This is a genomic window from Streptomyces sp. NPDC001100 (assembly GCF_053598575.1).
This window is the reverse complement of record NZ_JBSFKO010000022.1, coordinates 56,702-114,372: the sequence shown is the minus strand read 5'-3', so window position 1 is coordinate 114,372 and position 57,671 is coordinate 56,702. Positions and strand designations below refer to the sequence as shown.

The 57,671-nt window shown below is 67.5% G+C and carries 49 protein-coding genes, 1 tRNA gene and 2 pseudogenes (2 of these 52 running past the window's edge); 36 read left to right on the top strand and 16 right to left on the bottom strand.

The window, feature by feature from the left end; translation table 11 throughout:
• The 5 genes from ACWDEW_RS29210 to ACWDEW_RS29190 all read right to left on the bottom strand — a co-directional run.
• Positions 1 to 89: the 5' end (the start) of a hypothetical protein gene (locus ACWDEW_RS29210; RefSeq protein WP_450516417.1), read on the bottom strand. Its footprint begins 481 nt before the window's first position; the window shows 89 of its 570 coding nt (coding positions 1-89); it begins with the start codon at positions 87 to 89; its stop codon lies beyond the left edge, outside the window.
• A 147-nt stretch (positions 90 to 236) separates the two neighbouring features.
• Complete coding sequence (locus ACWDEW_RS29205) at positions 237 to 1,070, bottom strand: S-methyl-5'-thioadenosine phosphorylase (RefSeq protein ID WP_026178191.1); 834 nt, start codon at positions 1,068 to 1,070, stop codon at positions 237 to 239.
• A 142-nt stretch (positions 1,071 to 1,212) separates the two neighbouring features.
• Positions 1,213 to 1,542: an FmdB family zinc ribbon protein gene (locus tag ACWDEW_RS29200; protein ID WP_450516415.1), complete on the bottom strand. Its 330-nt coding sequence runs from the start codon at positions 1,540 to 1,542 to the stop codon at positions 1,213 to 1,215.
• 69 nt (positions 1,543 to 1,611) lie between these two features.
• Positions 1,612 to 2,886 carry an MFS transporter gene (locus tag ACWDEW_RS29195; protein WP_450516413.1) on the bottom strand — a complete coding sequence of 425 codons (1,275 nt, stop codon included), beginning with the start codon at positions 2,884 to 2,886 and terminating at the stop codon, positions 1,612 to 1,614.
• Between the two features lie 273 nt (positions 2,887 to 3,159).
• Positions 3,160 to 4,740 carry a potassium/proton antiporter gene (locus ACWDEW_RS29190; protein ID WP_450516411.1) on the bottom strand — a complete coding sequence of 527 codons (1,581 nt, stop codon included), beginning with the start codon at positions 4,738 to 4,740 and terminating at the stop codon, positions 3,160 to 3,162.
• Positions 4,741 to 4,934: 194 nt separating this feature from the next.
• Between ACWDEW_RS29190 and ACWDEW_RS29185 the strand changes: the two genes are divergently transcribed.
• A complete protein-coding gene (locus ACWDEW_RS29185) occupies positions 4,935 to 7,685 on the top strand; it encodes a penicillin acylase family protein (protein ID WP_450516409.1) in 2,751 nt (916 codons plus the stop codon).
• A 48-nt stretch (positions 7,686 to 7,733) separates the two neighbouring features.
• Here ACWDEW_RS29185 and ACWDEW_RS29180 read toward each other — a convergent pair whose 3' ends face one another.
• Complete coding sequence (locus ACWDEW_RS29180; protein ID WP_450516407.1) at positions 7,734 to 8,315, bottom strand: 5-formyltetrahydrofolate cyclo-ligase; 582 nt, start codon at positions 8,313 to 8,315, stop codon at positions 7,734 to 7,736.
• A gap of 132 nt (positions 8,316 to 8,447) precedes the next feature.
• Here ACWDEW_RS29180 and galU point away from each other — a divergent pair, with 132 nt between their 5' ends.
• The 7 genes from galU to ACWDEW_RS29145 all read left to right on the top strand — a co-directional run bounded on the left by galU (position 8,448) and on the right by ACWDEW_RS29145 (position 14,119).
• Entirely contained in the window at positions 8,448 to 9,350 is a 903-nt protein-coding gene (gene galU / locus ACWDEW_RS29175) for a UTP--glucose-1-phosphate uridylyltransferase GalU (RefSeq protein ID WP_450516405.1), read from the top strand.
• A gap of 5 nt (positions 9,351 to 9,355) precedes the next feature.
• Positions 9,356 to 10,678, top strand: a complete 1,323-nt coding sequence (gene glp / locus ACWDEW_RS29170; RefSeq protein WP_450516404.1) for a molybdotransferase-like divisome protein Glp — start codon at positions 9,356 to 9,358, stop codon at positions 10,676 to 10,678.
• A gap of 62 nt (positions 10,679 to 10,740) precedes the next feature.
• On the top strand, positions 10,741 to 11,253 hold the full coding sequence (moaC, locus tag ACWDEW_RS29165) for a cyclic pyranopterin monophosphate synthase MoaC (RefSeq protein WP_362980332.1): 513 nt from the start codon (positions 10,741 to 10,743) through the stop codon (positions 11,251 to 11,253).
• The gene (locus tag ACWDEW_RS29160; RefSeq protein ID WP_450516401.1) at positions 11,250 to 11,792 is read left to right on the top strand and encodes a MogA/MoaB family molybdenum cofactor biosynthesis protein; all 543 of its coding nucleotides are present in this window, start codon (positions 11,250 to 11,252) and stop codon (positions 11,790 to 11,792) included. The genes moaC and ACWDEW_RS29160 overlap by 4 nt, the downstream gene beginning before the upstream one ends.
• A gap of 20 nt (positions 11,793 to 11,812) precedes the next feature.
• Positions 11,813 to 12,427, top strand: coding sequence for a GNAT family N-acetyltransferase (locus ACWDEW_RS29155; protein ID WP_450516399.1), 615 nt, complete (start codon positions 11,813 to 11,815; stop codon positions 12,425 to 12,427).
• Positions 12,428 to 12,643: 216 nt separating this feature from the next.
• On the top strand, positions 12,644 to 13,984 hold the full coding sequence (locus ACWDEW_RS29150) for a hypothetical protein (protein ID WP_450516397.1): 1,341 nt from the start codon (positions 12,644 to 12,646) through the stop codon (positions 13,982 to 13,984).
• A 61-nt stretch (positions 13,985 to 14,045) separates the two neighbouring features.
• A tRNA-Ala gene (locus ACWDEW_RS29145) sits at positions 14,046 to 14,119 on the top strand.
• Positions 14,120 to 14,519: 400 nt separating this feature from the next.
• On the opposite strand, the gene ACWDEW_RS29140 is transcribed toward ACWDEW_RS29145, so the two are convergent.
• Together ACWDEW_RS29140 and ACWDEW_RS29135 are read right to left on the bottom strand one after the other, a co-directional pair.
• The gene (locus tag ACWDEW_RS29140) at positions 14,520 to 15,851 is read right to left on the bottom strand and encodes an outer membrane protein assembly factor BamB family protein (RefSeq protein ID WP_450516396.1); all 1,332 of its coding nucleotides are present in this window, start codon (positions 15,849 to 15,851) and stop codon (positions 14,520 to 14,522) included.
• Between the two features lie 812 nt (positions 15,852 to 16,663).
• Positions 16,664 to 17,140 (bottom strand): GNAT family N-acetyltransferase, encoded by a 477-nt coding sequence (locus ACWDEW_RS29135; RefSeq protein ID WP_450516394.1) that lies wholly within the window; start codon positions 17,138 to 17,140, stop codon positions 16,664 to 16,666.
• Between the two features lie 136 nt (positions 17,141 to 17,276).
• Between ACWDEW_RS29135 and ACWDEW_RS29130 the strand changes: the two genes are divergently transcribed.
• Positions 17,277 to 18,080: an exodeoxyribonuclease III gene (locus ACWDEW_RS29130; RefSeq protein WP_450516393.1), complete on the top strand. Its 804-nt coding sequence runs from the start codon at positions 17,277 to 17,279 to the stop codon at positions 18,078 to 18,080.
• Here ACWDEW_RS29130 and ACWDEW_RS29125 read toward each other — a convergent pair.
• Complete coding sequence (locus ACWDEW_RS29125) at positions 18,068 to 18,709, bottom strand: MerR family transcriptional regulator (protein WP_450516496.1); 642 nt, start codon at positions 18,707 to 18,709, stop codon at positions 18,068 to 18,070. The genes ACWDEW_RS29130 and ACWDEW_RS29125 overlap by 13 nt on opposite strands.
• 168 nt (positions 18,710 to 18,877) lie before the next feature.
• Between ACWDEW_RS29125 and ACWDEW_RS29120 the strand changes: the two genes are divergently transcribed.
• The 4 genes from ACWDEW_RS29120 to ACWDEW_RS29105 all read left to right on the top strand — a co-directional run bounded on the left by ACWDEW_RS29120 (position 18,878) and on the right by ACWDEW_RS29105 (position 22,476).
• Entirely contained in the window at positions 18,878 to 20,377 is a 1,500-nt protein-coding gene (locus ACWDEW_RS29120) for a flavin-containing monooxygenase (RefSeq protein WP_450516391.1), read from the top strand.
• Positions 20,374 to 21,309, top strand: a complete 936-nt coding sequence (locus ACWDEW_RS29115; RefSeq protein ID WP_450516389.1) for an alpha/beta fold hydrolase — start codon at positions 20,374 to 20,376, stop codon at positions 21,307 to 21,309. The genes ACWDEW_RS29120 and ACWDEW_RS29115 overlap by 4 nt, the downstream gene beginning before the upstream one ends.
• Positions 21,306 to 22,193 (top strand): SDR family oxidoreductase, encoded by an 888-nt coding sequence (locus tag ACWDEW_RS29110; protein WP_450516387.1) that lies wholly within the window; start codon positions 21,306 to 21,308, stop codon positions 22,191 to 22,193. Before ACWDEW_RS29115 ends, ACWDEW_RS29110 begins: the two co-directional genes overlap by 4 nt.
• A gap of 85 nt (positions 22,194 to 22,278) precedes the next feature.
• Positions 22,279 to 22,476 carry a hypothetical protein gene (locus tag ACWDEW_RS29105; protein ID WP_362980311.1) on the top strand — a complete coding sequence of 66 codons (198 nt, stop codon included), beginning with the start codon at positions 22,279 to 22,281 and terminating at the stop codon, positions 22,474 to 22,476.
• Positions 22,477 to 22,601: 125 nt separating this feature from the next.
• On the opposite strand, the gene ACWDEW_RS29100 is transcribed toward ACWDEW_RS29105, so the two are convergent.
• Positions 22,602 to 25,844, bottom strand: a complete 3,243-nt coding sequence (locus tag ACWDEW_RS29100; RefSeq protein ID WP_450516385.1) for a S41 family peptidase — start codon at positions 25,842 to 25,844, stop codon at positions 22,602 to 22,604.
• Between the two features lie 165 nt (positions 25,845 to 26,009).
• Between ACWDEW_RS29100 and ACWDEW_RS29095 the strand changes: the two genes are divergently transcribed.
• The 6 genes from ACWDEW_RS29095 to ACWDEW_RS29070 all read left to right on the top strand — a co-directional run bounded on the left by ACWDEW_RS29095 (position 26,010) and on the right by ACWDEW_RS29070 (position 31,986).
• Entirely contained in the window at positions 26,010 to 26,609 is a 600-nt protein-coding gene (locus tag ACWDEW_RS29095) for a TetR/AcrR family transcriptional regulator (protein ID WP_362980307.1), read from the top strand.
• 130 nt (positions 26,610 to 26,739) lie between these two features.
• Positions 26,740 to 28,962 carry an MMPL family transporter gene (locus ACWDEW_RS29090; protein ID WP_450516383.1) on the top strand — a complete coding sequence of 741 codons (2,223 nt, stop codon included), beginning with the start codon at positions 26,740 to 26,742 and terminating at the stop codon, positions 28,960 to 28,962.
• Positions 28,963 to 29,060: 98 nt separating this feature from the next.
• Complete coding sequence (locus ACWDEW_RS29085) at positions 29,061 to 29,645, top strand: hypothetical protein (RefSeq protein ID WP_450516381.1); 585 nt, start codon at positions 29,061 to 29,063, stop codon at positions 29,643 to 29,645.
• Positions 29,646 to 29,684: 39 nt separating this feature from the next.
• A complete protein-coding gene (locus ACWDEW_RS29080; protein WP_450516379.1) occupies positions 29,685 to 30,239 on the top strand; it encodes a cysteine hydrolase family protein in 555 nt (184 codons plus the stop codon).
• A 452-nt stretch (positions 30,240 to 30,691) separates the two neighbouring features.
• On the top strand, positions 30,692 to 31,213 hold the full coding sequence (locus tag ACWDEW_RS29075; protein WP_450516377.1) for a YbaK/EbsC family protein: 522 nt from the start codon (positions 30,692 to 30,694) through the stop codon (positions 31,211 to 31,213).
• Complete coding sequence (locus ACWDEW_RS29070) at positions 31,210 to 31,986, top strand: EamA family transporter (RefSeq protein WP_450516375.1); 777 nt, start codon at positions 31,210 to 31,212, stop codon at positions 31,984 to 31,986. The genes ACWDEW_RS29075 and ACWDEW_RS29070 overlap by 4 nt, the downstream gene beginning before the upstream one ends.
• 971 nt (positions 31,987 to 32,957) lie before the next feature.
• On the opposite strand, the gene ACWDEW_RS29065 is transcribed toward ACWDEW_RS29070, so the two are convergent.
• Positions 32,958 to 33,347, bottom strand: coding sequence for a hypothetical protein (locus ACWDEW_RS29065; RefSeq protein WP_450516374.1), 390 nt, complete (start codon positions 33,345 to 33,347; stop codon positions 32,958 to 32,960).
• A gap of 270 nt (positions 33,348 to 33,617) precedes the next feature.
• Here ACWDEW_RS29065 and ACWDEW_RS29060 point away from each other — a divergent pair, with 270 nt between their 5' ends.
• The 5 genes from ACWDEW_RS29060 to ACWDEW_RS29040 all read left to right on the top strand — a co-directional run bounded on the left by ACWDEW_RS29060 (position 33,618) and on the right by ACWDEW_RS29040 (position 41,832).
• Complete coding sequence (locus ACWDEW_RS29060) at positions 33,618 to 33,803, top strand: hypothetical protein (RefSeq protein ID WP_450516373.1); 186 nt, start codon at positions 33,618 to 33,620, stop codon at positions 33,801 to 33,803.
• A gap of 290 nt (positions 33,804 to 34,093) precedes the next feature.
• Positions 34,094 to 34,507, top strand: coding sequence for a hypothetical protein (locus ACWDEW_RS29055; protein WP_450516371.1), 414 nt, complete (start codon positions 34,094 to 34,096; stop codon positions 34,505 to 34,507).
• Between the two features lie 1,717 nt (positions 34,508 to 36,224).
• Entirely contained in the window at positions 36,225 to 38,744 is a 2,520-nt protein-coding gene (locus tag ACWDEW_RS29050; RefSeq protein ID WP_450516369.1) for an ATP-binding protein, read from the top strand.
• Positions 38,734 to 40,653, top strand: coding sequence for a hypothetical protein (locus ACWDEW_RS29045; RefSeq protein WP_450516367.1), 1,920 nt, complete (start codon positions 38,734 to 38,736; stop codon positions 40,651 to 40,653). Before ACWDEW_RS29050 ends, ACWDEW_RS29045 begins: the two co-directional genes overlap by 11 nt.
• 264 nt (positions 40,654 to 40,917) lie before the next feature.
• Positions 40,918 to 41,832 (top strand): phosphotransferase enzyme family protein, encoded by a 915-nt coding sequence (locus ACWDEW_RS29040; RefSeq protein ID WP_450516366.1) that lies wholly within the window; start codon positions 40,918 to 40,920, stop codon positions 41,830 to 41,832.
• A 3-nt stretch (positions 41,833 to 41,835) separates the two neighbouring features.
• On the opposite strand, the gene ACWDEW_RS29035 is transcribed toward ACWDEW_RS29040, so the two are convergent.
• A complete protein-coding gene (locus ACWDEW_RS29035; RefSeq protein ID WP_450516364.1) occupies positions 41,836 to 43,212 on the bottom strand; it encodes a sporulation protein in 1,377 nt (458 codons plus the stop codon).
• A 233-nt stretch (positions 43,213 to 43,445) separates the two neighbouring features.
• Here ACWDEW_RS29035 and ACWDEW_RS29030 point away from each other — a divergent pair, with 233 nt between their 5' ends.
• The gene (locus ACWDEW_RS29030; protein ID WP_450516362.1) at positions 43,446 to 43,973 is read left to right on the top strand and encodes an ATP-binding protein; all 528 of its coding nucleotides are present in this window, start codon (positions 43,446 to 43,448) and stop codon (positions 43,971 to 43,973) included.
• Between the two features lie 327 nt (positions 43,974 to 44,300).
• A complete protein-coding gene (locus tag ACWDEW_RS29025; protein ID WP_450516494.1) occupies positions 44,301 to 44,597 on the top strand; it encodes a hypothetical protein in 297 nt (98 codons plus the stop codon).
• Between the two features lie 410 nt (positions 44,598 to 45,007).
• On the opposite strand, the gene ACWDEW_RS29020 is transcribed toward ACWDEW_RS29025, so the two are convergent.
• Positions 45,008 to 45,787, bottom strand: coding sequence for a GntR family transcriptional regulator (locus ACWDEW_RS29020; protein WP_450516360.1), 780 nt, complete (start codon positions 45,785 to 45,787; stop codon positions 45,008 to 45,010).
• 169 nt (positions 45,788 to 45,956) lie between these two features.
• Between ACWDEW_RS29020 and ACWDEW_RS29015 the strand changes: the two genes are divergently transcribed.
• The 4 genes from ACWDEW_RS29015 (at position 45,957) to ACWDEW_RS29000 (ending at position 49,462) form a co-directional block, all read left to right on the top strand.
• Complete coding sequence (locus ACWDEW_RS29015; RefSeq protein ID WP_450516358.1) at positions 45,957 to 46,304, top strand: SCO3933 family regulatory protein; 348 nt, start codon at positions 45,957 to 45,959, stop codon at positions 46,302 to 46,304.
• On the top strand, positions 46,304 to 47,605 hold the full coding sequence (locus ACWDEW_RS29010) for an FtsK/SpoIIIE domain-containing protein (RefSeq protein ID WP_450516356.1): 1,302 nt from the start codon (positions 46,304 to 46,306) through the stop codon (positions 47,603 to 47,605). Before ACWDEW_RS29015 ends, ACWDEW_RS29010 begins: the two co-directional genes overlap by 1 nt.
• Before the next feature lie 11 nt (positions 47,606 to 47,616).
• Positions 47,617 to 47,814: a hypothetical protein gene (locus ACWDEW_RS29005; RefSeq protein WP_450516492.1), complete on the top strand. Its 198-nt coding sequence runs from the start codon at positions 47,617 to 47,619 to the stop codon at positions 47,812 to 47,814.
• Between the two features lie 241 nt (positions 47,815 to 48,055).
• Positions 48,056 to 49,462 (top strand): replication initiator, encoded by a 1,407-nt coding sequence (locus ACWDEW_RS29000; protein ID WP_450516490.1) that lies wholly within the window; start codon positions 48,056 to 48,058, stop codon positions 49,460 to 49,462.
• Between the two features lie 400 nt (positions 49,463 to 49,862).
• On the opposite strand, the gene ACWDEW_RS28995 is transcribed toward ACWDEW_RS29000, so the two are convergent.
• The 3 genes from ACWDEW_RS28995 to ACWDEW_RS28985 form a co-directional block, all read right to left on the bottom strand.
• Entirely contained in the window at positions 49,863 to 50,945 is a 1,083-nt protein-coding gene (locus ACWDEW_RS28995) for a hypothetical protein (protein ID WP_450516354.1), read from the bottom strand.
• Positions 50,942 to 51,424 carry a hypothetical protein gene (locus ACWDEW_RS28990; protein ID WP_450516352.1) on the bottom strand — a complete coding sequence of 161 codons (483 nt, stop codon included), beginning with the start codon at positions 51,422 to 51,424 and terminating at the stop codon, positions 50,942 to 50,944. The genes ACWDEW_RS28995 and ACWDEW_RS28990 overlap by 4 nt, the downstream gene beginning before the upstream one ends.
• Positions 51,425 to 51,570: 146 nt before the next feature.
• A complete protein-coding gene (locus ACWDEW_RS28985; protein WP_450516350.1) occupies positions 51,571 to 53,019 on the bottom strand; it encodes a recombinase family protein in 1,449 nt (482 codons plus the stop codon).
• 23 nt (positions 53,020 to 53,042) lie between these two features.
• Here ACWDEW_RS28985 and ACWDEW_RS28980 point away from each other — a divergent pair, with 23 nt between their 5' ends.
• From ACWDEW_RS28980 to ACWDEW_RS28955, 6 genes and pseudogenes are all read left to right on the top strand, one after another.
• Positions 53,043 to 53,168, top strand: a complete 126-nt coding sequence (locus tag ACWDEW_RS28980; protein WP_399115618.1) for a hypothetical protein — start codon at positions 53,043 to 53,045, stop codon at positions 53,166 to 53,168.
• Between the two features lie 24 nt (positions 53,169 to 53,192).
• Positions 53,193 to 53,336, top strand: a pseudogene (locus ACWDEW_RS28975) (PKD domain-containing protein); the annotation flags it as partial.
• 39 nt (positions 53,337 to 53,375) lie between these two features.
• On the top strand, positions 53,376 to 54,761 hold the full coding sequence (locus ACWDEW_RS28970) for a PKD domain-containing protein (protein WP_450516488.1): 1,386 nt from the start codon (positions 53,376 to 53,378) through the stop codon (positions 54,759 to 54,761).
• A 179-nt stretch (positions 54,762 to 54,940) separates the two neighbouring features.
• A pseudogene (locus ACWDEW_RS28965) lies at positions 54,941 to 55,891 on the top strand (ABC transporter ATP-binding protein); the annotation flags it as partial.
• Between the two features lie 2 nt (positions 55,892 to 55,893).
• Entirely contained in the window at positions 55,894 to 57,243 is a 1,350-nt protein-coding gene (locus tag ACWDEW_RS28960; protein WP_450516348.1) for an ABC transporter permease, read from the top strand.
• Between the two features lie 13 nt (positions 57,244 to 57,256).
• Positions 57,257 to 57,671: the beginning of an alkaline phosphatase family protein gene (locus ACWDEW_RS28955; protein WP_450516346.1), read on the top strand. Its footprint extends 2,318 nt past the window's final position; 415 of the gene's 2,733 nt are visible here — the first part of the coding sequence; the start codon lies at positions 57,257 to 57,259; its stop codon lies beyond the right edge, outside the window.

Below are 57,671 nucleotides of genomic sequence, written 5' to 3'. Positions count from 1 at the left end.
GGCACCTCGCACGTGGCCGGGGCGTCCGTGCCCAACGGGCGCGGAAAGGAAGGGGAGATGGGAGGAGAGCCGGAAGAGGACGGGGACATGTGGACCACCACCTGCGACGAGGGATCGGTTTGCGGTCCCACGTTGCGGGATTTCGTCGCGGTCCGCCGGAGCCCGTGTGCTACCCGCCGGTTGTGGACAACTGCCTCACCCGAACGGGAAGTTCCGCACCTCCGGACTCCGCTCGACTACGGCAGCTCGAACCCGGGATCCATCCCGCCCAGCGCGTTCGCGCACAGACAGTCCCGTGCCCCGTTCTCCGGCAGCGCGGCCACCGTGTCGAACAGCACGCCCCGCAGCCGGTCCACGTTGGCCGCGAACACCCGCAGCACCTCGTCGTGGGAGACGCCCTCGCCGGTCTCGGCGCCCGCGTCGAGGTCGGTGACCAGGGTCAACGAGGAGTAGCAGAGCTCCAGTTCACGGGCGAGCGGCGCCTCGGGGTGGCCGGTCATGCCGACCACCGACCAGCCCTGGGCCTGATGCCAGAGGGATTCGGCGCGGGTCGAGAAGCGCGGGCCCTCGACCACCACGAGCGTGCCGCCGTCGACCGCTTCCCAGTCCTGTCCGCGTGCCGCCTTCAGGGCCGCCGCCCGGCCGGTCGGGCAGTAGGGGTCGGCCAGGGACACGTGCACCACGTTCGGCACCGTGCCGTCGGGCAGCGGCAGTCCGTCGAAGTACGTCGCGGCCCGGGACTTCGTACGGTCCACAAGCTGGTCCGGCACCAGCAGCGTGCCTGGCCCGTACTCGGGGCGCAGGCCGCCCACCGCGCACGGGCCGAGGACCTGGCGTACGCCCACGGAGCGCAACGCCCAGAGGTTCGCCCGGTAGTTGATGCGGTGCGGCGGCAGATGGTGGCCGCGCCCGTGCCGGGGCAGGAACGCGACCCGCCGGCCGGCGATCTCGCCGAGGAAGAGGGAGTCACTGGGCGGCCCGTAGGGCGTGTCCACCTGGATCTCGGTCACGTCGTCCAGGAACGAGTAGAAGCCGGAGCCGCCGATTACGCCGATCTCTGCGTTCGCCATGAGCAGCACACTAGCGGCCGCCGAAAAGGCGCAGAATCCGGCCTGGGACGGGCGTGGAAACCGGCTCGGAAAAAACCGAAGACCCTGCCGTCGTACGACGACAGGGTCCCGCGGTCGAGAAGTCTCGTGCGGCCTGGGTGCTCTACGCGGCGGAGCTGCTGCTGCCGCTGGAGGAGCCCGAGCTCGACGACTTCGACTTGGAGTCCGAGGACGAGGAAGAGGTCGACGGGGTGGACGGCTTGGCGTCCGTGGACGTCGACGGCTTCGAGGTGGCCGGCGAGCTGCTCGACGAGGAGCCGCGGCTGTCGTTCCGGTAGAAGCCGGAGCCCTTGAAGACAATGCCGACCGCGGAGAACACCTTCTTCAGGCGGCCACCGCAATTGGGGCACTCGGTCAGCGCGTCGTCGGTGAACTTCTGGACCGCTTCAAGGCCCTCGCCGCACTCGGTGCACTGGTACTGGTAGGTCGGCACTGTGTCTTCCTCCTGGCACTCTCACTCAATGAGTGCTAACGAGCGTCCATACTGACCTATTCCCGGGGATCAGTCCACTGCCACCGGCACGCGGTGACCGACGCCACGTGCCACGGTGCGGCTGTGGGGCCGGGTCGCGAGGCGGGACCGGAGCGCGATCAGGGTCCACAGGGCGAGCACCGTACCGGCCATTGGCACCAGGAAACCGGCGCCGCCCCACAGGCGGTCCTCCAGTTGTCCGGCGACGGTGACGGCGGCGGCCTGGCCGAGAGCGACCGCGCCGGTCAGCCAGGTGAAGGCCTCGGTGCGGGCGCCGGCCGGGACGAGTCCCTCGACCAGGGTGTAGCCGGTGATCAGGGCGGGCGCGATGCACATGCCGACCAGGAGGCCGAGGCCGGCCAGGAGCGCCACCGAGTGAGCCGTCCGCAGGGCGGACGCGGTCAGCGCGAGGGCCGCGTAACCGACCAGGAGGCGGCGCTGCGGGGCGACCTTCCAGGCGACGGCACCGCAGACGACTCCGGAGAGCATGTTGCCGGCGGCGAACGTGCCGTAGAGGACGCCGTTGAGGCCGGGTTCGCCGATCGACTCGGTGAAGGCGGCCAGGGAGACCTGCATGCCGCCGAAGACGGAACCGATGCCCAGGAAGGTCACGATCAGTACGCGCACTCCGGGGACGCGCAACGCGGAAACGTGCTCCGCGCGCGCGTGCCCGTCGGCGGTCGCCGTGGGCTGGGTGCCCTTCTGGGCGGCGAAGATCAGACCGCCGGCCAGGGTGAGCCCGGCCTCCGTGACCAGGCCGGCCGCCGGGTTCACGGTGGTGCACAGGGCGGTCGCGAGCAACGGGCCGAAGACGAAGGTGAGTTCGTCGGTGACGGACTCGAAGGCCGCGGCGGTCGTCATGAGGGGCGAGTCCTGGAGCTTCACGCCCCAGCGGGCGCGCACCATGGGCCCGATCTGCGGCACCGAGGCGCCGGTCGGCACGGCCGCCACGAACAGTGCCCACAGGGGTGCGTGGCCGAGTGCGAGCGCGGTGAACGTCAGGCCCGACAGGGAGTGCACCAGGACGCCGGGGATCAGTACGGCCCGTTGCCCGTGGCGGTCGGCCAGGCGCCCGCTGTAGGGCGCGAACAGGGCCATGGAGACGCCGGTGACGGCCGCGGCGGCGCCCGCAGCGCCGTAGGAGCCGGTGGTGTGCTGCACGAGCAGCACGATGGAGATGGTGAGCATCGCGAACGGCTGGCGCGCCGCGAAGCCGGGAAGCAGGAACGTCCAGGCGCCGCGCGTACGCAGCAGCTGCCCGTATCCAGGACGGGATCCCGTCCTGGAGGTGACCGTGGATGCCACGGCCCCGTGCCTTTCTGCCACCTGGTAGCGCGCCCCGTGCGGGGGGCGCCGAGCACTGTCCTCTTGCGCGGAACTGCGGTAGATACCGGTGCCCACTGCGGAGGAGGGGTTCGGCCGCCATACGGTCGCGCCAGCACTGCGTCAGGCAGAGTTGGTTCGATCAGAATGTGCCTTCATCGTACAGGGAGCGAAGCCCGGTGGACCTGTGAAAACGGGCACCACGCGCGCGTTCACCTGCGATTGGTGAACGTGTGAACCGTACGAAACATGCCCTTAATGACCGGCCGCGGCGTTGTCCGTGCCCAGCCACCCCGCCAGCTTCCCGCCTCGGCCCACCGCCCGCAGCCGCCGCTCGGCCGCGTCCCGGACCGGATCCGTCGCCACGACCAGGAGCTCGTCGCCGCGCCGCAGGACCGTCGAGGGCAGCGGAACGAACGATTTTCCATCGCGTACGACCAAGGTGACCGCGGCCCCGGCCGGCAGCCTGAGCTCGTTGACCTCGACGCCGTGCATCTTCGACTCCGCGGGGATCGCGACGGACAGCAGATGCCCGCGCAGCCGCTCCAGGGGCGCCGATTCGATGCCGAGGTCGGCGGCCTCCGGCCCCTCGCCCAGCTTCAGCGTGCGCGCCAGCCAGGGCAGCGTCGGTCCCTGGACGAGGGTGTAGACGACGACCAGGACGAAGACGATGTTGAACACGCGACGGCTGCCGGTGACGCCGTTCACCATGGGGATGGTCGCCAGGATGATGGGCACGGCGCCGCGCAGCCCGGCCCAGGACATCAGCGTCTGCTCCTGCCAGGGCACCCGGAACGGCGTGAGGCTGACCACCACGCTGAGCGGCCGGGCCACCATCGTCAGCACCAGGCCGATGATCAGCGCCGGCCAGACGTCGTCGCCCAGTTCGTGCGGGGTGACCAGCAGGCCGAGCAGGACGAACATGCCGATCTGGGCGATCCAGCCGAGCCCGTCGGCGAAGCCACGCGTGGCGGGCCAGTGGGGCAGCTTGGCGTTGCCAAGCATCATCGCGGCGAGATAGACCGCCAGGAAGCCGCTGCCGTGCGCCAGGGCGCCCGCCGCGTACGCGGTGACGGCGATCGCCAGCACGGCGATCGGGTAGAGACCGGAGGCGGGCAGCGCCACGTGCCGCAGCCCCCAGGAGCCGAGCCAGCCCACCGCGAGGCCGATGGCCGCGCCGATCGCCAGCTCCAGGGCTATCTCGCCCACCAGCGCGTACCAGTGCTCGACCGGGCCCGCCGTGGAGAAGGCGACGACCAGGATGACCACCGGGGCGTCGTTGAAGCCGGACTCGGCCTCCAAAGTGCCCGTCACGCGCGCGGGGAGGGGGATTCGGCGCAGCACGGAGAAGACCGCCGCCGCGTCCGTCGAGGACACCACCGCCCCGATGATGAACGCCTGCCGCCACTCCAGTCCGACCAGGTAGTGCGCGCCCGCGGCCGTGACGCCGACGCTCACCGCCACCCCTACGAGCGCCAGCGTGGCGGCCGACGACAGGACCGGCCTGACCTCGGTCCACTTCGTGCCGAGGCCGCCCTCGGCCAGGATCACGACCAGGGCCGCGTATCCGATGACCTGGGTCAGTTCGGTGTTGTCGAAGTGGATGTCGCCGATGCCGTCCTGGCCCATGGCGATGCCGATCCCCAGGTAGACGAGCAGGCTGGGGAGCCCGCTGCGCGAGGAGATCCGGACCGCCGCTACGGCGACGAGCAGGACGAGCGAGCAGACGAGCAGGAGCTGGTCGAGGTGGTGGACAGTCAGAAGGCTTCCCTTCCTCGGCTGACGCGCGTCCGGGGCGGCAGCACATGTACAGGGGACGCGAGACTGCGGCGCCACGCATCCAAGTACTTCGTTACCTTACCTAACTCTTGACGCTTTCTTGACACTTCCCGAGGCAAGATCGAACGCCCGTCCGCGCTGGTACCCGACTCCGCGTCAAGTCGCTCCGAAGCCTGCGCCTATGGTTGCTCCAGCGCTCAGTCAAAAGCACAGCCCGCCCTGCCGCTCGCGTTAGGACAGCAAGGACAGCGATGCCCCCCAACACCACCGCCTCATCGGGTCATAAGCCCGGCAAGTCCGGCAGGAAAAAGGGGCGCAAAGCCCGTCTATTGGTTCTCGTCCTGGTAATGGCCATCATCGGGGGCATCGCCTACGGCGCCTACTGGTCCGTCAGTACGGTCCGGGCCTCCCTGCCGCAGACCACGGGTTCGATCACCCTCGACGGCCTGTCGGGACCCGTCGACGTCAAGCGCGACAGCTACGGCATCCCGCAGATCTACGCGTCCTCCGACGCGGACCTGTTCATGGCGCAGGGCTACGTCCAGGCGCAGGACCGGTTCTACGAGATGGACGTACGACGGCACATGACCGCCGGGCGGCTGTCCGAGATGTTCGGCAAGAGCCAGGTCAAGGACGACGAGTTCCTGCGCACCCTGGGCTGGGACCGGGTCGCCAAGAAGGAGTACGACACCACGCTGTCGGCCTCCACGAAGAAGTACCTCCAGGCCTACGCCAAGGGGGTCAACGCCTACCTCCAGGGCAAGGACGGGAAAGACATCTCCCTGGAGTACGCGGCCCTCGGTTTCACCAACGACTACAAGCCCGAGAAGTGGACCCCGGTCGACTCCGTCTCGTGGCTCAAGGCGATGGCCTGGGACCTGCGCGGCAACATGCAGGACGAGATCGACCGCGCGCTGATGACCTCCCGCCTCGGCCCCCAGCAGATCGCGGACCTGTACCCGGAGTATCCGTACAGCCGCAACAAGCCGATCGTCACCGTGGGCGAGTACGACGAGTACACCAAGACGTTCAACGGTGGTGACGGCTCCTCCAGCACGTCCACGAGCGGCACGACGGGTTCCACGTCGTCCTCGGCCGGTTCGGCCCTCACGAGCCAGCTCGCGGGCCTCTCGAACGTCCTGGACGACCTCCCGACGGCTGTCGGCGTGAACGGCCAGGGCATCGGCTCCAACTCGTGGGTCGTCGGCGGCGAGCACACCATCACCGGCAAGCCCCTGCTGGCCAACGACCCGCACCTGGAGGCGTCGCTGCCGTCCGTCTGGTACCAGATGGGCCTGCACTGCCGCGCGATCTCCAGCAAGTGCCAGTACGACGTCACCGGCTACACCTTCGCGGGCATGCCCGGCGTGGTCATCGGCCACAACCAGGACATCGCCTGGGGCATGACCAACTCCGGGGTCGACACCACCGACCTCTACCTGGAGAAGCTCTCCGGAGACGGCTACCTGTACGACGGCACGACGAAGCCCTTCACCAGCCGCACGGAGACCATCAAGGTGGCCGGCGGCGCCTCCAAGAAGATCGTCGTCCGCGAGACCAACAACGGCCCGCTGCTGTCCGACCGCAACGACGAGCTCGTGAAGGTCGGCAAGAAGGCCACCGTCGACACCGCGGCCCCGGACAGAGGCGACGGCTACGCCATCTCTCTGCGCTGGACGGCCGAGGACCCGGGCACCACCATGGACGCCGTCTTCGCCATCGACAAGGCGTCCGACTGGAACGAGTTCCGCGCGGCGTCCACGAAGTTCGACGTGCCCTCGCAGAACCTCGTCTACGCCGACACCAAGAACAACATCGGCTACACGCTGCCCGGAAAGATCCCCGTGCGCGGGAAGGGCGACGGCTCGCTGCCGGTGCCCGGCTGGGACTCCAAGTACGACTGGACCGGCTACATCCCGCAGGCCGCGCTGCCGTACGAGTACAACCCGAAGCGCGGCTACATCGTCACCGCGAACCAGGCGGTGATCGACAAGAACAAGTACCCGTACACGCTCACCACGGACTGGGGCTACGGCACCCGCAGCCAGCGCATCACCGATCTGATCGAGTCGAAGATCGGCGGCGGCGGCAAGATCTCCACCGACGACATGCGGCAGATGCAGCTCGACGACAGCAGCGAGATCGCCAAGCTGCTGGTGCCCAAGCTGCTGAAGATCGACGAGCCCGACCCGGACGTGCGCCAGGCGCAGAAGCTTCTGGAGGGCTGGGACTACACCCAGGACGCCGACTCGGCGGCCGCCGCCTACTTCAACTCGGTCTGGCGCAACATCCTCAAGCTCGCCTTCGGCAACAAACTGCCCAAGGAGCTGCGGGTCAAGGGACAGTGCATCTTCGTCTCGCCGGTCGACACGACGGGTCCCGCCGACGAGACCAACCAGAAGGTGCGCGAGTGCGGCGAGCGCGACGCGGACCAGGCGCAGCCGGACGGCGGCGACCGCTGGTTCGAGGTCGTCCGCAAGCTGATGGACGACCCCACGAGCGACTGGTGGACGACCCCCAAGTCGGGCACCCGGCCGGGCGCGAGCAACATGAACCAGCTCTTCAAGCGCGCCATGATCGACGCCCGCTGGGAGCTGACCGCCAAGCTCGGCAAGGACATCGACACCTGGAGCTGGGGCCGGCTGCACCGCCTGTTCCTGAAGAACCAGACCCTGGGCACCGAGGGCCCCGCCATCGTCCAGTACGTCCTCAACCGCGGCCCCTGGAAGCTCAGCGGCGGCGAGGCCACGGTCAACGCCACCGGCTGGAACGCGGCCGGCGGCTACGGAGTGGTCTGGGTACCGTCGATGCGCATGGTGGTCAACCTGGACAACTTCGACAAGTCCAAGTGGATCAACCTCACCGGAGCCTCCGGACACGCCTTCAGCGCGCACTACACCGACCAGACGAGCAAGTGGGTCAACGGCGAACTGCTGCCGTGGTCCTTCTCCTCCAAGGCGATCGACAACAGCACGAGCGACACCCTGGTGCTGAAGCCGTGAGCGGCTGACTCTCCCAAATGGCCCTCCACGCGCGCGTGGAGGGCCATTTCAGTTCCCGGGGAACCGGTGCACACCACCCGGTGTCACCGCCGCCCGCACCGGCCGGTCGTGCGCCTCCGCGGGGACGGACGCGACGACTTCGGAGTCGTACAGCAGCACCACCAGCGCGGGATGCGCGCCCGCCCGCTCCAGCCGCGCCAGCACCCGGTCGTACGACCCGCCGCCGCGCCCCAGCCGCATCCCGCGCCCGTCGACCGCCAGACCGGGCAGCAGGACAACGTCCGCGGCCGTCACCGCGTCCGGGCCGAGCCGCTTCCCGGAGGGCTCGAACAGGGCCATCTTTCCGCCGTGTTGGACCCGTTCGAGCGAGCCCTCGCCGCCGTAGGCGCCCCAGTCCAGGTCGTTGTCCGGGAGGAGCACGGGGAGCAGGACATCGACGTCCCGCGCGCGGAGCGCGTCCAGCAGGGCGAGCGTTCCCGGTTCGCCCCCCACCGAGACGTAGGCCGCCACGGTGCGCGCGTGCGCCAACTCGGGCAGCTCCAGCGCGCGGTCGGCGAGTGCCGTGGCGGATTCCCGCACGTCATCGGCCGTCAACCTGTTCCTCACCGTGAGGAACTCTCGACGCAACATTCGCTTGTCAGGCTCGGGTTCATGTCCTAGGTGACGCACAGGTCCCACCCGTATCCTTTCCAATATGCTCATATGAGAGCGTATTAACCGGAGCCACAGATTCTGCACAAAGGCACCGGATAAGGTTCGGGCATGACTCAGTCGCACCCCAGGATCAGCAAGGCTGTCATTCCCGCAGCCGGTCTCGGCACCAGGTTCCTGCCGGCCACGAAAGCAACTCCCAAGGAGATGCTGCCGGTCGTGGACAAGCCCGCGATCCAGTACGTGGTCGAAGAGGCCGTGTCGGCGGGGCTCGACGACGTTCTCATGATCACCGGACGCAACAAGCGCCCTCTTGAGGACCACTTCGACCGCAACTACGAGCTCGAATCCGCCCTCCAGAAGAAGGGCGACGCGAGCCGGCTGGCCAAGGTCCAGGAGTCCAGCGACCTCGCGACCATGCACTACGTCCGCCAGGGCGACCCCAGGGGCCTCGGCCACGCGGTCCTGTGCGCGGCCCCGCACGTCGGCCACGAGCCCTTCGCCGTCCTCCTCGGGGACGACCTGATCGACCCCCGGGACCCCCTCCTCGCGCGCATGGTCGAGGTCCAGGAGCAGCACGGCGGCAGCGTCGTCGCCCTCATGGAGGTCGCACCCGAACAGATCCACCTCTACGGCTGCGCGGCCGTCGAGGCCACCGCGGACGGCGACGTCGTCAAGGTCACCGGCCTGGTCGAGAAGCCGGAGGCGGCCGACGCCCCGTCGAACTACGCGATCATCGGCCGCTACGTCCTCGACCCCCACATCTTCGGCATACTGCGCAAGACCGAGCCGGGCCGCGGCGGCGAGATCCAGCTCACCGACGCCCTCCAGCAGTTGGCCACCGACGAGAAGGTCGGCGGCCCCGTGCACGGCGTCGTCTTCAAGGGCCGCCGCTATGACACCGGCGACCGGGGCGACTATCTGCGTGCCATTGTCAGACTCGCGTGCGAACGTGAAGACCTGGGCCCGGACTTCCGCGCCTGGCTTCGCAGTTACGTAGCCGAGGAGATGTAGCAACGTTGAGCACCGCCGCGAACCGCACCACGGGACCCGACCACCTCTGGACGGTGGACGAGCACCTGGAGGACATCCTCGCGACCGTCCGCCCTCTGGAACCCATCGAGCTGCAACTGCTCGACGCCCAGGGCTGTGTCCTGGTCGAGGACATCACGGTGCCGGTCTCGCTCCCGCCCTTCGACAACAGCTCGATGGACGGCTACGCGGTGCGGGTCACGGACGTCGCGGGCGCGAGCGACGAGTACCCGGCCGTCCTCACGGTCGTCGGTGACGTCGCGGCGGGCCAGGCCGAACCCCTCCACGTGGGCCCCGGCGAGGCCGCCCGCATCATGACCGGCGCCCCACTCCCGCCCGGCGCCGAGGCCGTCGTCCCCGTGGAGTGGACCGACGGAGGCCTGGGCGAAGGACCGGTCACCGGCATGCGCGCCCGCAGCCAGGCCCCCGAGGCGGCCGGCGGACACGTGCACGTCTACCGCTCGGCCGAGGCACGCGCGCACGTGCGCGCGAAGGGCAGCGACGTGAAGGCCGGCGACCGCGCCCTGGACGCCGGCACGATCCTCGGGCCGCCGCAGATCGCCCTGCTCGCCGCCGTCGGCCGCGGCACGGTCCGCGTCCGGCCCCGCCCGCGCGTGGTCGTCATGTCCACCGGCAGCGAACTCGTCCAGCCCGGCGAGCAGTTGGGCGACGGCCAGATCTACGACTCGAACAGCTTCGCCCTCACCGCCGCCGCCCGCGACGCCGGCGCCATCGCCTACCGGGTCGGCGCCGTGGCTGACGACGCCGACACCCTCCGCTCCACCATCGAGGACCAACTCGTCCGCGCCGACCTCCTGGTCACCACGGGCGGCGTGAGCGTCGGGGCGTACGACGTCGTCAAGGAAGCCCTGTCCTCCGTGGGCGACGAGGACGAGGAGGGCGCCGGGATCGACTTCCGCAAGCTCGCCATGCAGCCCGGCAAACCCCAGGGCTTCGGCTCCATCGGCCCCGACCACATCCCGCTGCTGGCCCTCCCCGGCAACCCGGTGTCGTCGTACGTCTCCTTCGAGCTGTTCGCCCGCCCCGCGATCCGCACCCTGATGGGCCTCGACGACGTCCACCGCCCCAGGACCCGCGCCACCCTCACCGCCGACAAGGCGCTGACCTCGCCCAAGGGTCGCCGGCAGTTCCTCCGCGGGACGTACGCCGACGGTGCCGTCACCCCCGTAGGGGGCGCCGGATCGCACCTGGTCGCGGCCCTCGCGCTGGCCGACGCGCTGATCGTCGTCCCCGAGGACGTCGAGTCCGTCGAGCCCGGCACCGAGGTCGAGGTGGTCCTGCTCGGCTGAGCACTCCTGGTTGGCGGTACCGTGTCGCGCACAACACGCCCGGACCGGGAGCGCCGCACAGCATGACTGAGCCTTTCCGGGGGGACACCCCCGGACCCCTTGAGCAGGACCGCCTCACGCACATCGACGACGCGGGCGCCGCCCGCATGGTCGACGTGTCCGGCAAGGACGTGACCGCGCGCACCGCCACCGCCAGCGGACGCGTCCTCGTCTCGCCCCGCGTGGTCGAACTCCTGCGCGGCGAGGGAGTCCCCAAGGGCGACGCCCTGGCCACCGCGCGCATCGCGGGGATCATGGGCGCCAAACGCACCCCCGATCTGATCCCGCTCTGTCACCCGTTGTCGGTGTCGGGTGTGAAACTGGATCTGTCGGTCGCGGACGACTCCGTACGGATCCGGGCCACCGTGAAGACGACGGACCGCACGGGCGTCGAGATGGAGGCCCTCACCGCGGTCTCCGTCGCCGCGCTCACCGTGATCGACATGGTCAAGGCGGTCGACAAGGGAGCGGTCATCACGGACGTACGTGTGGAGGAGAAGACGGGCGGCAAGTCGGGCGACTGGAGCCGGACATGACGCCCGGCGACGCGGCAGGCGGTGCGCCGCTCGCGTCGTACAGCGCCCTGGTGGTCACCGCCTCCAACCGCGCTGCCTCCGGGGTCTACGAGGACAAGGGCGGCCCCTTGATCGCGGACGGCCTCAAGGCCTTCGGCTTCGCTGTCGACGGACCGCAGGTGGTTCCGGACGGCGACCCGGTCGAGGCCGCCCTGCGGGCCGCCGTAGAAGCCGGTTACGACGCCGTCGTCACCACCGGCGGTACCGGCGTCTCGCCCACCGACCGCACCCCCGAGGCGACCCGCGCGGTGATCGACTACGAGGTGCCGGGCATCGCCGAGGCCATCCGGGCCTTCGGCCGGGAGAAGGTGCCGACCGCGGCGCTCTCCCGGGGCCTGGCCGGAGTCGCCGCACGCACACTGATCGTCAACCTGCCGGGTTCCACCGGCGGGGTGAGGGACGGCCTCGCCGTCCTGGAACCCCTGCTGGCGCACGCCGTCGACCAGATCCGAGGCGGCGATCACCCCAGACCCGCCGACACCAGTGGGGGTGCGAGCTGAACAGCCCATCCTGGCCCGCCGTGCTGGTGGACGGCGACATCGTCCTGAGGCCGATAAAACTCCGCGACCAGCGGGACTGGCGCGAGGTCAACCGGCGCAACCGGGACTGGCTGCGCCCCTGGGAGGCGACCATTCCGCCGCCCACGCCCAGCGGGCCGGTCGCACACCGGCCGACCTACCGGCAGATGGTCAGGCACCTGCGCTCCGAGGCGAACGCGGGCCGGATGCTGCCGTTCGTCATCGAGTACCAGGGGCGGCTGGTCGGGCAGTTGACGGTCGCCGGGATCACCTGGGGTTCGATGTGCTCGGGCCACATCGGCTACTGGGTGGACGAGTCGGTGGCCGGACGCGGAGTGATGCCGACGTCCGTGGCACTCGTCGTCGACCACTGTTTCCGGGCCGTGGGACTGCACCGCATCGAGGTCTGCATTCGCCCGGAGAACGGGCCCAGCCGCCGGGTCGTCGAGAAACTCGGATTCCGTGAGGAGGGGCTTCGGCCCCGTTATCTCCACATCGACGGCGCCTGGCGCGACCATCTCGTCTTCGCGCTCACCGCTGAAGAGGTCCCCGAAGGGTTGCTGGCCCGCTGGCAGCGGGCACGCTCCCGGAGCACACCGCACGACAATCCCGCGTAACGGGGAGCCTGTTGGGCCCGGAAGCACGGATCCCCGGAAATGGAATAAGTGTTCGAAAGTGATCGACGGATGACCGCCTTGGGGCAATGAATTCGCCAACTCCGCGGCCTGTTGATCGCATCGGTCACAAAAAAAGCTCGAAATATCAGCCAGATCGTGCGACACACCGGCTCAATTGGCAGATGGCCTCACGCAAACCCCTCTACCGTGTGAGGCGTGAGCAGCAGCGGCCTCATCTACGCAGTCATTGTCGGGGCCTGGGCCGCCTACTTGGTGCCGATGTGGCTCCGTAGGCAGGACGAGCTGAACGAGGCCCGTCCGACGGAACGCTTCAGCACCGCCATCCGGCTGCTGTCCGGACGGGCGGGAATGGAGCGCCGGTACGCCAAGGACCTGCGGGCGCGCTCCACCGAGGAGGGGGAGCCCAGCGCCGTCGTGCCGGACGCCGTCACCGACTCGGTGGACGTCCGGGCCTTCGCCATGCCCCCGGCCCGTCCCCAGGTGCACGCACAGGTCCACCGACCGGGTCCGGACCGGTCGGAAGCGGCGCGGGAAACGGAGCGCGAACCGGCGCGCGAGTCGGCGCGTGAGCCGGGTCGAGAACCGGCGCGCGACCAAGCACGGGACCAGGCGCGGGGTCAGGCCCGCGACCAGGTCCGTGATCAGGCCCGGGAGCAGGCGGCCAAACCGGCACCCCAGCAAGCGTCTGCCCCGGCCCCGGCCTCCGCGCAGGCGTCCAAGTCCGCCCCGGCGTCGGCCCGTAGGCGCGTCCCGGTCGGACGGCGTACGCCCGCCGAGGAAGCCGCCGCGGCACGCGCCCGGCGTGTGAAGGTGCTCGCGCGCCGTCGGCGTACCACCGTGATGCTCTTCCTCGCCTTCACGCTCGGCGCGATCGTCGCGGCTGTCGGCGGGCTCACCTTCCTGTGGGCACCCGGCGTACCCGCGATCCTGCTCAGCGGGTACATCGCCTACCTGCGCTCCCAGGAACGCCGCCGCTTCGCCTACCAGATGGACCGCCGCCAGGCCGAGGCCGCCGCGCAGCGACTGCGCGAGCGCCAGCCGCGCCGGCGCGCGACCGTGGACGCCGGCATCGACGACGCAGAGGAGGGACCCGAACCGGAGACGGACCCCGGGATGTCCGCCCTCGCCGCCGACCGCCGCGCCCTCGTCGAGCAGACCGACCACGCCGAGTGGGTCGACCAGCAGCGCGAGCGGCAGCGCCGGCCCGGCCAGGGCGACAGCTGGGACCCCGTACCCGTACCGCTGCCGACATACGTCACCGCACCGGTCGCCCCGCGCGCGACCTCCGACGTGGACCTCGGGGCGCCCGACGCGTGGAGCTCCGCGCGCTCCAGCTCGGTGGCGCCGGAGCACGAAGCGCAGCCGACGGCCCACGAGGAGGAGGCGGACGGCCTGTCGGACGACGACAAGGCGACGCCGGACGGCCGCACCGACGCCCGCCGCGCCGCCTCCGCCCGCCGCGCCCGTGAGCGCGGCCGCACCCCGCTGTTCGACCAGTACGAGGACGGCGAACGGCCCCGCGCGGCCAACGAGTGACCAGGCAAGGAACGGATTTCCAAGCACCCTGAGGGGGATGCTAGAGTTTCACTCGTTGCAAGGGCCTGTGGCGCAGTCTGGTAGCGCACCTCGTTCGCATCGAGGGGGTCTGGGGTTCAAATCCCCACAGGTCCACACAGCAACAAGATCCCGTCCGATCGGAAGATCGGGCGGGATCTCGTCGTTTCTGGCCTGTACGAAAGGTCCGGGCGCGGGTGGCCGCGCGGCGTGGTGGGCATGCTGCGCGTTCTTGCTTGAGCCTGGGCACGGGGAAGCACGCCGACCGGATTGATCGGCGTGCTGAGCTGTGATGGGGGGCTGTTCGGCGCGAGGTCGGTCAGAGGGCGTGTGGCGATGGTGAGCATGACGGCGAGGAGCAGTGCCTGGGCGACTTGGCCGGGGGCGTCCCGGTGCTGGGGGTTGCCGATGTCGAGTTTCCCGCTCTTGAACCGCCCGTTGGCACCTTCGTCGTGGCTGCGGACGCGACGGTAGGCCTTGATCCAGCGCCTTCATTCCCGAACTGCCCGACGGATGCCTACCAGGTCGTGAAAGCGAGCGTCATCGGATCGGGGCTTGTCTCGCCCGCGTAGTAGCCGCTGCCCGTGTGCAGGAAGAACCGCCCGTCGTCGTACAGCATGGGCTCCTTGGCATCGTTTCTGATCAACGAGTGCAGCGTGCTGTTGAGCGACAGCTCGTTGGGCATCTCCATCAACGTGGTGCTCTTGCCGGTGGCGGGGTCCAGGCGCAGGACCCGGGCGGGGGTGGCGGGTTCGGCCTTCTGCACGGCGACGAGGGCCTTGCCTTCGGCGCGCACCGGAACGAGGGTCGAGTCGTCCGGGGCCGGGAAGCTGCGGATGGCCTTGCCGGTGGTCAGGTCGAAAGCGGTGATCCGGTTGCCCGCCGAGTAGTTGTGGGGGTCGCTGCCGAGGTAGGCGGTGTCGCCGCTCACGACCGTGGCGCCGCAGCCGCCGGTCTCACCGCACCCCGCGACGTAGTCGTCGCCGAGTCGGATGGTGGATTGCACCTTGCCCTCGTCGGAGACGGTGACCAACTGGTCGGCGTCCAGGCCCTCGTCGTTCTGGAGCAGGCCGAGCACGAGCGGCTCACTGGACACCAGCCAGGCGCCCTTGGCCTTCGGCACCTCGTACCGCCACGTCGCTTTGCCGGTGCCCGGATCACGCTCACCGATGCGGAACTTCATGCCGGTGGAGGTCTTGCAGTAGGACAGGGTGAGGAGTTCCTTACCGCCGAGGTGCTCCTCCTGGGTACAGCCGTCGGCCGGGGCGGTCCACGCGGGGGCGCCGGTGGAGGTGTCGTAGGCGGCGGACCCGCCGGGCCAACCGGCCGCCGCGACGGTGTCGCTGATCGCGACGTTCAGCCCGAGCCCGAGGCTGACGCTCTCGTCGGTGATCGGCTTCTCCCACACCTTGACGCCCTTGTTCACGTCGATCACCGCGAACCGCGTGCAGCGACTTTTGACGGTGTCCTTGGTCGCGTGGAACACGACGGCGACGAGACCGGTGGAGGTCACGTTGCGGGAGGCCCCGCAGAGCCCGCCGGAGAGCGGGACGGTCCAGGCGCGCTTGCCGGTGGTCAGGTCGTAGCCGGTGACGGCCTCCTCGGCGCCGGTGGCGTAGGCGCGGGAGGTGAGCCAGGCTCCGGGAGTCTGGACGTAGTCGCTGGAGCTCTTCGGCTCGGGCGGGTCTACGTCCAGGAGCTGACGACCGTTGATGGTGGTCGGGGTGGGCGTGGGGTGCGGGGAGGTGGCGCTCGCCTTGCCGTCCGAGGAGGTGGAGTCGTCGCCGCGGAGCATGAGGACCGTGCCGGTGGCGAGGAGAGCCAGGACGGCGGCCACTGCGCAGAGCACGAACGGCAGGCGCCGTCCACGGGTGGGCGGTTGCTGGGGCGGGGGCGGGAACTGAGGCTGGGCATAAGGATTCTGAGGGTGTGGCAACGGGCCCGGCTGTGGCTGCTGAGGGGGCTGGTAGGGGCCGTAGGACTGAGAGGGCTGAGAGGGCTGATACGGCCCGGCCTGTTGGGGGTACGGGGGCGGCTGCGGAGGACGGCCTTGCGAGGGAGGTGGCAGTGGCGGCTGCGACATGGGGTGCTGTTCTCCTTCGCGCGGGCGCATGGCTACGCGGGGCGCGACTCGGCGTGGATGACCGGAACATGTTCGCAGATGTGATCATCCTGACGCCACGAGGGTGGCCGGGTGCCCGTCGGGTACCAACGCCCTGCCGGGACTGCTGCCGCAGGCACCACGCCCGGCCCACGGGATCGTTCGGGCGTCGGGCCCCCGGCGCAAGCCGCACGGCATGCGGGGAACCGGCAGCGGCAAGCGGCCGACCGGACCGGTGGCCTTCGGGGAGTACCGGCTGCTTTGCGTGACGGACCTGGGCAGCCCATCCCGCAGATCGTGTCCGTTCGCGCCACGCTCCAAGGGGACGGTATGTCCTTCACCTGGCGACACCTCGTACGCCCCGACGGGTCCTTCACCCGCATGGGCAGACCGTGACGGACGTACCGTCGCCGTCCTGACCCACGACGGTGTCCCCTGCGGAGACCCGCATGGCGGAAGCTCCGCAAGCAACAGGATCCCGTCCGATCGGAAGATCGGGCGGGATCTTTGCCTTCCCGGCCCGGGCACCTGTCGCCCGAGGAGCCGACAGGTACCCGATGTCACAGTGCCTTTGCGAAGCACCGGCTGTCGTCGAAGTGGCGGTAGTAGCCGAACTTCACGCAGGGCTCGTAGCCGCTGGACGTGTAGAGGGCGATGGCCTCGGGCTGCTTGGTGCCGGTCTCCAGGACCATGCGGGTGCGGCCGGCGGCGCGGGCGTTCTCCTCCAGGGCGGCCAGCATGCGGCGGGCGAGGCCCCGGCCGCGTGCCTGCTCGACCACGAACATCCGCTTGAGCTCGGCGTCGCCGTCCTCGTTGCCCTCGCCGTTGGCGTCCTGGGAGCGCCAGCCGCCGGTGGCGACGGGTCTGTCGTCCTCGTCGTACGCGATCAGGTAGATGCCGTTCGGTGGCTCGAAGTCCGTCGGGGCGAGCGGGGTGGAGTCGCCGCCGTCGCCGTAGCGGACGTGGTACTCCGCCTGGACCTCGTCGTTCAGCTTCACGGCGTCGGGGTGGTCGAAGGGAACAGTGCGTATCTGCATGGGGAAAACTCGTAGACCTACTCGTCAGCGGGATCCGGGCTCCGTCCAGTGTGCCGGTATCGTGCCGGAGTGCCCACTGTGACCTCGGACAACGTGTCCTGACGACCGGGTCACCTGCCGTGTCGAGGAGAGTGTTTTGCTGACGGTGACCTCTGCCAATGTGAACGGACTGCGGGCCGCCGCGAAGAAGGGCTTCGTGGAGTGGCTCGCCGGGACCTCCGCCGATGTGCTCTGCCTCCAGGAGGTGCGGGCCGAGCCGCAGCAGTTGCCGGAGCACGTCCGTACCCCCGAGGGCTGGCACGTGGTGCACGCGCCGGCCGCCGCCAAGGGCCGCGCGGGCGTCTCCCTCTACACCCGCCGCGAGCCCGACCGCGTCCGGGTCGGCTTCGGGTCGGCCGAGTTCGACGGCAGCGGACGCTACGTCGAGGCCGACCTCCCCGGCGTCACGGTCGCGAGCCTCTACCTGCCCTCCGGCGAGGTCGGCACCGAGCGGCAGGACGAGAAGATCCGCTTCATGGACGAGTTCCTCGCCTATCTGAAGGACCTGCGCGAGCGGGCCGCCGCCGACGGGCGCGAGGTCGTCGTCTGCGGCGACTGGAACATCGCCCACCAGCCCGCCGACCTCAAGAACTGGCGCGCCAACCAGAAGAGCTCCGGCTTCCTGCCGGAGGAGCGCGAGTGGCTGGGCCGGGTCTTCGACGCGGCGGACGGCGCGTACGTCGATGTCGTACGGGCGCTGCATCCGGACGTGGAGGGGCCGTACTCGTGGTGGTCGTACCGGGGGCGGGCCTTCGACAACGACAGCGGATGGCGCATCGACTACCACGTGACGACACAGGGGCTCGCCGCCAAGGCGGTCAAGGGGTATGTCGAGCGGGCGGCGACGCATGACGAGCGGTGGTCGGACCACGCGCCGGTGACGGTCGTCTACGACCTCTGAGGGTCCTGGCCGCGCTGTTGCAGTCGCCGGTCCATCGCCATCGACAGTTCCGCCTCCACCACGCTCTTCGCCAGCGGTCGCAGTCGTTGCAGGTCCTCCGGTGTGCCGCCCTGGGCGAGGACCAGGTCGGCGAAGAGTTCGGCGAGGGACTCCGTGTGGGCGCGGACGCGGCGGCCCGCGTCGAGGACGTCGGCGAGGGGAATGCCCTCGCGGACCAGCGAGGCCGTGACGTCGAGGAGGCGGCGGCTGATGTGGACGATCTCGCTGCCGTCGGTGCCGAGGTAGCCGAGTTCGAGTGAGGCGGCGAAGTTCTCCGGGGTGGCCTGGTCGCCGAAGTAGTCGGCGAGGGCCTCCGGGGTGAGCCGGACCGGGGTCTCCTCGGTGGGGGCGCCCAGGCCGAGGAGTTCGCCGACGTTGCGGCCGTGGTCGAAGGCCTCGGCGAGTTCCGCGATGCCGTTGAGGGTGTGGCCGCGCTCCAGGAGCGCCGAGATCGTGCGCAGGCGGGCGAGGTGGGTCTCGTCGTACCAGGCGATACGGCCCTCCCGGCGGGGCGGGGGGATGAGTTTGCGCTCGCGGTAGAAGCGCAGGGTGCGCACCGTGATGCCGGCCCGCTCGGCCAGTTCCTCCATGCGGTATTCGCGCTTCTGTTCTGCCTTCTCCGCCACCCACGCACCCTACGTCGTACCGTCGGTAACTTTCCGGCTCCCGCCCCCTACCCATGAGTACGGAGCTGCTCTACAGTCCGATTGTGCCAGTGTTCACTGGCGCGGTTGCGCGGTCGTATGGGAGGGCACGGGATGACCGAACACGAGCACGTGCGGGTGGCGGTGATCGGGTCCGGGTTCGGCGGGCTGGGGGCCGCGGTGCGGCTGCGGCGCGAGGGCGTCACCGACTTCGTCGTCCTGGAGCGCGCCGACAGCGTCGGCGGGACCTGGCGGGACAACAGCTACCCCGGGTGCGCCTGCGACGTACCGTCCCATCTGTACTCGTTCTCCTTCGCGCCCAACCCCGACTGGCCGCGCACCTTCTCCGGGCAGGAGCACATCCGCGGCTACCTGGAGCACGTCACGGACGTCTTCCGGCTCCGGCCCCACCTCCGCTTCAACTCCGAAGTGAAGATGATGACCTGGGACGCGGACCGGCTGCGCTGGGACATCGAGACCACGAGCGGCTCGTACTCCGCCGACCTCGTCGTCTCCGCGACCGGGCCGCTCTCCGACCCGAAGATCCCGGACATCCCGGGGCTCGACTCCTTCCCCGGCAAGGTCTTCCACTCCGCCCGCTGGGACCACGACTACGACCTGCGCGGCAAACGCGTCGCCATGGTCGGCACCGGCGCCTCCGCGATCCAGATCGTGCCGTCGATCCAGCCCGAGGTGGAACGCCTCACCCTCTTCCAGCGCACCCCGCCCTGGGTCATGCCCCGCGTCGACCGCGCCATCAGCGGCGCCGAACGCGCCCTGCACCGCGCGCTGCCCTTCACCACCCAGGCCCGCCGCGGACTCCTGTGGGGCCTCAGGGAGTTGCAGGTCCAGGCGTTCACCAAGCGGCCCAACGAACTGGGCATGGTGGAGCAGTTGGCCAGGCGCAACATGGCCCGCTCCATCAAGGACCCGGCCCTGCGCGCCAAACTCACCCCCGACTACCGCATCGGCTGCAAGCGCATCCTGCTCTCCAGCGCCTACTATCCGGCCCTCGCCCGGCCCAACGTCGACGTCGTCACCAGCGGGCTGAGCGAGGTGCGCGGCTCGACCGTCGTCGGTGCCGACGGCAGTACGGCCGAGGTCGACGCGATCGTCTTCGGTACGGGCTTCCACGTCACGGACATGCCGATCGCGGACCGGGTCGTCGGCGCGGACGGGCGGACGCTGGCCGAGGCCTGGCAGGGCGGAATGCAGGCGCTGCGCGGCGCCTCGGCGGCCGGGTTCCCCAACTGGATGACCATCATCGGGCCCAACACCGGCCTCGGTAACTCCTCGATGATCCTGATGATCGAGTCCCAGCTGAACTACATGGCCGACTACGTACGGCAGTTGGACGTCCTGGGCGGACGCGTCGCCCTCGACGCCCGGCCCGCCGCCGTGGACGCCTGGAACCGGCGCGTGCAGGAACGCATGAAGCGCACCGTGTGGAACACCGGCGGCTGCACCAGCTGGTACCTCGATGCCAACGGCCGCAACACCACCATCTGGCCCGGCACGACCACCGAGTTCCGCACGGCCACCCGGCGCGTGAACCTCGCGGAGTACGAGGTCGTGCGGGCGCCCGCCGAGAAGAAGGCCGAGGCCGCCGTATGAGCCGGCTCCTGCACGTCACGTCCGGGCCGTACGCCCCGCCCGTCCCCGTCCGCGAACTCACCGTCACCTCGGCCGACGGCTCCCGGCTGCACGCCGAGGTGCACGGCCCCGAGGGTGCGCCGGCCGTCGTCCTCGCGCACGGCTGGTGCTGCTCCACGGCCTTCTGGGCCGCGCAGACAAGGGACTTGGCGGTCGACCACCGGGTCGTCGTCTACGACCAGCGCGGGCACGGGCGCAGTCCGGCGGCCCTCGCCTACAGCACCGACGCGCTCGCCGACGACCTGGAAGCCGTACTCGAAGCGACTCTCGCCCCCGGTGAGAAGGCCGTGGTCGTGGGGCACTCCATGGGCGGGATGACCGTGCTGGCGGCGGCCGGGCGGGCGCGGTTCCGGGAGCACGCGGTGGCCGTGCTGCTGTGCAGTACGGGCAGTTCGCGGCTGGTCGACGAGTCGCTCGTGGTGCCGATGCGGGCCGGGCGGACGCGGACCCGGCTGACCCGGAAGGTCCTCGGGACGCGGGCGCCGCTCGGGCCGGTCACGCCCGCCGCGCGCCGGATCCTGAAGTACGCGACGATGGGACCCGGTTCCGCGCCGCACATGGTCGAGGCGTGCGCGCGGATCGTGCACGCGTGTCCGAGGACGGTGCGGCACGCGTGGTCGCAGGTCCTCGACTCCCTCGAACTCGACCGCGGGGTACGGGAGTTGGCGGTGCCCACGGTCGTCGTCGTCGGTACGGCGGACCGGATGACACCGCCGGTGCACGCGCGGGCGCTGGTCGCCGCACTGCCGCAGTGCGTCGGGAGCACCGAGCTGACGGGGCTCGGGCACATGACCCCCGTCGAGGCGCCGGAGCTGGTCACCGGGAAGATCCGCGAACTGGCAGCCGCCTACATCGAGTTGGACCCGAGCGATCAGATCAAGGAGGGCGCATGAGCAACAGGGTGAGCCTGGAGGGTCAGGTCGCGGTCGTGACCGGGGCCGCGCGGGGCGTCGGCGAACTGCTCGCCCGCAAGCTCTCCGCGCGCGGCGCGAAGGTGGCGCTGGTCGGCCTGGAGCCGGACGCGCTCAAGCAGGTCGCCGAGCGGCTGCACACCGACAGCGCCTCCTGGTACGCGGATGTCACCGATCACGAGGCGATGGCGCGGGTCGCCGCCGAGGTCAAGGAGCGGTTCGGGAAGGTCGACATCGTCGTCGCCAACGCGGGTGTCGCCAGCGGCGGCCCCTTCGTCGACTCCGATCCGGTCGCGTGGCGGCGGGTGATCGAGGTCAACCTGATCGGTTCCGCCGTGACCGCGCGGGCGTTCCTGCCGGTGCTGATGGAGAGCCGCGGCTATCTGCTGCAGATCGCCTCGCTGGCCGCGATCACGCCCGCGCCGATGATGACCGCGTACTGCGCGTCCAAGGCGGGTGTCGAGGCGTACGCGCACAGCCTGCGCGCCGAAGTCGGCCACAAGGGCGTACGCGTCGGCGTCGGGTATCTGTCCTGGACCGACACGGACATGGTGCGCGGGGCCGATCAGGACGACGTCATGCGGGAGTTGAGGCAGCGGCTGCCGTGGCCGGCCAACAAGACGTATCCGCTGGGGCCGGCCGTGGACCGGATCGTCGCCGGGATCGAGCGGCGGTCGAGCCATGTGTACGGGCAGGGGTGGCTGCGGGGGACGCAGGGCGTGCGCGGGTATCTGCCGGGGATCATCGGCGCGGTGGGGCAGCGGGAGATGCGGCGGTTCGGGGCGCGGCTGGAAGGGATGCGGTCCGGACTCGTCGGTGCAGGTGGGGCCGCGGATGAGGCTGCGCGCGCTACGGAGGGTGACTGATCGAGATGCGCGGGGTGACCGGGCGTGTGAATCTGGTCGAGGCCCGGTCAAGGGCCGTTTCCCCCCACTACGGGAGTGAACCCACATGGGTATGAAGGACCAGTTCCAGGACAAGGCCGAAGAGCTCGCGAACAAGGCCAAGGAGAAGGCGGGCCAGGGGCGCGAGCGCGGGGAGCGCGGCGCGCAGCGGGACGAGATGCCCGAGCGGGGTCAGCAGCGGGACGAGACCTCCGAGCGCATGCAGCGTGAAGAGGACCGGATGGACCAGGACTACGACGTTTAGTCGTTGTCCGATTGCGTGGGGCGCCCTGGGTTTTTGGGGCGTCCCACGTTTCGTTGTCGGGCGCGGGTGCGTCGGGGCTGGGCGCGCAGTTCCCCGCGCCCCCAGGTGAGTTGCCCCTCTGTCTCTCAGGAGCGTGGCGGCAACTTCGGTCTGCTTCTGTCCGGGACGGCCGAGTGGTCCGGTGGGGTTGCCGCGGGATGGATCGCCAGCAGATCCAGGGCCAGCTTGATCGCGTCGTCCAGCTGGGCGTGTCTGCCCTCCGCCCAGTCCAGTGGGGTGCGGAGGATCTCCAGGTCCGGGGTCACGCCCCTGTTCTCCACCGACCAGCCGTAGGCGTCGAACCAGGCCGCGTTCATCGGGACCGTGATCACCGTGCCGTCGCCGAGTTCGTGGCGGCCGGTCATGCCGACCACTCCGCCCCAGGTGCGTTGGCCTACGACCGGGCCGAGCTTCAGGAGCTTGAAGGCCGCTGTGATCATGTCGCCGTCGGACGAAGTCGCCTCGTCCGCCAGCGCGACCACCGGCCCCCTCGGGGCGTTTGACGCGTACGACACCGGTTGGGCGTTGCGGGTCAGGTCCCAGCCGAGGATGGTGCGGGTGAGTTTCTCGACGACCAGCTCGCTGATGTGGCCGCCCGCGTTGCCGCGTACGTCGACGATGAGGGCGGGGCGGGAGACCTCAAGGCGCAGGTCGCGATTGAACTGGGCCCAGCCGGAGCCGCCCATGTCGGGGATGTGGAGGTAGCCGCAGTGGCCGCCGCTCAACTCCCGTACCACCGCCCGGCGTTTGGCCACCCAGTCCTGGTAGCGGAGGGGGCGTTCGTCGATGAGGGGGACCACGGCGACCCTTCTCGCCCTGCCCTCGCCCTCCGCCGGGGTGAACGTCAGCTCCACCGTCGTGCCGCCCGCGCCCGCCAACAGGGGGTAGGGGCCGGTGAGTTGGTCCACCGGGCGGCCGTCGACGTGGGTCAGGACCGCGCCCTCGCGGATGCCCGTGCCGGCCAGTGGGGAGCGGGCCTTGGAGTCCGAGGACTCGCCGGGGAGGATGCGGGCGACCGTCCAGCCTCCCTCCCTGCGGACCAGGTTGGCGCCCAGCAGGCCCTGGCGGCGCTGGTAGTGGGGCGGGCCCTCGTTGCGGCGGGACGGGGTGACGTAGGCGTGGGAGGTGCCCAGCTCGCCCAGGACTTCGCGGAGCAGGTCCGCGAAGTCGTCGGGGGTCGCGACGCGTTCGACCAGGGGGCGGTACTGGTCCAGGACGCCGTTCCAGTCGATACCGCACATCTGCGGGTCCCAGTAGTAAGCACGGATCAGGCGGCCCGCCTCCTCGTAGGACTGGCGCCACTCGGCGGGCGGGTCGACCTCGTGCAGGATGCGGCGCAGGTCGATCCAGACGGTCGAGTCTCCGTCGCCGGACTCCGTCGAGGGCACCGCCCGCAGTTCGTCCTCGTCCACCACGACCAGCCGTGAGCCGTCGCCGCTCACCGCGAACCAGTCGAGGTGGTCGACGAGTTCGGACTTCTTCGCCTTGCTGATGTTGAAGTACTCCAGGGTCGGCCGGCCGCTGGTGTCGTCCGGGTTGGCGAAGGTCTCGCCCAGCGCGCCGGAGATCGGCCAGCGCAGCCAGACCAGGCCGCCGCCCGAAACCGGGTACAGCGCCGAGTACTTGGAGGCCGAGACCGGGAAGGGGGTGACCCTGCTCTCCAGGCCCTCCACCTCCACCGTCACCGCGCCGTCCGCGCCCTCGTCGTCCTCCGCCGCGTCGAGGCCGCCCGCGGCGGGTCGGCCCTCCGGGGTCAGGGCGAAGGGGGAGGGGGTGGCCGAGGAGAGGGGGACGAGGTAGGGGCGGCAGCCGAGCGGGAAGGACAGGTCGCCGGTGTGGACGTCGTAGACCGGGTCGAAGCCGCGCCAGGAGAGGAAGGCGAGGTAGCGGCCGTCCCTGGTGAAGACGGGATTCTCGTCCTCGAAGCGGCCGTTGGTGACGTCCACGATCAGACGGTCCTTCGTCCGGGCCATCTTGATCTGGCGGAGGGAGCGGCCGATGCCCGGGTGGGACCAGGTCAGCCAGCTGCCGTCGGGGGAGAAGGCGAGGTCCCGTACCGGCCCGTTGATGGAGCAAATGAGCTCTGTGACCTCGCCGTTGGAGTCCTCCGTCGCGTCCAGGAGCAACAACCGTCCGTCATGCGCCGCGATCGCCAGACGCTCGCCCGCCGGGTCCGACACCAGCTCCAGTACGCGGCCCACCTCGCCGGAGGCGAGCCGGCGCGGGGCGCGGTCGCCGGTGGCGCGGGGGAGGTAGGCGATCTCGATCGCGTCCTCGCCGTCCGCGTCGGTGACGTAGGCGACCTGTCCGCCCGAGCCGAGCATCTCGGGGAGCCGGACCCGTACGCCGGGAGTGTCGGTGATGGTGCGGGCGGGCCCGTCGCGGTGCGTCAGCCAGTACAGACTTCCCCGTACGACCACGGCGCTCGCCCGGCCCGTCTCGTCGACCGAGATGCCGTCGACGTGCTGGGCGGCGGGGACCTGGTACGTACGACGGCCGGGGCGCGGGCCGCTCAGGCGGACGTCGAGCTTGCGGGGGAGTGAGGCCGCCGACAGGTCGTCGACGATCCACAGGTCGCCGGCGCACTGGTACACGACCCGGGTGCCGTCGCTGGCCGCGTGCCGGGCGTAGAAGGCGTCGTGGTCGGTGTGGCGGCGGAGGTCGGAGCCGTCGTAGGAGCAGGAGTAGAGGTTGCCGATGCCCTCGTGGTCGGAGAGGAAGGCGATGCGGCCGTCGACGAACATCGGGGAGTGCAGATGGCCTTCGAGGTCGGCGAGGAGGCGGCGGCCGTGCAGCCAGAGGCGGCCCATGGCGCCGCCGCGGTAGCGCTTCCAGGCGGCGGGTTCGTGGGGCGGGGTGCCGGTGAGGAGGAGGGTCCGGTGCTCGCCGTCGATGTCGGCGAGCTGGATGTCGGAGACCGGGCCCCAGGGGAGCCGACCGCCGGGGTCGCCGTCGGTGGGGACCTTGTGGGCCCAGGTGAAGTAGGAGAACGGCTCGCCGTGCGAGGCCACCGCGAGGATGTCGGAGTTTCCTGCCCTGTCGGGGGGTGTCCAGCCGCAGACCTGGGTGTCGGGGCTGCCCCAGTAGGTGAGTCTGCGGCCGGGTCCGCCGTCGACCGGGACGAGGTGGATCTCCGGGACCAGGCTCCGCCAGGTCGTGTACGCGAGATGGCGGCCGTCGGGGGAGAAGCGGGGGTGGCCGACCTTGGTGCGGTCGACGGTGAGGCGCCAGGCGCGGCCCCCGCCGTCGAGAGGGGCCAGCCAGAGGTCGTCCTCGGCCACGAAGCTCAGCAGGTCTCCGTTGAGGTGCGGCAGGCGCAGATAGCTCACGTCCCTATGCTTTTCCGCGGGACGGACCGGAGCAACTTATGAAAAATCACCGAGGTGACCCGGCCGGTGACTCAGCACACGTACGAAACGGTTTCGTTTCGTAGAAGGGTGCGCTACATTCGTCATGTACGAAACCGTGTCGTTCGGAGCTGGAAGGTGAGTCGCATGACTGAAGTCGCAACGGCGCGTCGCAGTCGCATCACACCCGAGCGCGAGGCCGAGTTGTACGAGGCCGTGCTCGACCTGCTCCGCGAAGTCGGCTACGACGCCCTGACCATGGACGCCGTGGCCGCCCGCACCCGTTCCAGCAAGGCGACCCTCTACCGCCAGTGGGGCGGCAAGGCCGAGCTGGTGGCCAAAGCGGTGCGGCACAGCAAGCCGGGCCGGCCCACCGATGTCGACACCGGGACACTCCGGGGCGACATGCACGCCATGGTGGCCCGCGAGGACGACTGCCGGATCGAGCAGAACTCCGCGCTGATGCGGGGTCTGGCCATGGCGACGCACAACAACCCGGACCTGCTGCAGGCCTTCCGGGAGCTGCTCGTCGAACCGGAGATGGAAGAGTTCCGCGTCGTCATGCAGCGCGCAGTCGACCGGGGCGAGGTCCGTGCGGACTGCCCCGCGCTGGACTTCGTGGTGCACATGATGATCGGCGCCTTCGCCACCCGCACGGTGATCGAGGACCTGCCGCCGACCAAGGCCTATCTGACCTCGTACATCGACGCCGTAGTGCTCCCCGCACTGGGCGCACCCACCACCTGACACACCCCACACCACCCAGCAAGCCCACCTGACGTAACCGCTCACGTCGTCGGGCCGATCAGCCGTGTCCCCAACCGGCCGGTCACACCTGCCCCGAAGAACCCCACGACCTGACCGGGAGTACGCCCTCGTGGCCACGTTCCTCTACAAAGCCGGCCGGCTCGCCTTCAGGCGACGGCATTTCGTCGCCCTCATATGGATCGCCCTGCTGACACTCGCGGGAGTCGGCGCGGCCGGCGCGCCCGCCGCGGGCTCCACCTCCTTCTCCATCCCCGGCACCGAGGCCCAGAAGGCCTTCGACCTGCTGGACCAGCGCTTCCCCGGCTCCAGTTCGAACGGCGCCACCGCGCGCGTCGTCTTCAAGGCGCCGAGCGGCGAGAAGATGACCGACGCCGCCAACAAGGCGACCGTCGAGAAGACGGTGAAGGAGCTGGCCGACGGTTCCGAGGTCGTCTCCGTCAGCGACCCGTTCACCACGAACGCCGTCAGCAAGGACGGGACGGTCGCCTACACCTCGGTGAAGTACGACGTCGCCGGCATGGAACTCAAGGACTCCAGCAAGGACGCCCTGGAGAACACCGCGGCCCAGGCCCGGGCCACAGGGCTGACCGTGGACGTCGGCGGTGACGCGCTCCAGGCCGCCGCGGAGATGGGCGTCGGCGAGATCATCGGTATCGCGCTGGCCGCCGTCGTCCTCCTGATCACTCTCGGCTCACTCGTCTCGGCCGGTCTGCCGCTGCTGACGGCGATCATCGGGGTCGGTATCGGCGTCGCGACGATCACCGCCCTCGCCAAGACGCTGGACCTGGGCTCGACGACGTCGACGCTGGCGCTGATGATCGGCCTCGCCGTCGGCATCGACTACGCGCTGTTCATCGTCTCCCGCTACCGCGCCGAACTGGCCGAGGGCCGCGAACGCGAGGAGGCGGCCGGCCGGGCCGTGGGCACGGCAGGCTCGGCGGTGGTTTTCGCCGGTCTGACGGTCGTCATCGCCCTGGCCGGTCTCGCGGTCGTCAACGTGCCGATGCTCACCAAGATGGGCGTCGCGGCGGCGGGCACGGTCGTGGTCGCGGTGCTCATCGCCCTGACCATGATCCCGGCCCTGCTCGGCTACGCGGGCCGCAGGATCAGGCCCACCGGCGAGAAGGCCAAGTGGCTGGGCGGCGGCAGCGCCAAGGAGGCGGCCAAGGCGGCCAGGCCCAACATGGGCACCCGCTGGGCGAGCTTCGTCGTACGGCGTCCCGCGGCCGTCCTGATCCTCGGCGTCCTCGGCCTCGGCGCGATCGCGCTGCCCGCCAGCCAGCTCCAGCTGGGCCTGCCCGACGACAGCTCGCAGCCCACGTCCACGACCCAGCGACGGGCCTACGACCTCCTCGCCGAGGGCTTCGGCCCCGGCTTCAACGGCCCGCTGATGATCGTCGTGGACGCCAAGAACAGCGACGCCCCCAAGGCCGCGGTCACGACCGTGACCGACAAGATCAAGACCCTCGACGACGTGGTCTCGGTCAGTCCGGCCATGTTCAACAAGGCCGGTGACACCGCGACGATCACCGTCGTGCCCGACTCCAAGCCGTCGTCGGTCACCACCGAGGACCTGGTCCACTCCATCCGGGGCGAGGGCGCCGGCATCAAGGCCGACACGGACGCGCAGGTGCTGGTCACCGGCACCACGGCGATGAACATCGACTTCTCGCAGAAGCTCAACGACGCCCTGATCCCGTACCTGGCCCTGGTCGTCGGCCTCGCCTTCCTCCTCCTGATCGTGGTCTTCCGCTCGATCCTGGTCCCGCTGAAGGCGGCCCTCGGCTTCCTGCTCAGCGTGCTCGCCTCGCTCGGCGCGGTCGTCGCCGTCTTCCAGTGGGGCTGGCTGGCAAGCCTGATCGGCGTGGAGGAGACCGGCCCGGTCATGTCGATGATGCCGATCTTCCTGGTGGGCGTGGTCTTCGGCCTGGCGATGGACTACGAGGTGTTCCTCGTGACCCGGATGCGCGAGGCGTACGTCCACGGAGAGAAGCCCAGCCAGGCCGTCGTCACCGGGTTCAAGCACGGCGCCCGGGTCGTCACGGCCGCGGCGGTCATCATGATGGCGGTCTTCTCGGGCTTCATCACCTCCAGCGAGTCCATGGTCAAGATGATCGGCTTCGGCCTGGCGGTCGCGGTCCTCTTCGACGCGTTCGTCGTCCGCATGGCGATCGTCCCGGCGGTACTGGCCCTGCTCGGCAAGCGGGCCTGGTGGCTGCCGAAGTGGCTGGACCGGGTACTGCCCAACGTCGACGTCGAGGGCGAGGGCCTGCGCGCCCTCGACTCCAAGGACTCGGATCCCGACGAGGACCGGGAGTTGGTCCGGGCCTGAGGCGGCTGCCGCGAGGCACTGAGGCACCGGACAACTGATCTGCCGCGCCACCGAGTTCGGGTGGCGCGGCAGATCGCGTCGGTGCCAGGGTTACGGCCGTGACAGCACTGGACGAACTGGTACGGCTGCTCGGCCCGTCGCCGGAGACAAGGGATCCGTCCGCCGACGACTGGACCGAGACCGAGGCGTACGTCGCCTCACCACTGCCCACCGACTTCAAGACGTTCCTCGACACCTACGGCACGGGCGTCATCTGCGACGAGCTGGTGATCTTCCACCCGCGCGGCAACAGCCCCCTCCTCGCTCGGATGCGCCAGGTCCACGAGCGGCACGCACAGGCCCGGCGCCGCGCCCCGGACCTGCACACCTTCCCCGTCCACCCGGAACCCGGCGGCCTGATCTCCTGGGGCTACGACCGCTCCGGCAACGAACACTTCTTCTGGCCCTGCGACCCCGACCCCGACCGGTGGAAGGTCGTCACCGACAGCCACGCCCTGGAACCGGAGGTCTTCGATGGGCTGTTCACCGCGTTCGTCCTCGACTTCGTCGAGCGACTGCGGACCCTGGACCCGCACCACGGACTCGATCCGGACGAACCGGAGTTCCTGGAACCGAAGGACCTGGCCGAACTGGCCGAACGCGGAGAGACCGGACCGGTGGAACCGAGCTTCAGACCGATCTGAACCGGGCCGATGTCAGTGGGCCGGACTAGCGTGTCGAGCATGACCACACTCGCAGAACGGCCCCGCACCGCACTCCTGCTGATCGACGTCCAGGTCGCCGTCGTGGGCGACGCGTACGAGCGTGACGCGGTCGTCGCCAACATCGCCGCGCTCGCCGACCGGGCACGCGAGGAAGACGTCCCGGTCATCTGGGTCCAGCACTCCGACGAGAACGTGCCGAAGGGCAGCGAGGGCTGGCAGCTCGTCCCCGAACTGACCCCCGGCGACCAGGAACCCCTGATCCACAAGCTCTACCCGGACTCCTTCGACGACACCCCCCTGGAAGAGATACTGGCCGCCGCCCAGGTCGGACACCTCGTCGTGGCAGGCGCGTCCACCGACCAGTGCATCCGCTCCACACTCCACAGCGCGTTCACGCGCGGCTACGACGTGACACTCGTCGGCGACGCCCACACCACGACCGACCTCAGCCAGTGGGGTGCGCCGCCGCCGGAGCAGGTCATCGCCCACACGAACCTCTACTGGAAGTACCACACCGGCCCAGGCCGCAAGGCAGGAGTCGAGACGACGAAGGACGTCGCCCTCACAACGTGACCTCGCCCCAGCGGCCGATGGAGGGGGTGGGGGTAGGTCTGGAAAAGTGTGTCACTTTCCACCCAAAGCGACACACTTTTCCAGACCACCCCCCACCCCCGGGAGGTCTCGCCCCTCCTCCTCCCCTCCCTCCCACCGGCGGTTGGCCGCTGAGCCGGCCCGGCGTGCCGGCGAGACGCGGACGCGCCCCGTAGCTCCGGCCCGCAACGCAGGACACGCAAGGGACCGGCATGCCTCGGCCCCCCGTTCCTCCCGGCCGCTCGCTCGCTTCTAAAACGGGCTGGAGCGGACCGAGTCAAGGGTGGCCCGCAGGGCCATCGCCGCAGGCGACGCGGAGCGCAGCGCAGCGCCCTTTACTCGGCCCGCGGAAGCCCGACACTGACAAAGAAGCGAGTGGCCCCACGTCAAGAACTCAGTCGCAGGCCCCGTACACCCCCGCTAGCGTGCCGTACATGACCACGAACGCCACCGAAAACACCCAGGACCCGGACTCAGGCGCCAACCCTCGTTTCGCCGAAGCCCTCCGGGAGTTGGGACTCGGGGAACTCCTCAGCAGCATCCGGCGCTTCCCGGGCGCGACCCGTACCGCAGCGGAGGCCGCCACCGCGATCGGATGCGAGTTGAGCGAGATCTGCAAGTCCCTGATCTTCGCGGCGGACGGGGTACCGGTGCTGGTGCTGATGGACGGGGCATCGCGGGTGGACGTGGAGCGGGTCCGGGAGGAGCTCGGCGTCGAGAAGGTCACGCGGGCCAAGGCAGACGTCGTACGGGAGACGACCGGCTATGCCATCGGAGGCGTGCCACCCTTCGGGCACCGTACGAAGACCCGTGTGCTCGCCGATCGTTCGCTGCTCGCGCACGACGTCGTGTGGGCCGCCGCCGGCAATCCGCACGCCGTGTTCCCCATGGAACCGAAGGAACTTGTCGCGTACGCCGGTGCCACCTTGGTGGACGTGCGCGAGCAGATCTCGTGACGCCGCTGGTCGCCGCCGCTGTCCTGCTCGCCGCCGTCACGCACGCCTGTTGGAACGCCCTCGCGCACCAAATCACCGACAAGCTGGTCGGGTTCACGCTCATCACGGGCGGCGGGACGGTCATCGGGCTCGTCCTCGTGCCGTTCACGGCCCTTCCGGACGCCGGCGCGTGGCCGTACATCGGGGCCTCCGCGCTCATCCATCTCGCCTACACGCTGCTGCTGATGAAGTCGTTCCGGCTCGGGGACTTCGGGCAGGCCTATCCGATCGCGCGCGGCACCGCGCCCCTCGTCGTCACGGTCCTCGCCGCCGTCTTCGCGCACGAGGTGCCCGACGGATGGGCGGCGGCGGGTATCGCGCTGTCGTGCACGGGGCTGACCGGTGTCGCGCTGTGGGGGATGCGCGGGCGGCGGCCCAACTGGGCGGCGATCGGTGCCGCGTTGGCGACGGGGCTGTCGATCGCGGCGTACACCGTCGTGGACGGGCTCGGGGTACGCGCCTCGGGGTCCTCGCTGGGGTACATCGCCTGGCTGATGGCGGCGGAAGGGTGGATGATCCCGGCCTACGCCTTCTTCCTCCGACGCGGTCAACTCCTCTCGGAGCTAATGCCGTTCGCCGCCGTCGGCTTCCTCGGTGCCGCCCTGTCCGTGCTGGCGTACGGACTCGTCCTGTGGGCCCAGACCCGAGCGGACCTCGCACCCATCGCCGCCCTGCGCGAGTCGTCGGTCAAGTCCTGCTCATGCAGCAATAACTTTGCTACTCAGGGAGCTTGATGGGTATGCGGGGCGTGCATCTGCCCTGATCCCAGTTCAGCAGGCGCCGCGCAAGAACCCGCCTATTTCCGCAGCCATCAGGCCAATACAGGGTCAGGCCTGCATGACTACGGCAGCCGAGCCGCAAGTCCCCTCCATGGCGACTTCGGGGGCAAGAACAAAAGGGCTTGGCGGGCTGGGCCAGTGGTGGGGCGTGTTGGCGGGGTTCCTATTGATAGCCGCATGGATCAACTCCGCCGCTGGCCCGGTGATAGTCATCGTCCTTTCGGCCGCGACCGCAGCATGGTGCTTCTTCCAAGCTCCTGTGACGTGTGGCGCTCCGGTGCGCGGGCGGGAGGACGGTTGCCGGAACAACGCCTCCGGCCTTCTCCTGGGCTGCTACATCCGACAACACCGCTGGCAGAAGCTGAAGTTGCTCATCGTCCGCCGCCAGCTTCGACAGTTCTGCTCGGGTCTCTTCTCGGACGGGAAGGCCACCATCGTCACACTGTCAGGCATGGCGAGCGTCGTGTCGGGCCTTGTCGCTCTCGTCCCAGGTGTCATCGTCCACTGATCGATCAAGCGGGTCACATGACAGCAGAGCCTTGAGCAGACCGGGGCTGCCTGCCTGCCTGATCGGCGCGGCCAAGGCGGATGGCTGCTTGCTTCAACTGCGCCATCTGTCCGCAGTTCGATACATGGCCACAACTGAGCGACAGCGGGAAGAAGTTGCTGCCGCTGACGGTCAAGAAAGACGGTCCGACCAGCGGACATACGCACTGAGGTGAGTGAGCCTCTGGAGCGGCTCGTTGATGTCCTGGCGGGGGCGAGCGAGGACGATGTAGCCGCCGCGCTCCGGCATCTTGGGGTCCTGGAGGCGCGGCACGTCCCTCAGGAGGTCCCGAGAACGCCGCTGCCGGGGCCTGGGAGCCGTGTGGGCATCCAGTCCGAGGTGGAGTGGGTTTAGCGGCGTGCGCTGCTTGCAGCGGCGCTCAGAGGCCGCCGTTGGATCTGATGTCTTGAGTCACCCGCTTCCAGTAGTCCGGGCAGTAGACGTTCACGGCCGTTACCAGTAGCTCGTTGGCGTCGGCCTGCTCCAAGCCCCAGTGCTGGCCGGCTGGGTACAGGTCGTCCCCGTGCAGATCAAAGAGATCTCCCACGCTGTGCCCTTGAGCCAGGCCGTTGCACCACTTCGGCGGGAAGGCGAGAAGCTCCTGATCCGTTGGCTTGCCCTCGGTATACGGCATGTCTCGGGCTGCCTTGAGGTAGCGGTCTCCTTGGCCGGCGGTTGGGGTGCTCTTCGGGCGTGCGTCGTGATGTCTGGCGTCGTCTCTGCTTCCGCAGGCGGTGAGACTGGCAAGTAGTGCGACGGCGAGCAGCATGGCAGTGCGAGGCATAGGTCCCCCAGATCTATTGATGCTGACGAGGATCATGCCGTGGCTGCGTCTCCTGACGCGAGCGAGGAGAATGCTGCGCCGTGCGAAAGCACTGACGGGGTGTGTTGACGCTTCCGCGATGCCCTGCCCACCGGTGGTTTTCCCTAGCGCTGTGTCAGCAGTTCGATACATGGCCACAACTGAGCGACAGCGGGAAGAAGTTGCTGCCGCTGACGGTCAAAAAGGACGGTCCGGCCGGCGGACACACGCACTGACGTGAGTGAGGCGTTGGGGCGGATCGCGGAGGTGCTGGGGGACGGCGGCGAGGAAGAGGTGGCTGCCGTCCTGGGCGCGCTGGGTGCGCGGAGTGAGCGGCGGGCGATCGTGGGGAAGGTGCTGAGAACGCCTCTGCCGACGCCTGGGGGCTCTTCGGCTGTCGAGTCCGAGGTGGAGTGGGTCTGAGGGCTGACGGCGCAGGAGGACGCAGTACAGGGTTGGTCGTCGCCTGAGTGGCTGCTCTTGGTTCGCGGGGTGGGCTCTGGCTTCCTAGCGTGGCGGTATCCGCTACGGAGGAGGCCGCCATGCCAGCGAGTGAGTCGCCGGTGAATGGTCCTCAGTGGGAGAGCCGGGACAGTCGTCCTCGCCCTTCTGGGCAGTGGGCGCCTCCTGTCAGACCTCCGCAGAGCAAACGGCGGGGTCGTGGCTGTCTTTGGGGGTGTGCTGGAGCCCTGGCCACGCTGGTTGTCGTCGTCGTGGTTGTGCTGGTCATCGCGCTGGGGAGTGGCGATGAGAGCACCACGCCCGCGCCCAGCGGGACCGCCAGCGCTGAGCCACAGCGGGAGACGAAGCAGACGCCCCAGAGCCAGGGCCATGGCAAGAGCGAACGAGCGGACCTCGTGAGCTTCCAACTGGACGACCGCTCAGAAGCCGGCATCAACAATATTTGGATCGCTTGGACGATCAAGAACAACAGCGGTGAGAAGTCCGACTACTCATGGGATTGGGAAGCCGTGGACGGCAGTGGCACTCGCCTGGCGAACGGCACCCAACTGGACACCGACGTCCAACCCGGCCAGACCGCCCGGGGTGAGTACCCCACGACGCTCAAGAGTGTGAAGGGCATCAAACTCAACATCACCAGCTTCGATCGGACTGCCAGCTACTGAACAGCGGCGGAGCCTGAAGCGATCCGTTGTGAGGCGCGCACTCCCGACATCACCTGCGAGGCTCAGCCTCATAGAGACTTCACAAGGTTGATGTAGGCCAACGGAGCAAACGCTGAGCCCATGCGGTGCCATCACACACGCACCGTCAATCTACGGTGACCGAAAGCGAGTTGGGTTCTGGCGCCACGGCTCAGGGTCTGGTTCACTGCACGTATTTGTTGACGTTGTTACAGCCCTACGCCCCCAGCGGCGCCCCTAAGCCGCGCCGCGCAGGTGCAGGGAGGAAGCCTGACATGAGTGACTATGCGGAGCAGGAGCCGGGATCCCCTGCTCTGAACCCGACCGGTGATCATCGGCAAGCGCCGGCGGAGTACCTCACCAATGGCTTGGCGGAAAAACTGAGGCGGAGAGCTGCGAATACGCCAGATTTCTGGACCTTCGAGGGTGACGCTACTCGCGAGCATGGCCATGGGCTCTTTGCCTATCCAGCAATGATGGTTCCTCAGTTGCAGGGAGTCCTTCTTGACGACTTAATGTCGGTTGATCCAAACGTGTCACGCATCTACGACCCGTTTATGGGGTCGGGCACAGTCCTATTGGAGAGCATCCGTCGAGGATTATCCTTTCGTGGCCGGGACATTAATCCCCTCGCGGTACTTATTTCGCAAGTTAAGTCATATTCTTATGACACTGCATCGCTGGAAGAGTCGGCCTACCGAGTAGTTCAGAGAGCGCAAGAGGACTCCAGTAAAGCCATTGCTGTGAAGTTTCATAATCGAGACAAGTGGTTTCGCCCCGATGTCTCAATTCAACTCTCCCGGCTGCGGCGCTCTATCCAAACTGAAGCCGATCAAGCAACCAGGTTGGCTCTATGGGTAACCTTCGCTGAGACCATTCGGCTAGTTAGTAATAGTCGTACCTCTACTGTAAAGCTGCACGCTTACAGCGTTACGGAAACAGCAAACAGAGTCATTGACGTGCCAGCAGTCTTTTCCCGAGTTTTGCGCGAACACTGCGTCCGTCTAGCGGAACAGACGCTAGCCATCGTAGAAGGCCGTGAGCGAAACCCTGATTTGTCTGTAATTTGCGAAAGAGCCGACGCTCGTGGTAATGCAGAGAGTTCTGATCCAAGAGTAGACGCTGTAATGACGTCTCCGCCATATGGAGATAACATCACGACGGTCACCTACGGGCAGCATAGCTATCTTCCGCTTCAGTGGATCGATCATGTTGATGTACCAGGGATCTCGAAAGATCTTCTGAGGTACACGCGGTCTATTGACAGCGCTAGTCTGGGTGGACAGCTTAAAGGCGCGCTGCAGAACTCGGATTACCTTCGAGCTCGATCTAGCGCTTTCAGTTCGTGCCTAGACTCCTTGTCTGATCGTCCAAGAAATGCTCAACTTAGATTGGTTGCCTTTTTTAATGATTTAGACTCGGCCCTCGATTCGATGCTCCGCGTTCTGCGTCCGAATGGTTGGATGTTCTGGACGTTGGGGCAGCGTCGTATTAGCGGTGTAGTCGTTCCTACGGTTGCCATAGTCAGGGACCTCCTAGTCGAAAGAGGGGGGCATCACGTTGAGACGCTTGAACGAAAGATCCCTAAGAATTCCAAACGAATGGCTCTGCGAAATGCCAGTGTGGAGACTATGACGTCCGAAAGCATTCTTGTCATGAGAGGGCCGGGAATCCAGCCGGCGAGTAATGGGGAGTGTCAATGACATCCGACGGGGAGTTGGCCGAGCGCAGCAGCACGCAAGAAGTACATCTTGACGTGCATCCGTCGGTGGTCTTCAAACTCGGAGAAGACCTGATCTCCGACTCAATGCAAGCCCTGGCGGAGCTTGTCAAGAATTCTTACGACGCCGACGCGAGCTATGCCCGCGTAACCATCTGGACCGGTAAGTCAGCGGGGGATGAGTCGCTCCAAAATCAACCAACCTTTATGCGGGTGGAAGATGACGGAGCAGGCATGGATGTGGATGACATAATTCGTGGATGGCTGACGATCAGCAATTCACGGAAACGGGAGATGAAACTGGCGGGCCAAGAGACCAGGCTTGGCCGTACTCCACTGGGCGACAAGGGCTTGGGACGGCTTGGAGCACAACGTCTCGGACAACAGATGCAAATTATTACCCGCCCACTTGGATCAGATCAAGAGCATGAGATCTCCATTGACTGGGCGTCGTTCAATGATCAGGGATCGCTTTCCTCTGTCCCGTTGCAGCTCACTACGAGACCCGCTAGCCGGCAGCCCGGAACGACACTTACCATCTTTGGGCTGAGGGAACCCGAGCAATGGGCTAAGTCCACTAGAGATGGTCAGTCACTTCAACGTGAGCTCTCTGTTCTTATCTCGCCCTATGGTCAGACCCGTGGATTTCGCGTCTTCTTGAGCATCGATGAAGACAGCGTTGACCTCTACTCTCTATCTGCACAAGTTCGGGAAGCAGCCGACTATCGATTCAGGCTCGACTATGCAGATGGTGTGTTTTTGATCGACGGCGCACTCAAGCTAGACCTTCTAGCTCCATCACAGGGCACTTCAGCGGAAGACAAACAACTTTATCAGCGGCTGATTAGGGACGACAATGGAAAGTCCTTTTGGAGGTGGATGCAAGCTAATCGAAAAAACCAGGTCGAATCTTTCGGCTGGGAGCCCTCAAGTGATAGCAGGTATTTTCTTGAATTCTCTCACCGGGAAGAATTGAGGTCCATTGGTGGTGTAGGCAGCACAGATGCTCAAGTAGCCGATCCAGGCCCCTTTACCGGCGAGATCGACTCTGTAGATCTGGGGAATGAATCTATTGCAGCTTTCTCTAATAGGTCAGAGTTCCGATCTTACGTGAAGAGTTTGAGTGGAATCCGAGTATACCGCGACGGATTCGGTATCCGCATGGACGGTGACTGGCTTGGTCTCCGGAAATCGGCAACGAGCGGAGGATCCTACTACGCCCTTCGTCCTGAGAATACATTGGGTTTTGTAGATATCTCCGCGAAGTACAATGCGCAACTTACAGAGACTACAGACCGTGAAGGTTTTGCCGATACGCCAGCCTATCGAAATTTCAATCTCCTATTGCAAACTTGGCGTCGGTTTGCGGACAAGTTGGCGGAGGCGCTACGCCGGTCGTATAACTCATATAGAAGCAGCTTCCGTGCGGCGGAGGCAAACGTAGACCTAAGTACCGACGCCGAAGTATTGCTTCGGCGAGTCGATGAGCGGATCACTACCGTCGTTCGGGCGCGACGCCAACTTAACTCTCTAAAAGGCGATTCCAAGGCTGCTGCAGAAAGCGCTCAGCGTGTCCGTGAAGAGTTGGATGGTGATCAAGCATCTTTCGCTAGTATGGCAATGTCTCCTGAGATCGCTAATGCCTTGGACGAGATAAACCAAGCACATTTGCGCGCAACTGCTGCGGTGACCGAAATAGGGGCCCTCCTAGACTCACTGGAGGCCGAGCGGGCTGTAATTCAGATTTTGCGTGACCAGTCGGAACAGGTGCGGGAACAGTTGAGCCTTACCTGGGAGACCGTCTCCCTTGGGCTGACTGCGGAGGCAATCTCTCACGAAGTAGCGACTATCGCTGAGGGACTATCCGTTCGGACTGGACAAATCAAGCGGCATATGCAAGCCGAAATGCCACTCGATCAAAAAGTAGCCGCTTACTTCCAGTTCATGCAGTCAACGAGTAGTGCTCTGAAGCGGCAGCTTGCGCATCTCAACCCTTCCCTGCGTTACATGCGGGAACGTAGAGAGAAGATCCTGATCAGTTCCTTCTGCGATGAAGTCGTCGACTACTATACGCAGCGCTGGCAATCAGGACCGCTTTCTATTCGCTTCCACAGGCTGCCGCAAGACGATTTCACAGTAGCGGTCAACAAGGGGAAGCTTACACAGGTCTTCGATAACCTTATCCTTAATAGTGAATATTGGCTCACTCATGATCACCGACTCGGCTTAGTTGCGGAGCCAAGTGTGAATATTGAGGTTCAAGCTCCATTTGTTTTCGTCAGCGACAATGGGCAAGGAATTAATCCCGCTGTGGAGCATAGCCTCTTCGAACCATTCGTCTCATCGAAAGGGCGAGGCGAAGGTAGAGGGCTTGGCCTCTACGTCATCACACAGCTACTTGATTCAGATCGGTGCACGATCTCATTGAATCCGCAGAGGAATGCGCAAGGGCGCCTCTACGGGTTCGTTCTTGACCTTGGGGGAATGCGTGTCAACTGAAATTTGCGAAGAGTCTGGTCCGGAGGGGTCTGAACCGCAGGGACTTCTCACCTCAGTGCCTACCCAAGGAATATCGCGAGACGTCAAGATTGAAGTAGCGAAGCGAGCTGCACAAGAGCTAATCGCGCTTGCTAACATCCAGAGAGTCATCTGCGTAGATGACTACTACAGTGTAACGACGGATGATGTCTTTCAGGTCGCCGCCGCGATCGAGAGCTCAAGCTTAGAGGCCGAAACCCTAGCGTCGATTGCTAGTTCTCATCCTTCATTAGCTCCCATTTCTGATGGCTTACCCTCAGACTTGGCGGCAGAGCTTGTTCGCTCGGTATGGGATTCCTTGGACGTTGATGCGCGCGCTGAGATTTCTGCTCTCGTTGCCCAGCAACTAGGTAACGACGACGAAGGTGACGACGAGCCGCAAGGAGAAGACGCAAGCGCCCTAGTCACGCTGCGTACTCTGCTGGCTGATCCGCCAGAGTTCGTCACTTTGACCCTCGATCAGTGGCGCCGTGAGAGTTCAACCCTGCTCGGAGATGGGAAACCCACGCTCCTTCTCTTTGATCGGAGTTTCGAGCGGGAGGGGGCGTCAAGCTCTGCCGGCGAGGCGGAGATTCAACGCATCCTTCAGGGTAACTATCTGCACTGGAAAGTCGCACTTCTTACGCATACAGTTACCAGCCCAGACGAAGAGATCGCAGCATGGAGGGCTCTGACTAAAGAGTTTTCCGTGGATGCCGCAAAGTTCCTTGTCATAGCGAAGGGTCATTTGTCGCAGGAACCAGAGAGGTTCCCTGCGATGCTGAAGCTAACGCTCTTGGTGCCCGCTTTGGAGCGAATGCAGGAAATCGTGTCGTCGGCGATTAAGGAGACTTGGGATCACGCGCTGGGTGAGGTGCAATCCAAAGACCCGTATACGCTAGAGACTGCATTGAACGGCAGTAGGCATCTTGATGGCACCTGGGGACCTGACACACTTCTTAGGCTGATTTCTGCCTTTACCCAGGATCGCGTGATGGCAGAACTTCGAAAGAATTCGGAGTTGCACAAACATAACGCCAGCATCTTGCAATTGAATACCGTCAGCATTCCCCAGGTGAGAGATCAGAAGTTGGTGCAGTCTGAACTCGCCGAAATTCAGCGAATGGAGTTCTTTAAAGAGGCCGAGCATCTTTCGCAGTTGCATCTTCCTGTCGAGGCCGGTGATATCTTTGAAGTTCGAAAATTCATGATCGAAGCGACCTCATTTGGTGTCGGGCGCTCCGCTTCGCCTGCTCGTGCAGAGATTCCGTGTGCTGAGACTTCCAAGCTATACATGTTGCTTGGGCAGCCTTGTGACATTTCAGTCCGTTACGACGGAAAGCGGGCCAACGACCTCGATTTCCTTCGACTGGCGCCAATAAGAGCACTCCCGCTTGAGTCTCAGGCGAAGGTCGGTGGCGGAGGAGCTCACGTATTCGAGATTCCTTTCTTTGACGGAGAAACCGGGGCTGGTGTAAATATCGAACTCAATAGGATTAGGCTGATTTCGGCTCATGCGTTAGATTTCTGCGTATTTGGTGACGGGGGAGTTTCCAGTCTAGGGGTGGGCTATATTTGTCCAGATGTGGTTATTCCTTCGTGGCGAGAGCGTTTCACGCGGCTCCAGAAGTGGGTTACGAAGACTGTGGCTCAGTATCAAGAAATGAAGCCTAATGCGATTGCGGGTAAAGGTGCCAACTATGTCACCTCTGCAATCACCCAGAGCGGAACAATGCCTGGGCTCTCATCGTTGATTTCAGTTTCTACTCAAGAGGTGCACTACGGGATCCGTAGGATAGGGAGGCTTCGTGAGCCCTATCGGGCGGCAGTGCTCACACGCTTGGCCCAGCGAGACTCGCGTGACGCCTTCGATGTTGGGCTGGTGGACTAGGCATGCGCCGCGAAACGCTTTCTAAGAATTGGCATCTCTGACAGCTTTGCGGTTGAACCTCGGCGATTCTTTTCGGACAACCGAAGGGTGAAGAGCCTTCGGGTTGCCTGCGTGCGCCAACGGCTACGTATGAGCGCGAGTAAGAGCTGTCGTCAGGGTTCGTGAAACCTCGGTACCGTCGTAGTCGTGTCTGGCGTGCGTCGGGTTGGTCACCCGTGGGCGTGCGCTGGTTGATCGCGCGCGACTAGGGGAGCTGGTACGGGCATGGCGGTTGACGCTGCTCGCACGGAAGAAGGGTTCACGTCGGCGAGGGCTACGAGGGTGATGGTCGCCGCGTGCCGGGCTGCGGGGCTCGACGACAGAGGCGCGGAGTTGATCCGCCTCGGGGAGAACGCGTTGTTTCGGTTGGCCTCCGTGCCGGTGATCGTCCGCGTGGCTCGGGGAGAAGAGTGGTTGCCTACGGCTCGCAACGAGGTAGCCGTGTCTCGGTGGTTGGAGAGGGAAGGCCTCCCAGCTGCTCGCATCATCGAGGATCTGGAGCAGCCGTTCTTGATCGAGGGACACCCAGTGACCTTCTGGCATCTGATCGTCGAAGGTAACCGCAAGGCAACGTACGGGGAGTTGGGTGGGGTCCTGCGGGATCTTCACTCTCTGACCGTGCCGGAGGGTTTGGTGCTCCCGTCGTTCGACCCCTTTGACAAGCAAGAGCTACGACTTGATCGAGCCGTGATCCCGGATGATGACAAGGCCTTCTTGCGTAAGCGGTGGCGGGAACTACGTGACAAGTTCGCCGAGTTGGAGTTCGAGACTCCCAAGGGGCCGGTGCACGGAGACGCTCATGTGCAGAACCTCATGGTCGACGATCAGGGGCGCGTGATCCTGATCGACTTCGAGGCCTTCTGCTACGACCACCCGGAGTGGGATCTGATGGTCACGTCTGTGGAGCACTACAGCCTTGGGTGGCAGACCGACGAGCAGTACGCCGACTTCGTGGGCGCGTACGGGCGGGACCTGCACGACTGGCCTGGGTACGAGACTCTGCGGGGCATTCAAGAGTTCGGTATGACGACGTGGCTGATGCAGAACGTGCAGGAGGACGAAGGGACGGCGGCCGAGTACCGCCGGCGTATCGCTGGTCTGCGCGATGACGACGGGCCGCGGGACTGGCGGCCCTGGTAGCGACTACTCGTCGTCCTCGTCCAGGCGGTCGAGCGCGTCGCGCACCTTCTCGTTGAAGGCGGCCACGGTGGGGTTCGCCGTATGCACGCTGACCTCGTGCTGGAAGTCGGTCACGTAGCGCTGGAAGCGGTTGGACTGCAGGGAGTCGCCGCCGTCGACTGCGAGGCTCGCGGTGGTGACGGCGGCTTCCAGCTCGCCGTTGAGCAGCTGGCTTTGGGCGAGCACCATGCGGCAGAAGCCCAGGGTTCGGGCGTACTTGGGGTCGGTGCTGTCCACGGCGCGCTGGGCCTGGGCGACGGCGTCTCGGCGCATCTTGAGGTCGCGGAAGCAGTGGCAGAGTTCGCCCATGAGTTCTGCTTCGTCGAAGTAGCCGAGCCATGCCGGGTCTTCGGCTGTGTGGGCGCGTTCGAAGTGGCGCTCGGCCTCCTTCATCGCGCGGGCTGCTGCGATCCCGTCGTTCGCGTTGGACAGGGCGCGGGCTTCCATGGCCGAGTAGTTCGACATAGCGCGTGGGGTGGCCCGTCCCTTGGCGCTCTGGACTGCCGCGCGGGAAAGCTGGATGGCTTGGGTGTGGTTGCCCAGGTAGTTGGCCTGGTGGCTGAGGTTGCCGAGGATGCGGGCGCCGAACATGCGGTCGTCGATGACCTGGGACAGGCGCAGTGTTGAGGTCAGGTAGCGGTGGGCGAGTCGGTGGTTGCCGACGTCGTAGGCGGTCCATGCGAGCAACTGGGAGATCTCGGCGGCTGCGCCGAATAACGAGGTGCCGACCTTCTCGCTGTAGCTGGCGTTCAGCAGCGGCAGTACGTCTTCGCGGAAGTAGTGGCGTAGTGCCTTGTGGCCGTGGCCTCCGCCGTACTTGAAGTCGAGTTGCATGAACAGGCCGGCTGCCTCTTTGATCGCGCGGACGTCGCGCATGCCGATGCGTCGGTGATCGGGTCTGTCGGCCTGGATGCCGTCTGGACGCGCGATCATCCATGACAGGACGGCGGAGTTGAGGTCGGCGTCCGCGACGGCCAGTGGGCTCGAAGCCGGAGCGTCGGCGTGCTCGTGGGTGAGTCCGTCGAGCACGGACAGGACGTCGGGAACGGTGCTGGGGTAGCCGACAGGCTCGGGGGCCGTCGACTTGGTGTGGTCGAAGAAGCCGAGATCGCCCGGGGTGATGCGTCGGCGGAGCTTGTTCGAGAGAACGTCTGCCATGAGCGCCGCTGTCTGCGGCCTGATGCCTGCGCCTTCTCGCCAGCGCTTCACGGCGACATGCGTCGTTCCCAGGGTCATGCCACGTTGGGCGCCCTCGTCTGTCATGCGCTTCGCAAGGCCTTTGTTCGAGACCTTCGCTTCGTCCATGACCGCGATCAGCTGCGCGTTTGGCTCTCGGCTCATGCTCCCCTGCCAACCCGAGAATGACGGCGAGTATTCATCGTGTCACAGCAGCCTCACCCTGGGGGGTTCATTCCTGAACCCCCTTTGCATTTGCCGGTGTTCACGTGAACCCCCTGGTGAACACTGCCGGCAGAGTCTCCTGCGCCGTTCACTGGTCGACACAGATCAGCGGGCTACGGGCCCGTCGGAGCGCGGGAGGGAACGCGGTGGAAGTGCGACACAGCAGACACCCGGTGAACGCTTCGGCGGAGGGTGCTCCGCGCCGGTCGGTGTACGACCCGTCCAACGGTCACTTCCGGGCGCTCACTCTCTATGCCGAGGACTCCGGCTGCGCCAAGGCTGCGCGCGACACGGTGGGCTCCTACCTCCGAACCTGGGGGTTGGAGCACGCGGTTGTCGACGCTCAGCTCATCGTGTCGGAGCTGGTCGGCAACGTAGTGCATCACGCGGTGCCGGATGACGCCCTGGCCACGCCCGGTGCTTCGCGGAGGATCGATGTATCGCTCATGACGGTGCCCGAGGTACTGGTCATCGGTGTCTCGGATGAGGACTCGGATCCACCTGAGCTGGCGGCTGGTGAGTGGATCTCACCGGAGCTGGCGGGGGACTTCTCAGAGGCCTTGCTGCCGGAGCGAGGGCGCGGGCTGTTGATCGTTCAGCGGCTGGCTGATGCGGTGTGGTGGTCGCCCGGCGTGAAGGGTGGCAAGACCGTGTGGTGTCGCCTCGACCTTGACCGGCTGTGGGCTGAGAACTCGGTCTGACAAGCGCCGGGCCACCGCCCCTGTTTGCTCCCTCGCGATCGGGAGCGGGCGGCGATCCGGTTACCGGCTGGAGTTTGACCACTCCGGCCAATCAAAGGGGCGCGGTCTCTCGGACATTCGGGGGGCTCCCCTCCCGTATGAGGGGCCGCGCTTCACATCCCCCATATAGGCCGGGCCACCCACTGCCCTGGTAAGCGAACGGGTGGCCCGGCTGGGAACACGGCGGTTCCCGGTGCCTGATGGTACCGGGGCCGCCGTGCTGCGTTCTGGCCCTGGCCCAAAAGAAGTTGACGATCCGTTACCTAGATCAGGGCAGAGGTGGGCAAGGTGACTGGCTCCGGTGAGGACTGGCCGAACGACGGTCTGGACGTGGCGGGCTCGGACTTCGGTTTCTGGGTGGCCGGCGTCGACTACATCGCGGGATGGCGCGAGGCGCGCGAGGCTGCCGACCGACTGAACCGGGCGCTCCTGGGCGCGGGCTTCGAACTCTCTGCTGTTCGGGCTGTGGCTTCGACTAACGAGGATGGTCGCGGCGTCGTCCGCCTGGCGGGGTGGCCGGGTGCGGTGAATCGGCTCGCCGGTCTCCTGGAGGCGCTCGCGGACGTCAACGGTGGTGCGCGATGAGGAGTCTTTTTGCTGGTGAGCGGTGCGCGTGGGCACGTCGCCGGCCGCAGAGACTTTGGGCGGGAGCTGCCATGGGGCGAGTGAACAGGGGGCCTTACGCTCGCCAGCGGATCGGGCAGTCTCTTGGAGCCTGCCCGTGTTTAGCCCGATCGGCCCCCTGTTCTTCGAGGCTCGCCCCATGGTGGCTGCCTAAAGTCTCTGCGGCCGGCGACCCCCAGCCCCGTGGACTCCGGCCCGAGATGGCCGGTCGACGCCCGAACTCCTACGGTGTGCTGCGGTGTGGGGCGTGGGCCGACCGGACGGGACCGGCGGCCACGCCGCACGCCCGGCCGGGGCGGCCGGGCGCCCCGGCGCGCCGCAGGCGCGCCCTTGAGGAAGTGAAGACTGTTTCGACCGATGCCCGGTTGAGTTCAGGTGCGGGTGCGTCGGGCGGGCTGCTTGTCGGCGGTGATCCGGTAGGCGAGTTCGGCACGGTCCGCACCGACGCGCAGCTCTTCGAGGATCAGGGGGCGGTCGTCGGTGCCGTGCGCGGTGCGGGCCACGTGCAGGACCGGGGTCGCGTCGGGGAGCTGGAGGGCGGTGCGCTCGTCGGGCAGCGGCATGTGGGCGCGTACCGTCTCCGTCCACGTCAGCTTGTGGCCTGCCTGGGTGAGGACCCAGTAGATCGCTGCTGGAGGCTTGCACGGTTCCTTGCCGAGCAGCGGGACGGCCTCGGCGACCTCGAACGGGATCAGCGTGCGGTGCATGGCACGTGTCCCGGTGGCGGGGTCGATCAGCAGGCGGTCACAGCCGAACAGGGCTTCCTCCTCGTCGAGTTGGAGGAGCTGGCCGGTGTCCTTGGTGGTGTGCGTGCGGTAGGTGCTGGGCTGTTCGGTTTCCTGCCAGATGTCGCCGTTGGGCATCACGAACTTGCCCTCGCTGCTGCGGCTGATGCGGCGTTCCAGAGTGAGCGAGGGCTGTCCGCTGGAGCGTACGAAGCTGCCCTTGCCGTGCCGGACGTCGATCAGCCCTTCCGCGCGCAGTGCCGAGATCGCGTTGCGGACGGTGGGCCGCGAAACGCCGTAGCGGGCCATCAGCTGGGCTTCGGACGGTAGGAGGGAGTCCGGGGCGAACTCGCCGGACAGGATCGCTTCCCGCATCACGGCGGCGACCTGCTGGTAGAGGGCTCCGGGCCGCTGGATCTCCGACATCTCGGCATCTCCGGGTGAGTTGAGGTCATAGGCACGTCGCACGCGCGACATCACTCGTCAGCATAAGTACTTGCACTCTCGCCGTACAGAGCTCCATAGTCGTAACTCGTAAGGACAAGTGACGTCAGCATCAGAGCTGGCGTTCCGACTGGCCAGGGAGGCCACAGAAATGCAGTCCATACCCGTGGACACGGCACGGCTCGGCGTACTGCGGTGCGCAGGCGTGCCCGAAGTGAAGTTCAGCAACTCCGAGACACAGGAGGTGAAGAAGGACCGGGACGGCAACCCGGTCTACTCCGTCGCGGTCACCGTACGGCCGGACGGGCGGCGGATCTCCGTCATCGAGATCGCCGTGAGCGGACAGCCCAAGGGCCTCGAAGCAGGCCAGATCGTCAAGGTCACCGGACTGACCGCGTTCATGTGGTCGATGGGCGAGAGGCACGGCGTCAGCTTCCGCGCCGACGCCATCACGCCCGCGCACTCAACTGGTGCGCAGGGCAAGGGCGGTGACGCGTGATGGGACCGATCCTGCTCGCTTTCGCGCTCGCCGTGCTGGCCTGGGTGCTGGTCGTCGGCGACCTGGTACAGCGGCACCGTCCGGTCTGGCACTGGTACCTGACCGGCTACCCGGTGACCGTATGCCGGGTCCTGGCGACCTGGCGGAAGGCGGCCGTGCTCAACGACCTCGCCGTCTCGCGCCGTCCGCCGCGCGGCCTGCTCGGGGACCTGGTGGTCAAGGGCGATCCGCTGCGGCCGACAGCACCCCGGATCTCCTTTCCCCGTGCCACCCGCATGGGCCTGACCGTGACGGTACGGCTGCACGCGGGCCAGACCCCGATGACGTACATGAAGGCGGCCGACGCACTCGTTCATGCGTGGAGAGTCCACGCGGTGCGGGTCACCTCGCCGGAACGTGGCCTGGTGCTGCTCACGGCGACAGCTGCCGATCCGCTTCAGCGACCCGGCTTAGCCACCGCTCCGGCCGAACTCCTCTCGGCGCTCATCGGCGTGATGGAGTCCGGCGGGGCCTGGGTGATGAACCTGCGCCTCGTGCCGCACTGGCTGATCGCCGGGGCCACCCGCTCGGGCAAGTCCACCCTGCTGGCCCGGCTGATCACACAACTTGCGACGCAGCCCGTCGCCCTGGTCGGCATCGACTGCAAGGGCGGCATGGAACTCGGCCTGTTCACCCGGCGGTTGAGCGCGCTGGCCACCTGCCGACGTGAAGCGGTCGCCGTGCTCTCCGCCCTGGTGGTCGACATGCAGGAGCGCATGAGCGTATGCCGGTCGGCCGGCGTGCGCTCCATCTGGGAACTGCCCGAGAAACTGCGGCCCACACCGGTCGTCGTGATCGTCGACGAGATCGCGGAACTGTACCTGTCCGACGGCACCCGTGAGAGCAAGGCGGAGGCCGAGCAGTGCTCCACGCTCCTGCTGCGGCTGGGCCAGCTCGGGGCCGCGCTCGGCCTGCACCTGGTCGTCGCCGGCCAACGCGTCGGCTCCGACCTCGGCCCCGGCGTCACCGCCCTACGCGCCCAGCTCGGCGGCCGGATCTGCCACCGCGTCAACGACCCCGGCACAGCCGAAATGACCCTCGGCGACCTCAACAAAGACGCTGTCGCCGTCGCTCAGACGATCACTGCGGAGGAACGGGGCGTGGCCGTGTGCACGGGCCCCGACGGCGGATGGAGCCGAGCCCGCTCCCACCTCACCCCGACCGAAGAGGCCGTGTCGACGGCACGGAAGTACTCCGGCATGACCCCTGAACTGCCCGCCCTTGACCGCGCCCTTGCGGCGCTGGAAGGAGACGACAAGTGACCAGCGGAGATGTGATCAGTCAGGGTACGGCGTTCACGTTCGCGGTGATCTTCGGGATCATCACCGTCCTCCTCGTCCGCTCCCGCGACGTGCGCGCCTGGGAAGCGGTCTGCGTCGGCCTCTTCGGCGTCTACCTCGGCCAGACGCCGGTGGTCTTCACCATCCACGGCCTCGTCATCTGGATGATCAGCGGCTTCTCCCACACCTGAGCAGAAGGGACCCACCACCATGCCCATGTCTCGCGTGAGGTGCCCGTTCTGCAAGGGCGACGGCGCCCGTAGGACCTGGACCGGACGACTGCGGCGCTGCCGCGTCTGCCGGGGCACCGGAACCATCCGCTGAACCAACCGCACCACGCCCGACCACGCAAGGGAGCGACCCCATGACCGACACCGCGCCACCCACCGTCAACCGTGCCGCTTCGGCGGCTCACCCCGGAAGGTCACCACCATCACCCCGGCATTCACCCCGGCTGACAGGCGCGCCGCCCTCGACCGCGCGGCGCGCCTGCGTCAGCTCCCCGAAGCAGACCGCGACGCACTCCGCATCGCCCAAGACCCTCAATTCCCGCGCTGGCTGGAGCAGATCACCGCAACCGGCGGCTGCGCCCACCCCGTCCACCTCTCCGGCTCCACCACCACCCTCGACGGCACGACCGGCGAGATCCTCCACCACTACGACACCCGCACCGAACCCGGAGAACGACTCCTGGTCCGCTGCCGCAACCGACGCGCAACCGTCTGCGCCCCCTGCTCCCGACTCCACGCAGGCGACACCTACCACCTCGTCCGCGCCGGTCTCCTCGGCGGCAAGAACATCCCCGCCACCATCCGCAACCGACCCCGGCTCTTCATCACCCTCACCGCCCCGTCCTTCGGCTCAGTCCACCGTGCTGGTGAACAGTGCCGCCCTCGCCGCGACGGTGGAACCTGCGAACACGGGCGCCCCCTCGGCTGCGCGACCGTCCACGCCCAGGACGCGCCGGTCGTCGGTCAACCGCTGTGCGCCGACTGCTACGACTACCCCGGCCACGTGCTGTGGCACGCGCACGCCTCCAAGCTGTGGGACCGGTTCGTCATCGACGTACGGCGCCGCCTGGCCTCCTCGGCCGGCATCGTTCAGTCCCGCTTCGCGGCGCACGCCCGACTGTCCTTCGCCCGTGTTGCCGAGTACCAGAAGCGGGCGGCCGTTCACGTCCATGCCGTCGTTCGGCTCGACGGCCTGGCCGGACCTGACGACGAGCCTCCTGCTTGGGGAACGGCCGACCGGTTGATCGATGCCGTATGCGCCTCGGTTCGGCGGGTCCTGGTCCGCATGCCCTACAGCCCGGCCGTGGGTGAACTGGCCTTGCGCTGGGGTGCCCAGGTCGATGCTCGCCCGTTGCGTGCTGACGGCGACGGACCCGACGACGACGCCGTGGCCGCGTACGTCGCGAAGTACGTCACCAAGGGTGCCAGCGAGACTGGAGCCGGCATCGACCACAGAGTTACCAGCTGGGACGAACTGGCCACCGCACCCGTGACCGAACACGTCCGCACCCTCATGCGCACGTGCTGGCGTCTCGGAGGCCTTGCCGAGTATGAGCCGCTGAACCTCCGCCTCTGGACACACACCCTCGGCTACCGAGGGCACATCCTCACCAAGTCCCGCGCCTATTCCACGACCTACGCAGCGCTCCGCGCCGAACGCGCCCACCACGTAGGCCACACCGAAATCCCCGATTCGATCACCGATCGGCACTGGCGCTACGTCGGCTCCGGCCACACCCCCGGTGCCGCACTCATCACCGCTGGAATCGCCGATGACATCGCCATGAACCGTGAGGTCGCCTGCGAAGAGCGTGAGGCGCCCCGGTGACCAGACACCGCAACGAACAGTGGGTGCGGGCCGTCGAGCGCCAAGCGGCCAAGTTCCCCACCCGGATAGGACCGAAGAGCGCTACGCGACTCGCGCGGCTCCTCGGGCATACAGGGAAGGAGTCTTAGGGTGATCGACTCCAAAGGGTTCGGTGTCTGCGCTCAGTGGTCTGCATGGTTGACGAAGTAGCTCACGACGATGAGTACCCCGAGAATCCCCACACAGAGGATGCCGAGGGCCGTCCAGATACCCCTTCCGTCCACTGCATAACGCACCCCACCGGCCAACCCACCGACGGCCATACACACGCCGATGACGACTGTTCGCGGGCTCTGGGGTCTCAGCCAGTGCCGCAGGTCTGGACGGCGGCGACCCGGCGAGGGCGGGCCGGCGGAGTGTGTCATTGGTACCTCACCTTTCCCGGTTCCGCCGGGGCGTCCACATGGGTGTCACCTGGTGCCTTGTTCGCACCGGGCGGCGTGTAGTAGAAGTCGACCCCCGTCGCGACCACGGCGACCGGCACGCCGAATATCTTCTCCCCGAACTTGCCGATCGTGTTGATGAACGTGGGGCGATGGTGCTTCCCTGTGACGTCGCTCAGGAGCGCACCCTTGGCGAGGTGCTTGCTGGCCTCGCCGCCAGCCGCAGCGGGGGCGCCGCCGATCGCGCCCTGTACCGCTCCATTGATGTCTCCCTTCACGAGCGCCTCGCCGCCATCCATCCAGGCGCGGTAACCGAGGAACTCGGCAACGGGCTTGATCGTGCCGCTGCCCCACTTCTTGGGCGGCGTGTACTCCTCCGAGTCCGTCTGAGTCCGCTGCGCCTGCTCGGCGTCGGTGCTCGCGTCCTTGAGAGAGCCGTAGTACGTGCTGCCGAACTCGTGCTTGTCCTTGGTGAGTTGCCACAGGCCCCAAGAACAGGTCGAGTCCGCTTCCGCTGCCCGGCCGAGGATCGCGTCGATGCGCCGCTGCAGGGCGTCGAAGTCGTCCTGCGTCACCACCACCTGGGGATCTCCGTGCGACATCCGCTGTGGCTGGACGCTACGGCTTAGCGTGCCGTCGGCATGGATCGTGATGCCGGCAGTCGGGTTCTCGCAGAGAACCTTCAGCTCGTTCCTCGCCGCCTTGATCTTGTCGTGTGCGGAACTCAGCAGGTTTCCGATGCTCTCCGCTTCAGTGACGGCGTCGGTGAACTCGTCCGACACCCGGACGACAAACGGCTTGGTGACGGAGGCGTTCTCGCCCTTCCACTCGGTGCCCTGGGCAAGGCTGCGCATGCACCCGGCCTCCTGGGCGACCTTGTTCAGCAGCACCGCCATGGCAGCCCAGTCGTCGGCCGCCGACTGCAGGGCCGAGAGATTGACATGGAAGAGTTCTTCGAAAGTCGGCATCAGCCCCCTGCCGTTCCCGGCGTCGCCGCCGTTGATGTCCGAAGGGTTCCGATCCGCTTCGGAATCCCTGGTCCCACGCTGAACAGCCGTCACATGATGGGACCTTCCGCCTTCGGAACAAGGGGTGCGTCGGAATCCGAGGTGGACGGCGGTACATCCAGGTACTCAGAGATCTTGGAGACCTGCATCTCCGCAGCAACGAACTGGTCATCCTGCTTCGACGACTTCACCGAGTAGTCGAGATGGTTGGAGATCTGCGCGCAGGCGTCGAGCAGCACCTGAAGCTGCCCATGCCAGCCCTCTCCGGCCTTGGCCAGAGCAGCGCCCATGGCGAACCCGTCGTTCTCCAGGCTCTTCGCGGCAGCCTCGGTGTGTGACTGCGCATGCCTGCCGGCGCTCGACAAGTGCTGGTGCAGCAGGAACGCGGCGTGGCCGATCTTCCCCATGTCGTCGGCCTTGACGATCAGGTCAGCGCCTCCGGGCGACGGTCCGCCGGGATCCATGTCGGGCGTGCCGTCCAGCCGCATCGCGGCCTTCGCCTTCAACTCCGCCCACTCCTGATCGAACGACATGCCTTCACGCCCCCGTTGTCGTGGATCCAACAAGGCTACCTCTGAGGACATATCAGAGATCGCCAGCGGCGATAGGAGGGTGTTAAGAAGAGTGCGGCCACCGTCAGCGAGCTGTGTAGCTCACCACTCGCGTTCTTTCTTTCTGACTAGTCCAGCGGGTTCGGCTTGATGTCCACCCGGTCCGTGTCGAACCCCCTGCCCTTCCGAGTAGGCGGACGAACGACCACGGCAGCGAACAGGAACCGATAGATCGCGTTCATGCGCTCGTAGTCCTCAGCCTCTTCCAGCCTCTGCCAGTTGGTCTCGGCGTCCGGCCCGGCGATGCCCTCCAGGACGACGATCGGTCGCTTCACGGTCTTCCGCTGGCGTTCCTTCACCCGCTTGAGGACAACCGCGCGCATGGCATGGAAGTCGGCGGTCGTGAAGTCGTCGTCCGTGAGCCACAGTTGTTTCAGCTCCTCCAGCTTCGCCCGGTCCTTCTCGTCGGCGAGAACATCAGCCTCGGGGCGCGTGGTCGCGGCGGGCTCGTAGCCGGCGGTGTCCAGGTTGGTCAGGACCCTGATCGCGACATCCCGCGCGAAGGCTTCGAGAGGCACCGCGGACACGGACCGATCGCACTTCTGCTGATCGACGTCATCGGCGCGAGTGCATCGGTAGTAGGCGTACCGGACGCTGTTCGTGCCGGCCATGCGGGCTCCGCACGCGCACGTCACCACTCCGCGCAGCACGTAGTAGCGAGTCGGGCGCTTCTGCTTGTCCTTGGCCTGTGCGGCCCGGTACTCCCTGAACCGCTGAACCTCGTCCCACTGACCGCGATCGATGATGGCGGGCCACGTCCCGGTTCCCACCTCCTCGCCCTGGTGGATCCGGACACCCGCCACGAAGTTGGACGACAGCAGGTGCCGGACGTTCTCCGGCTGCCACGTCTTGCCCTTGGACGACAGCACTCCCCGTGCGGTCAGGTCCTGAGCTATGCCCATGGGTGATTCACCGTCCAGATACCGGCGGAAGACCTCGCGGACGATCTCCGCCTCTTCCTCGATGATCGCCTGACCGTTGCTCGTGTAGCCGTACGGACGGTTGCCCACGTGCGGTCTGCCTTCGCGGGCCTTATCTTTGAGTGCTTCCTTCAACCGGCGTGACGTGTCGTCAGAGGAGCGGCACGCGTGGGCCACCTCGATGCGGAGGATGAACCGGTCGTCGGGATCCGACAGATCACGTCGGTTCGCCTCGCCGTGCAGGAGTACGCGCTTGTCGTCGGCTATCGACAGAAGCTCTTCAAGGTCCTTGGGCTGACGCATGAGGCGGTCGGGATGGTAGACGATGACGTGCCGGATCTCTCCTTCCGCCATCACCCTCAACATCTCGTCCCAGCCCGGCCGCTTGCGGTTGCGCTGCCACGCCGAACGGTTGTTGTCCACGTAGACGTGGGTTGCCTCGACACGGAGTTGGAGCCGTTCGGCTATCTCCCGGCAGATGCGTTCCTGCCGGTCGACTCCGGTCTGATCCTCGTCCTTGGTATGGGAGATACGGCAGTAGATCGCTGCGGGTTCGCCGGGGGTGATGGTGGCCTTCGCTAACTTCGATCGGCTCATGACAAACACTGTATGAGCCCGGTATGACATCGATCATCGTGGGGGCGGCCATCGGCGCGGTCTTCTTCAAGGAGCGGTTCGGGGCGCCGCGGATCGCCGCCGCCGTGCTGCTGGTGGCCGGGATCGGGCTGATGCTGCGGGCCGGCTGACCGTTTCTTCACCCGACTTGTTACACCTTCGACTTCGGGGACGGCAGCGCCCCGGTGCTGTCCGCCACCCCCAGCGTCGCCCACGCCTACACGGCGATCGGCTCCTACACCGTCACGGTCACCGCCACCACGGCCGCCGGGACCTCCGTCGCCGGCAGCAAGAAGGCCTACGTCACCGTCGCCGCCGACGCTCCGCTCGTACCCGCTCTGTCGCTCGGCCAGGCCTCCTCGTCCAGCAGCCTCACCGTCCAGGCCAATGCCTCCGGGACCACCGACGACTGGAGCATCGCCGACTACGGGGTCGACTACGGGGACGGAACCCCGGCCGCGGACCTCGGCACCAGCGGCTTCGGTGGCCACACCTACGCCAAGCCCGGCACCTACACCGCCACCCTGACCGTCAAGGACGCCGGCGGGAACACCGCCACGACCACCCGGCAGGTCACCGTCGGCAGCGCGTTCGTACCCTTCGGGCCGACCCGGATCCTGGACACCCGCAGCGGCACCGGCGCCGCCAGGGCGAAGGTCGGCCCGGGCGCGGTGCTGCGGCTCAAGGTCGCGGGCGTCAACGGCATCCCCGCCACCGGGGTGACCGCGGTCGCCCTCAACCTGACCGGCGTCAACGCCTCCGCCGGCACCGTGATCACCGCCTACCCCGACGGCACCACCCGGCCGACCGCCTCCAACCTGAACCTGGCCCCCGGCCAGGTCACGCCGAACCTGGTCACTGTGCCGGTCGCCCCCGACGGCTACGTCGACCTGTACAACAACGCGGGCAGCATCGACCTGGTGGGTGACGTCGAGGGCTATTACAGCACCACCGCGGTCACCTCGGGCGGGACGGGCTTCGTGCAGGCGAGCGGTCCGACCCGGGTGCTGGACACCCGCACGGGGACCGGCACCGTCAAGGGCAAGGCCGGGCCGGGCGGACTGGTCACGCTCACGCTGCCGGCCGGTGGCGCCGGCAACGCCTCCGCCGTTCTGCTCAACGTCACCGAGACCAATGCCACCGCTTCCAGCTGGGTCGCCGTGGAGCCGAGTTCCGGCGACGTCCCCACCACGTCCGTACTGGACTTCGCGGCCGGACAGACCAGCGCCAACCTGGTCGTCGCGCCGGTCAGCGGCGGGCAGGTCCAGTTCTACAACCGCAAGGGCAGCGTCGACCTGATCGCCGACGTCGAAGGCTATGTCGTCTCCGACCCGACGACGTCGGCGGGCGCCCCGGGCTCGCCCTACTTCCCGATCTCGCCGACCCGGGTGCTGGACACCCGCAACGGCACCGGCGCGGCCCAGGGCACACTCGGCGCCAAGTCCGGGCTCAGCGTCAAGGTGACGGGGCACGGCGGTGTCCCGGACGGAGTGAAGGCGGTGCTGGTGAACCTGACCGGCGTCAAGCCCACCACGAGCACCTGGCTCTCGGCCTACGCCGCCGGATCGGCCCTGCCCGGCAGCTCCACCCTGAACCTCGCCACCGGCGCCACCCGCGCCAACCTGGCCCTCGTCCCGGTCGGTTCCGACGGTTCGATCGACGTCTACAACAGCAGTGGCACCGTGAACGTGGTGGCGGACGTCGAGGGTTACTACGTCGGCTGATCGCCCGCTCCTCGACCCCCGTGTCCGTCGCCGCGAAGGGTGACGCGGGTGGGTTGACCGTTCCTTCACCTTGCTTGTCGACGACTTGACGATCCGTTCCATGGCCGTTCAGACGGCTGTCCGTGTGTGTGGTGTGTGGTGCCCCTAAGGTCCCTGAGGATTCGGGAGAGAAGGGGCTCATGGAGACACTCCACGCGGTCCGGGCCGGCGGGATCACGAAGTGCTTCGGCGATGTCGTCGCGCTCGACGGTGTCGATCTGGATGTGACGCAGGGCCAGATCCATGGCCTGGTCGGGCCGAACGGGGCGGGCAAGACCACCTTGCTCGGTCTGCTGCTGGGGCTGGCCGTCGCCGACAGCGGGCGGCTGGAGATCCTCGGCCGGCAGGTCGGGCGGGCGTTCGCCGCCCCCGACGGTGTCGCCGGTTTCGTGGACGGGCCCGGTCTCTACCCCTCGCTCACCGCCCGGCAGAACCTCGCCGCGCTGGCCGCCCTCCGTGGCGGCGACGCGCGGACCGCGGGGATCGACGACGTGCTCGACCAGGTCGGGCTCACCGATGTCGCCGACGACAAGGCGCGCGGTTTCTCGCTGGGTATGCGCCAGCGGCTCGGGCTCGCCGCCGCACTGCTCACCAGACCTCGGCTGCTCGTGCTCGACGAACCGTCCAACGGCCTTGATCCGGCGGGCAAGAGACAGGTGCACGGGGTGCTCGGCGGACTCGCCGCCGAGGGGACCGCCGTGGTGCTCTCCAGCCACCGTATGGACGACCTGGAGGCGCTGTGCTCGGAGGTCACCATCCTCGCCACCGGACGGGTCGTGTTCTCCGGCCCGTTGGGCAAGCTGGCCGCCGAGAGCCGTGAACTCGACTACCGGCTGCGGACGTCCGACCCCGGGGCCGCGCGCCGGCTCGCCGCCGACATCGCCGCCACCGCCGGCCTCCGGATCGTCGACGACGGCGTCGTGCGGCAGGACGCGGACGTGTTCGTCGTACGCGCGCTGACACCCGCCCTCGACGCACTGGTGGCCCAGCTCGTGCGGTCGGGCATCGCGGTGCGTGAACTCGCCCCGGTGGTATCGCCGTTGGAGGCCGCGTTCCTCGCGCTCACCGACCAGGAACAGCAGGAGGCCGACCGGTGGCCGCGACCGACGTCGCCGAACGGACCGTCACAGCGCCCCGCGTCTCCGTCGCGCGCGGCTACCGCTTCGAAGTCGTCAAGCTCGTCTCGCAATGGCGGATCCGGCTGCTGGTCCTCGCCTGCTGGGTCGCCCCCGCGCTCTTCGTCGCCGGGGTGAGCGGGCAGAGCACCCTCCCCTCCGACACCCTCTTCGGCCGTTGGATGCACGCCACGGGGTGGGCCGGACCCCTGGTCACGCTGGGGTTCGCGGGCAGTTGGGCGCTCCCGCTGCTGACCTCGCTCGTCGCCGGCGACGTGTTCGCGGCCGAGGACCGGCTCGGCACCTGGCGGCATCTGCTGGTCGCGGTCCGCTCGCCCGCGCGGATCTTCGTGGCGAAGGCGCTGGCCAGCGTCACCGTCATCCTGGCGCTGGTGGCGGGACTGGCCGTCTCCAGCACGGTCGGCGGACTCCTGGCCGTCGGCGACCAACCACTCGTCGGCCTCGACGGCCACCTGCTCGCACCCGGTGACGCGGCCGGCAAGGTCCTGCTCGCCTGGCTCTGCGCCCTCGCCCCGACCCTGGCCCTCGCCGCGATCGGACTCCTCGGGTCGGTCGCGCTGGGGCGCTCCTCGACGGGGCTGCTGCTGCCGGTGCTCGTCGCGCTCGCGATGCAGGTCGCCCAGATGCTGCCGCTGCCCGTCGCCGTGCGCCTCGCCCTGCCCGGCTACGCCTTCATCGCCTGGAACGGCCTGTTCACCGGACCGGCCCAGCTCGCCCCGCTCCTGATCGCCGTCGCGGTCAGCCTGGCGTGGGCCGTCCTCACGACCGCGCTGGCCCATCTCCTGTTCGTACGGCGGGACTTCACCAACCCGGCCTACGACGGCTCCGGGCGCCGCGCGTTCACCTTCGGCGTGCTGCCGCTGGCCGCGCTGACCGCCGTCACCGTGGGGGCGGTCGCCGTGGCGACTCCGTCGACGGGCTCCGGGATCGAGCAGGAGAAGGTGCAGAAGTCCCTCGCCACCGTCTTCGCCCACCTCTACCGCCTCCAGACGCGCCAACTCCACCGGCCCGCCGTCACCGAGGCCCAGCTGCGGACCTCGGCGGCCTGCACCAAGAGCGACGGCCAGGCCGCCCAGGAGGGCGCGGGCAACGACTGGCGCTGCGTCGTGAGCTGGCACCTCCCCGGCGTCGCGGTCACCGGGTCGGCGATCTACCAGCTCGACATCACCTCGGACGGGCGGTTCGTGGCGGACGGCGACGGTCCCAAGGAAGTCAACGGCTACTTCCTGGTGCGGACTTCGACCGGTGACGCCCCGAATCCGCTGTGGCAGTTCGACGGCAACGTCGAACTGCTCGAAACCCAGTGAAGGGAACAGTTCCGTGCAGGTAATCCGCCAGCGTCGGATCAGCGAGAAGAAACAGGTCAACCTCTTCGGCAGACATGTCGGCCGCCGGGCACTGCTGGTGACGACGGGTATCGCCGTCGCCCTCGGTGTCACGGGCACGGCGGTCGCCTCCACATACCGGTTCGGCACCCAGCAGGTCGGCCAGACCACGGCCAACGGCCAGGTCATCTCCAGCGACCAGTACATCAAGCCGTACGGCAGCCGCACGGTCATCAACGACGGCAAGATCATGTCGTCGACGGTCAGCCCGGACGGCACCCACCTCGCGGCCTCGATCGCGGACGGCGACGCCTCTCTCGTGGTCATGGACCTGACTACGGGTCAGGTGAAGCAGAAGATCGGCACCAGCACGGCGGACGACCTGCGCATCAGCAGCGGCGCCGTCGGCC

What these genes read in the sequence shown, in the direction of transcription:
- ACWDEW_RS29205 (WP_026178191.1), bottom strand. Translation starts at nt 1,070, where the DNA reads ATGGCGAACGCAGAGATCGGCGTAATCGGCGGCTCCGGCTTCTACTCG.
- ACWDEW_RS29185 (WP_450516409.1), top strand. Translation starts at nt 4,935, where the DNA reads ATGCCCCCCAACACCACCGCCTCATCGGGTCATAAGCCCGGCAAGTCC.
- ACWDEW_RS29180 (WP_450516407.1), bottom strand. Translation starts at nt 8,315, where the DNA reads ATGTTGCGTCGAGAGTTCCTCACGGTGAGGAACAGGTTGACGGCCGAT.
- galU (WP_450516405.1), top strand. Translation starts at nt 8,448, where the DNA reads ATGACTCAGTCGCACCCCAGGATCAGCAAGGCTGTCATTCCCGCAGCC.
- moaC (WP_362980332.1), top strand. Translation starts at nt 10,741, where the DNA reads ATGACTGAGCCTTTCCGGGGGGACACCCCCGGACCCCTTGAGCAGGAC.
- ACWDEW_RS29160 (WP_450516401.1), top strand. Translation starts at nt 11,250, where the DNA reads ATGACGCCCGGCGACGCGGCAGGCGGTGCGCCGCTCGCGTCGTACAGC.
- ACWDEW_RS29135 (WP_450516394.1), bottom strand. Translation starts at nt 17,140, where the DNA reads ATGCAGATACGCACTGTTCCCTTCGACCACCCCGACGCCGTGAAGCTG.
- ACWDEW_RS29125 (WP_450516496.1), bottom strand. Translation starts at nt 18,709, where the DNA reads ATGGAGGAACTGGCCGAGCGGGCCGGCATCACGGTGCGCACCCTGCGC.
- ACWDEW_RS29120 (WP_450516391.1), top strand. Translation starts at nt 18,878, where the DNA reads ATGACCGAACACGAGCACGTGCGGGTGGCGGTGATCGGGTCCGGGTTC.
- ACWDEW_RS29115 (WP_450516389.1), top strand. Translation starts at nt 20,374, where the DNA reads ATGAGCCGGCTCCTGCACGTCACGTCCGGGCCGTACGCCCCGCCCGTC.
- ACWDEW_RS29110 (WP_450516387.1), top strand. Translation starts at nt 21,306, where the DNA reads ATGAGCAACAGGGTGAGCCTGGAGGGTCAGGTCGCGGTCGTGACCGGG.
- ACWDEW_RS29105 (WP_362980311.1), top strand. Translation starts at nt 22,279, where the DNA reads ATGGGTATGAAGGACCAGTTCCAGGACAAGGCCGAAGAGCTCGCGAAC.
- ACWDEW_RS29095 (WP_362980307.1), top strand. Translation starts at nt 26,010, where the DNA reads ATGACTGAAGTCGCAACGGCGCGTCGCAGTCGCATCACACCCGAGCGC.
- ACWDEW_RS29080 (WP_450516379.1), top strand. Translation starts at nt 29,685, where the DNA reads ATGACCACACTCGCAGAACGGCCCCGCACCGCACTCCTGCTGATCGAC.
- ACWDEW_RS29075 (WP_450516377.1), top strand. Translation starts at nt 30,692, where the DNA reads ATGACCACGAACGCCACCGAAAACACCCAGGACCCGGACTCAGGCGCC.
- ACWDEW_RS29065 (WP_450516374.1), bottom strand. Translation starts at nt 33,347, where the DNA reads ATGCTGCTCGCCGTCGCACTACTTGCCAGTCTCACCGCCTGCGGAAGC.
- ACWDEW_RS29050 (WP_450516369.1), top strand. Translation starts at nt 36,225, where the DNA reads ATGACATCCGACGGGGAGTTGGCCGAGCGCAGCAGCACGCAAGAAGTA.
- ACWDEW_RS29040 (WP_450516366.1), top strand. Translation starts at nt 40,918, where the DNA reads ATGGCGGTTGACGCTGCTCGCACGGAAGAAGGGTTCACGTCGGCGAGG.
- ACWDEW_RS29035 (WP_450516364.1), bottom strand. Translation starts at nt 43,212, where the DNA reads ATGAGCCGAGAGCCAAACGCGCAGCTGATCGCGGTCATGGACGAAGCG.
- ACWDEW_RS29020 (WP_450516360.1), bottom strand. Translation starts at nt 45,787, where the DNA reads ATGTCGGAGATCCAGCGGCCCGGAGCCCTCTACCAGCAGGTCGCCGCC.
- ACWDEW_RS29015 (WP_450516358.1), top strand. Translation starts at nt 45,957, where the DNA reads ATGCAGTCCATACCCGTGGACACGGCACGGCTCGGCGTACTGCGGTGC.
- ACWDEW_RS29010 (WP_450516356.1), top strand. Translation starts at nt 46,304, where the DNA reads ATGGGACCGATCCTGCTCGCTTTCGCGCTCGCCGTGCTGGCCTGGGTG.
- ACWDEW_RS28990 (WP_450516352.1), bottom strand. Translation starts at nt 51,424, where the DNA reads ATGTCGTTCGATCAGGAGTGGGCGGAGTTGAAGGCGAAGGCCGCGATG.
- ACWDEW_RS28985 (WP_450516350.1), bottom strand. Translation starts at nt 53,019, where the DNA reads ATGAGCCGATCGAAGTTAGCGAAGGCCACCATCACCCCCGGCGAACCC.
- ACWDEW_RS28980 (WP_399115618.1), top strand. Translation starts at nt 53,043, where the DNA reads ATGACATCGATCATCGTGGGGGCGGCCATCGGCGCGGTCTTCTTCAAG.